Genomic DNA, 57,671 nt, shown 5'->3' with positions numbered 1-57,671 from the left:
CGCCGGCCAGCTGCAACTGCAGCTTGGCCTGCATGTCCGGCACGGTGAGCACGTCGCGCCCGGACAACAGGCCCACGGTGCGCGGCAGCAACCGCCGCGCTGAATCCGCTACAGCGATCGCACGATGCTCGGCCAGCTCGGTCGCACCCAGCATGCCGGCGCCCGCCAGCGGATGCGTAGAGGCCACCGCGAACACAAAGCGCAGCGTGCCGATCTGCTCGGCAACATAGCCACCACCACTCGGCCCCTCGCCTGCCGCGACGATCAGATCCACGCGCCGATCCAGTAGCGCCTCCCAGCTGCCGGACAGCGATTCGCTCACGACGCGCAGGCGCGTGCTATCGGCCACCGTGTAGAAGTCCAGGATCTGCGCCTGCAGCAACGCCACCGGCAGAATCGCATCCAGCCCGATCGCAAAGTCCGACTCCCAACCCGACGCCACCCGCCGCACCCGCACCTCCAGCTCTTGCGCAGCACGCAACAGGTGCCTCCCCTCGCGCAACAACTCGCGCCCAGCCTGGGTCGGCGTCGCCTTCGGGCCGAGCCGCTCGAACAGTTGCACCCCCAGATCGTCTTCGAGCTTGGACACCGTGTAGGAAATCGTCGACGGCACCTTGAACAATACCTTGGCCGCCGCCGCAAACGAGCCACGACGGTCAATTGCATCGAGGATTTGCAGCGCTTCCAGGCTGATTTTCATTGTTCGATTTTTTCGATGATAGCGGCCAAATCTACTCGCTTTTTGTCTCCCGCACAGAGGCGGAGACTACGCATCAAGCCGCAGGGACACCGATTCACTCCCCGGCGCCATTCGAGATCTTTCAAGGAGAGGCAGCATGTTGAATGTCCGCAAGAGCGAAACCCGTGGCCGCGCCGAGCATGGCTGGCTGTCCTCGCGCCACACCTTTTCCTTCGCCAGCTACCACGACCCGCGCCACATGGGCGTCGGCCCGCTGCGGGTGATCAACGAAGACAAGGTGCAGCCGGGCGAAGGCTTCGGCACCCATGCCCATCGCGACATGGAGATCATTTCCTACGTCCTGGATGGCGCGCTGGAGCACAAGGACAGCATGGGCACCGGCTCGGTGCTGCACTACGGCGACGTGCAGCGCATGAGCGCCGGCAGCGGCGTCAGCCACAGCGAGTTCAATCACTCGGCCAGCGAGCCGGTGCACTTCCTGCAGATCTGGGTGATGCCCGAGCGCAACGGCATCGAACCCAGCTACGAGGAAAAGCATTTCGACACCGACAGCAAGCGCAATCAGCTGCGTCTGATCGCCTCGCCCAACGGCGAAGCCGGCTCGCTGCGCCTGCACCAGGACGCACGCCTGTACGCCTCCATCCTCGACGGCGACGTGCGTCTGCAACACCCGCTGGCACCGGGACGCATCGGTTACGTGCAGGTGGTGCGCGGCAGCCTGAGCGTCAACGGACAAGCACTGTCGGCCGGCGATGCGCTGCAGATCACCGCCGAGCCGGAACTCGTGCTGGCCGACGCACGCGACGCAGAAGTGCTGGTGTTCGATCTGCCGCAGTAAGCGGCAACGCGTGGTAGTGCGGCGCGCTGCAGTCAATCGGCGCGCCGCATGATCGCAGCTGGTTGGAACAGGCAAAGCGCGCTCCTGGCGCAATGCAGTTCACTTGAAAAAAACGGCACTTCCCGCGCGGGAAGTGCCGTTTTTTATTTGGCTTGAAAACTGAGCCGATTGGAGACTATGCCGAGATACAGGAGCCCTCGATCAGCAACCTCAGTGAACAGCATTAGGTTCTGGCGGTCATTGTGGTGCGCGGATGTATCTGCTGGCGAGCGCTTTTAGTTTTGCGCAGACCTAGCTGCTGGCACGCGCGGCAGCTAGGCAACTACGAGCGTGCGTGTCACCGCCTCAACGACGCCGCACAGCGAATGCACCAGACCCCTCACAGTCACGTGGCCTGAGTCACGCGGCCTGCGATTTGGCGAACGGCTCTGCGTGCGCATCCTTTAGTGCAGAAGACCCATCGGCATCGCCGTTGACCAATGCGAACAACGCATCCGCATCGGCTTCGAGCACATGCGCCGAACGCGCCAGATCATCGACCATCCGCGCCTGATCGCGCGCCTGCACGCCAATGGATTGCAGCGCCGTGTTGGCGGTCGAAATATCCTGCGCCTGCTCCTGGCTGGCGGCGGCGATCTGCTCCACGGTTGCGGTCACGCGAAGCACTGAGCCGACCATATCCTGCATCACCACACCGGCCTGTTCGGCCAGGCGCGAACCATCGCCAACCTGATCGGTCGCGTTGTCGATCAGGGAACGAATCTCCTTGGCCGACACGCTGCAGCGCTGCGCCAGGCTACGCACCTCGGTCGCTACCACTGCAAATCCACGCCCCTGCTCGTCGGCGCGCGCCGCTTCCACCGCCGCGTTGAGCGCCAGGATGTTGGTCTGGAAGGCGATGCCGTCGATCACCTCGATGATCTGGCCAATGCGATCGGTCGCCGAACGAATATTGGCGGTGGTCTTGACCACCTCGGCGATGACCTCGGCACCGCGTCGCGCAACATTGGCCGACTCTTCGGCCATGCGCTGCGCCGACCCCGCGCTCTCGGAATTGATGCGCACGGTTTCCGCCAGCTGATCGATGGTGGTCGAGGTCTGCGCCACTGCGGTGGACTGCGAGGATGCGCGGCTCACCAGTTCCTCATTGCTGATCGAAATATGGTGCGCCTCGCGCTGCACGTTCTGCGCGATGCTCATGGTCTGCCGCATCAACTCGCGCATGCGCTCGGCCGAGCGCACTTGATCAGTCACATCGGTGGCGTACTTGACCACCTTGTACGGCCGTCCGGAGACATCCAGGATCGGGTTGTAGGAGGCCTGGATCCACACCGCGCTGCCGTCCTTGCGCAGCCGGCGATAACGGCCCGCATCGAACTGCCCACGCGCCAGCTTCGCCCAGAAATTGCGGTACTCCTCGGAGGCGCCATACACCGCATCCACGAACACGCGATGGTGCTGGCCGATCGCCTCCTCTGCCGGGTACCCCAAAATCGCCAGGAAATTATCGTTGGCGCTCAGCACGTGCCCTTCCAGATCGAATTCGATCACGCCCATCACCTTGTCGATGGCCTGGATGCGGCCATCCGCATCGGCAGAATCGATCACCTGACGGGTCACCTCGGTGGCGTACTTGACCACCTTGTATGGACGCCCATGCTCATCGAGTACCGGGTTGTAGGACGCCTGGATCCACACGTCCTGCCCATCCTTACCAACGCGCTTGTAGCGCCCCGCATCGAATGCGCCGCGCCCGAGCTTTTCCCAGAACGCGCGATAGGCCGCCGATTGGCGCGTGGACGCATCCACGAACATGCCGTGATGCTTGCCGCGGATCTCATCGAGCCGGTAACCCATCACCTGCAGAAAATTCTGGTTGGCCTCGAGCACGGTGCCATCCAGCGAAAACTCGATGACCGCCATGACCCGGTCGATCGCATCGATCCGCCCTTCGAAATCGGCGGTCTGGCGCACCTGCGCAGTGATGTCGGTGGCGTACTTCACCACGCGATAGGCGTTGCCGGATCGATCCAGCAGCGGGTTGTACGACGCGTTGATCCACACCTCGCGCCCGTGTTTGTCCAACCGGCAAAAGCGCCCAGCGTTGAAGTCGCCACGCCGCAGTGCCGCCCAGAACTGACGATAGCTTTCGCTGTCGCGATCACTGGCAGTCACGAACATGCGGTGATGCTGGCCGACCACCTCGTCCAGCCGATAGCCCATCAAGGACAGGAAGTTCTCGTTCGCATCCAGAATGCGGCCATCCAGATCGAACTCGATCACCGCCATCACCCGGTCCACCGCATTGGCCTTGTGCTGCAGCCCACGGCCCCAGAAAGAGAACAGGCGTCCAAGCAGTGGCGGTAGGCGCATCACGTTGAAGTCCGAGATATATGTCACGTGTTTAGCGACCTATACCGGAGTTACTTGAACCGCTTCATGCAGCACGTTTGAGGCGATTCAGATGCTGTCGCGACAACCAGATGCCTTATGCAGGATGCGGCGAGCCGACTGGCAGCAAGCATGCTGCGCAGCTCACTCGAAAGGGCTTGCAAACCCATGCCGCGATGCAAATAAAAACGCCCGCAAATCAAAGATTTGCGGGCGTCTAGAACACTGGCGGAGCGAGAGGGATTCGAACCCTCGATAGAGCTTTTGACCCTATACTCCCTTAGCAGGGGAGCCCCTTCAGCCGCTCGGGCATCGCTCCAGTTTCACGTCCTGCCGCGTTGTCCGTGGCAGGCCGCGAAGAATACCGGGTAAGGGGGGTTAACGTAAACCCTTTGCGACAATCAATTCGAAGAATCGTCGCCGTGATGCGCGCCGGAAGCAACCGGCTCATCGCCACGCTGGATGCGCTGATAGATTTCTTCGCGATGCACAGCCACATCTTTCGGTGCGGTGATGCCAATGCGCACCTGATTACCCTTGACGCCGAGCACGGTAACAGTGACCGAGTCGCCGATCATCAAGGTTTCGCCTACCCGGCGAGTGAGGATCAACATTTTTCAAATCTCCTGGAACCGGTGGGTTTCCCACCAGCATCGACGGCCTCCTGATGAGACGCGTCTATAGGTAAAGGGAATAGACCGGAAATGGTAGCGGCAGATCCTGCCAGCCAGCAAGGCATGGCAGGACAAGTGTTCAGCCCAAGTGTTGCTTGACCCAGGAGTGCACGCCGTCAAGCGCGGTCGCAAGGGCGGGCCCGTCCTCGCCACCACCCTGGGCGAGATCCGGACGGCCACCGCCCTTGCCCCCGATCTGACTGGCGATATGGCCGAGGAGTTCCCCTGCCTTCACCTTGCCAGTTGGGCTACCGTTCACGCCGGCAACAAGCGCGACCTTGCCGGCTGATGCACCCGCCAGCACGATCACCGAATCGCCCAATTGCTGCTTCAGCCGATCCATCGCATCGCGCAGCGCCTTGGCGTCGAAGCCTTCCAGACGCACCGCGATGACCTTGACTCCGGCCACGTCGACAGCACTGGCGCCCAAATCTGCAGTCGCACCCGAGGCGAGCTTGGCCTTGAGCGACTCCAGCTCACGCTCCAGACGCTTCTGGCGCTCGGTGAGCGCGCGCACCTTGTCGACGACTTCAGTCGCATTGCCGCCGAGCAGATGAGCGGCCTCAAGCAGACGACGCTCTTCGTCGGCCACATGGTCCAGCGCGCCCTGCCCGGTCACCGCTTCGATACGGCGCACGCCCGAAGACACACCACCCTCGGAGGTAATCTTGAACAGGCCGATATCGCCAGTGCGGGTGACGTGGGTGCCGCCGCAGAGTTCGGTCGAATACCCACCCATCTTCAGCACACGCACGTTCTCGCCGTACTTCTCGCCAAACAACGCCATCGCGCCGAAATCCAGCGCTTCCTGCATGGCCATGTTGTGCACCTCCACACTGTGGTTGGAGCGCACCTCGGCGTTGACCTTGCGTTCGATCACGGCGAGTTCTTCGGCAGTGATCGGCTGAAAGTGCGAGAAGTCGAAACGCAGACGGTCCGGCGCAACCAACGATCCCTTCTGCTGGACGTGCGTGCCCAACACTTCGCGCAAGGCCGCATGCAGCAGATGCGTGGCCGAGTGATTGAGGATGGTCTTGCCGCGACGCTGCACGTCGATCCCGCCGGACAGCACATCGCCCAGCGCAAGCGCGCCTTCGGTGATGCGCCCCACATGACCATGGAACTGCCCGGCAAACTTCTGCGTGTCGGCAATGTCGATGGAGACACCGGTCCCGCTCAGTTGACCGCTATCGCCGACTTGACCACCCGACTCGGCATAGAACGGTGTGCGGTCGGTGAACACGATGACCTCGTCACCGGCGTCGGCGCGTTCGACCGGACGGCCCTGCTTGAGCAGCGCAACGACCTTGAGCGCATCGGCGTCGTAGGCTTCGTAACCCAGAAACACTGTCGGCGCCATCGTAGCGACCAGATCGGCCGGCAATGCGACGCCACCGCCGAACTTGCCTGCGGCACGCGCCGTCTCGCGCTGACGCTCCATCGCGAACTCGAAGCCCTCCATGTCCACACGCAAGCCGCGCTCGCGTGCGATGTCGGAGGTCAGATCGACCGGAAATCCGTAGGTGTCGAACAGACGGAATGCATCGGCACCGGGAATGACCTCCTGCGCGCGCGAAGCGACGTCGTCGAAGATCTTCATGCCGGCGTCCAGCGTTTCGGCAAAGCGCTCTTCCTCGGCCAGCAAGGCGCGCGCGACCGTCGCTTGAGCGACTACCAGCTCCGGATAAGCCTCACCCATCAACTCGACCAGGGTCGGCACCATCTTGCTGAAGAACGGCTGGCGCACACCGAGCATCCAGCCATGGCGCAGCGCACGCCGGATGATCCGGCGCAACACGTAACCGCGGCCTTCGTTGGAGGGCAGCACGCCATCGACGATCAGGAACGAACAGGCGCGGATGTGATCGGCGATCACCCGCAGCGACTTGTTTTCCAGATCGGCAACACCGGTCAGCGCGCTGGCCTTGCCGATCAACGCCTGGAATACGTCGATTTCGTAATTGGTATGCACGTGCTGCAGGATCGCGGCAAGACGCTCCAGACCCATGCCGGTATCCACACACGGGGCCGGCAACGGAATCAAGGTGCCATCGGGCTGCCGATCGAACTGCATGAAGACCAGATTCCAGATCTCGATGAAGCGATCGCCATCCTCGTCCGGCGAACCCGGCGGACCACCGGCGATGTGATCGCCATGGTCGAAGAAGATCTCGGTGCACGGGCCGCATGGACCGGTATCGGCCATCTGCCAGAAATTGTCGGAGGCATATGGCGCCCCCTTGTTGTCGCCGATGCGCACGATGCGGCTTTCCGGGATGCCGATCATGTCGCGCCACAACGCGAAGGCTTCTTCGTCGGTGTGGTAGACCGTGACCAGCAGGCGGTCGGCCGGCAGCTTCCAGACCTGGGTCAGCAGCTCCCAGGCCCAGCTGATGGCGTCCTTCTTGAAATAATCGCCGAACGACCAGTTGCCCAGCATTTCGAAGAAGGTGTGGTGGCGCGCGGTATAGCCCACCGAATCCAGATCGTTGTGCTTGCCGCCGGCACGCAGGCAGCGCTGCACGTCGGCAGCACGCACATAGCTGCGCTTTTCCGCGCCGAGAAAGACGTCCTTGAATTGGACCATGCCCGAGTTGGTGAACAGCAAGGTCGGGTCGTTGCCCGGCACCAGCGGTGCGGACGGCACGATGGTGTGGCCCTTGCCTTCGAAGAAGGCGAGGAAGTCACTACGGATCTGGGAAGTGCTGTATTTGGCAGGTGCGTTCATGTGCTGGCATTGGGCGGGCGGCGGTCCCGGTCACCCAATGAATGTGGGCGCAGACGAGCGGAACAACCTTAAACCACAAAGGGTAGCAGGCCTGACGCCCTCAGTCCTCAAGGTCGAAGCGCGTGGCGCTGCGAATGCTGTTGCCATCAAAACCACGCCGGGCCAATAGATCGGCGGCCTTGCGCCGCTGCGGCAGATCCACCGGGCCTTGTTCGCCGAACCGACGACGGATCAGATCGCGTGCGTTTTCGGTCCAATCGCCTTCAAAGGTCGCCATTGCAGCACTGATGGCCTCGCTATCCAGGCCATGGGTTCCGAGTTCGGCGCGAATATGCAGTGGACCGTAGCCCGAGCCTGCACGATTACGAACGACCGACGCCGCAAACCGGGTGTCGTCCTGCCAGCCTTCACCCGCGAGACGCTCTACGGCGGCCTCGGCAGCTTCCGGCTCTATGCCGCGTGCCAACAGCTTGCGGTTCAATTCCTTGCGCGAATGCTCGCGACGCACCAGCAATCCGAGTGCGCGTTGGACCGGCGTCTGCTCCTTGAACCGGCGTCCCCGCTTTGGCGCGGGCTCTTGCTCGTCCATCGTGAGGTGTCCTGAATCACCAAATCACTGCTCAACCAATGCGCCGTCCATGGCGCCTGCCCTCCTGGCCTTCGATAGATCTACCGCGAAGCGCGGCGGCACTGACTCCACCGTCCCCGCGATAGAAAAACTTTGGAGCGGCCATCGAAACCTGTTGCGCTGGTGTCAGGCAGGTGCGGCCAGCGTTAGAGACGAGCACCTACCACCCGTCGCCTGCGCTTCCTGCGCACCGCCCCACCTATCTGACAGCTATCCGCCAGGTTCTTCTGGCTGCTCTTATCGCTTATTCCTTCTCGGCGTCGTCGCCTGCTTCACGCGGCGCTTCGGCGGGCTGGAACTTCTCGCGCAGCTCGGCTTCCAGCTTGATCGCAACCTGCGGGTTATCGCGCAGATAGGTACGCGCATTGTCCTTGCCCTGGCCGATGCGCTCTTCGCCGTAGCTGTACCAGGCACCGGCCTTCTCGACCAGCTTGGCTTCCACGCCCATATCGATCAATTCGCCCTCGCGGCTGATGCCTTCGCCGTAGAGGATTTCAGTCACGACCTGCTTGAACGGAGGCGCCAGCTTGTTCTTGACCACCTTGATCTTGGTCTGATTGCCGATGATTTCATCGCCCTTCTTGATCGCGCCGATACGACGGATATCCAGACGCACCGAGGCGTAGAACTTCAGCGCATTGCCGCCGGTGGTCACTTCCGGGCTCTGGCCCGGCATCATCACGCCGATCTTGTGGCGCAGTTGGTTGATGAAGACCACCAGGGTGTTGGAGCGCTTGATGTTGCCGGTCAGCTTGCGCAGCGCCTGGCTCATCAGACGTGCCTGCAGACCCGGCAGCTGGTCGCCCATCTCGCCTTCGATTTCTGCCTTCGGGGTCAGCGCGGCGACCGAGTCGACCACCACGATGTCCACCGAGCTCGAACGTACCAGCATGTCGGCGATTTCCAGCGCCTGCTCACCGGTATCGGGCTGCGACAGCAGCAGGTCGTCGACGTTGACGCCCAGCTTGGCGGCATAGATCGGGTCCAGCGCATGCTCGGCATCGATGAAGGCTGCGGTGCCGCCCTTCTTCTGGCATTCGGCGATCGCCTGCAGGGTCAGGGTGGTCTTGCCCGAGGCTTCCGGCCCGTAGATTTCGACCACGCGCCCCTTGGGCAGACCGCCGATGCCGAGTGCGATATCCAGCATCAACGAACCGGTTGGAATGACTTCGACCGCCTCGATGGCGCGGTCGCCCATGCGCATGACCGAACCCTTGCCGAATTGCTTTTCGATCTGGCTCAGTGCTGCGGAAAGGGCGCGCTTTTTGTTCTCATCCATCTGGGTGATCCTTGTCAGTGATTTCGGTGTAGGGCAAATGTAGCGGCGGTGTATCGCACAGGCTGAGACTGGCGGCGACACACTCAGATTAGGGATGCGGGCAGTGCGGTGGCAGCGGGAAATCCTGCGGTGCCGGCTCGGGAAAAAGCCAGCACGCCCATCGGCGCACTGCTCAACGATTTGGCCTCAGTAGCCCGCAATACAAGCCCTCGATCGCGAAATCCTGATCCGGCAGCACTTCGATCGGCGCGTAGTCCGGATTGCGCGGCAGCAGCCGAATGCGGTCCTTGCCGATCTTCAACAGTTTTACCGTGATCTCCTCGTCTATCCGGGCGACCACGATCTGCCCCGAGCGCGCGTCACGGGTGCGATGCACGCCGATCAGGTCGCCGTTGAAGATGCCTTCGTCGCGCATCGAATCGCCCTGCACTTTCAGCAGATAGTCCGGCGAGGGCGAGAAGAACACCCGGTCCAGCACCACGAAATCGTCCGAGCCGATATCCGCGCCGATCGGCAGGCCGGCTGCAACGCGGCCCAGCACTGGCAGACGCAATACGTCATCGCGGACAGGCTCGCTGGCCGGTGGTGTGCGCGACTGTGTGCCCCGCCCGGCCAGGCGGATGCCACGCGCTTGACCCGGAACACGACGGATCGCACCCGCCTGTTCCAGCGCCTCCAGGTGGTACTGCGCTGCGCGCACGCCCTTGAAACCGAACGCACGCGCGATCTCGGTTTGCGAGGGCGGCACGCCATCGGCGTCGATGCGCTCGGCGATCAAGGCCAGGATTGCTTGCTGGGTATCGGTGAGTTCCATGGTTAGTAGTATTACTACTAACTGACGCCTGCGCAACTGTTGATTGCTACTTCAGCCGGCGATTCGACGAATGGGTTGCAGATAGCTGCATCGGAGCCGAACCGCTGCGCTAGCGCCGACTGCGCCAGATCGAGAACAGGATCCAGATGCCGCACAGTGCCGCGCCGATGAACCCGCCGACACCCAACGCCAGCAGCCAGCGACTGGCACTGCCGCCGACGCTGTTCATGACGATCGACGAGCCAATCACCAATGCGGCGGTGACAATGCCCATGGTGAGCCGATTGGCGGCACGATCGACCTGCTCGCCAAACTCGCGCAACGCACGCGTTTCGACATGCAGTTGCAGCTTGCCGCGACGCGCGGCCTGCAGCAGCCGTTTAAGATCGCGCGGCAGATCGCCAAGTAGATCGATCGCCCCGGTCACGGTACGCCGGCTGCGCCGCAACATCGCGCTCGGTGCGTAACGCTGCAGCACCACGCGTTCAAGATACGGGCGCGCCTCGCTGGCCATATCGAAATCCGGGTCGAGCTGGCGGCCCATGCCTTCGAGCGTGAGAAACGCCTTGATCATCAACGCTAGATCCGAGGGCAACGTGAGCCCGTGATCGCGCAGGATGGACGTGACATCGCCAAGCATTGCGCCGATGCGCAGTTCCTTCAACGGCACGCCGCGATACTCGTCGACGAAGGCGCCGATGTCCTGCTGCAGGCGCGACTCATCCACATCCAGATTGGTGCCGGCCCATTCAAGCAGCACGTCGATGACCGCTTCGGCGTCATAGCTCACCATGCCGTGCAGCAGTTGCGCGACCTGAAACCGGCGCTGCTCTGACACACGCCCGACCATGCCGAAGTCGATCACCGCAATGCGCCCGTCACGCAGATAGAAAATGTTTCCCGGGTGCGGGTCGGCATGGAAGCAGCCATCCTGCAGCACCATCTTGAACACAATGCCGGCACCGGTGCGTGCGAGCGCCTTGCGGTCCAGGCCGGCGGCATCGACTGCGGCCAGATCGCGCCCGGGAATACCGTCGATGAACTCCTGCACATTCAGCGATTCGCAGGTCCACTCCCAATACACCTTTGGCACCACGACATTGGGGTCGTTGGCGAAATTGGCGGCGATGCGTTCGGCATTGCGGCACTCGGCGGCGAAGTCGAGTTCGCGCCGCAGTGACACGGTGAACTGCTGTACGACTTCGGCGGGGCGATAGCGCTTCAGGTCGGGGGCACGTGCTTCCACGATCTCCGCCAGCCGCGCAAGCAAGCGCAGATCCGCATCGATGGTGTCGCCGATGCCGGGGCGACGGATCTTCAACACCACCGGTGTGCCATCGGCGAGCCAGGCCCGATGCGTCTGCGCCAGCGATGCGGCAGCCAACGGTTGCTCGTCAAGGCGCGCGAAGATGCTCTCCGGTTCCGCGCCCAGCGCTGCGACCAATTGCGGGCGGATCTGCTCGAACGGCAGCGCGGGCACTGCGTTTTGCAGCTCGCTCAATTCCTCGATCCACTCCTGCGGCAACAGGTCCACGCGTGTGGCCAGCACCTGCCCGAGCTTGACGAAGGTTGGCCCGAGTTCTTCCAGGGCGCGCCGCACGCGCATTGCGGCGGACATGCGCAAACGGCCCTCGGCGTTATGCCAGTGCAACAGCTTGCCGGCACGTTCGAGCACATCGGCCAGACCGATACGGCGTACCACATCGCCGAACCCGTAACGAATCAGGACCGCGGCGATTTCCTGCAGACGTCCGAGGTCACGAACGGTGCCGAGCGCTTCCCACATCAGTGCACCGCCTGTGCGTGTGCGGCAGCCAGGCGCTGCACGCTTGCAGAAGGTGCAGCGCGTTGCGGGTCGTCGAAGATCGACCGCATCGGAGCTGTGTTTCGAGACGATCCCGGTGCCATGCAGGCACCTGCATCATCACGCACGCGCGGGGTCATCGAGTGACCGGCAGATGTGTATACAGGCGGTTGAAAATAGGCGCCCGGGCGATCCAGAGACGCGAACCGTCTGCCAACTGCCTCTGGCATGGACGAAAACAACACAGGGGCGAAAATCAGATGCATCGGCACGCAGCTCAACAACGAGAGCTTGTTTGTAGCCGATCTGCATGACGATGTCGCGCCTCCCTCAACATCAGGCTTAGCCCACGTTAGATCGTGCTTGCTGTAACGCGTCCGTGTAACGCTGCCAGGACGTCGGGCGAAACAGGCTCAATAACGCAGCCGCAGCGTCACTCCATACGTGCGCGGCGCACCCAGAAACGCATTCCACGAACCAGCCTGGAGCGGCGCGTCGATGACGATCTGCCGATAGGTTTCATTGCCTAGATTTTCTGCCCAAGCTTCCAGCAGCCAGCGCTTGTCGTTGGCGCCGATGCCCAGGCGCGCATTGAGCAAAGTGTAGCCCGGTTGCGATTTTTGCGGATCCAGATCCGAGCCTGCGTTGTATTCGGAGCTGTACTTGGCGCCAACGTTGAAACGGCCCGTGAGCCGATTGCCAAGCGCGCGTTCTTAGGTCATCGACAGATTGGCCGACCAGCGCGGCGCAAAACTCAAACGGCTGCCCGGCAGCAGCGCCAGATCCGCATCCGGTAAGAGATCGTCGCCATAGCGGGTGTCGGTATAGCTGAGCCCGCCTTGCAACATCAGGCCGGGCACTGCGCCCTGCCACAGGATTTCGGTATCGATGCCGCGCGACACCACGGTGGGAATGGCACGCACCACAAAGCTGGTCCCCCAGGAAGTTGTTGAGCTGAAAATCGCTGAAATCCTGGTAGAACAGGGCTGCATTCAACAGCAGGTTGCCACCTAGCCAGGTGCTCTTGGCGCCGAGCTCGTAGCTGTCGACGAACTCGCCCGGGAACGCGGTGTCATCCACCGGCAGGATGCCCTGCACGCCGCTGGACAAGCCATCGGAGGACTGCACGCGATCCAGATTGAAACCGCCTGCCTTGTAGCCACGCGCCGCCGACACATACGTCATCAGCGCATCGTTCCAGCGATACGCCAGCTTCGCGGTACCGGACCACTCGCGCTCGGTGCGTTGCTGCTCGGTCCGACGACCATCATGGGCGACATTGGCCCAAGGCAGACAGGTGAAGCCGATCACTTGCGGTGCGATCGTCGGCACCGCAGATGCGGGCACACCGCGCGCCACCAGCGCCGCACCGATCCGCCGTAATGCAGCCGGATCGACCTGGCCGCTAGGCGCGAAATAACTGGCGCACGCGGGGCTTCCATCGGGATTCTGAAATGCCGATCGCAGCGTTTTGTTCTCGTAGGTGTAGCGCAACCCCACCACGACATCCAGCGCGTCGGTGGCGTGCCAGGTGTTGTTGGTGAACAGCGCGGCGCTGGTGCCATCCTGCCGAAAGCGATCCTGGCTCCCCTGGCCGCGGAACAGCGTGCCGGCCGGCAAGCCGGTGGCGTCGGCGAGAAAACGCGTCCCATCCGCACGTGCGGCCAACGCAGGATTGACGCGTGCAAGCAGCACGCTGGACAGATACGGCTCGTACGCACTGCCGAAGCGATAGGACTCGTTGCGATGCAGGGTTTCGTCTGCGTAAAACGCGCCGACCATCCAATCAAGACGCTCACTCGATCCAGCCAGGCGCAGTTCCTGACTGAAGGTCTTGAACCTGGTCAGCATCTCGTCCTCGCGCGGAGCGCGATAGAGAATATCGGCAGCGCCGTAATCGAAATCCAGGCCATTGACGGACTTCCAGTCGCGCAACGCGGTGATCGAAGTCAGCACCGCCTCGCTCAACCATGGGGTGGTCCAGTCGATCTGTGCGGACATGCCCTTGTCCTGAATCTCCTGCGCGGTGCTGCGATTGCTGTAGGCATGCCTGCTCTGCGGGTCTGCACGCGCAGTGGTGCCCTGCCCGCCCGGCGTCAGCGCGTCGATCAACGCTGCAGTCGGTCCGCGCTCGGTGGTCACCGTGACGCAGCAATTTTCCTCACGGCGGGTGTAGTCGGCCGCAAGATTGATGTCCAGATCGTCAGTGGGCTCCCAAAGAAGCTGCACGCGCGCGGTACGCAGATTCTGGTCGCCATCGTCGGTGGCGGTGCGCGGGCCAGCGCCGGTGACCACCTGCTCGAATCCATCGCGACGCCGTCTGGCGGCATACACGCGTAATGCGCTGGTGTCGCCCAGCGCATCGTTGAAGGCGGCGGCAATCCCGAGCGCGCCATAGTTGCCTGCAGTGATTTCGGCATCGGCGCTGCGGGTAAAACTGGGCCGGCGCGTGACCACGTTGATGACACCGGCCGAGGTGTTCTTGCCGAAGACAGTACCTTGCGGGCCTTTCAACACTTCGATGCGCTCAAGCTCTCCCAGGTCGGCAAAGCTCACGCCGTTGCGCGCGCGGGCCACGCCATCGATGACCACACCCACCGAGGATTCGAGCCCGGCATTGTCGCCAACCGTGCCGATGCCGCGAATGCGCGCGGTGGTCTGCGCTGCACTTTGACTGCTGGTCACGATCAAGCCGGGCACCAGCATCTGCAGCTCCTTGATGTCGTGCACGCCGCTGTCTTGCAACAGCTGCTCGGGCAGCACCGAAAGCACCACCGGCACGTTCTGCAGCGATTCCTCGCGCTTTTGAGCGGTGACCTTGAGCGCTGCCAGCGTTGCTGGCTCCTTTGGATCTGGCTGCGCCGTTGTCTGTGCACACAGCGGCGATACCTGCATGCCCGCAAAAAGTGCGAGCGCAAGCGTGGTGCCACGTTGCTGATCCATACCCATGTTTATCCCCCGACAAAGCGCGCAGGCGATGCAGTACGGCGAGCGCCGCAGTTCGCGTGGCTTCACACCTTACCGGGTTAACGAGACTGAGCAACGCAGGTAACCGAACACGCGGAGCGCGTGACGAATGCGGCTATCGTTCGATACGCATTGGAGCCATGCGTTAAACAATGCCACGCATCGTCGGGCGAGCATCGCGGCGTTGGCAATCACACTTGTGCGACACATCAGACAGCTAATGAACCCGAGCCGCTGGCGCGCAGATCACACACCTATAGCAATGCGCTCAAACCGCGCAGCGCCGCAACCACGGTTTGCCGACGCACTGCATCGCGATCGCCGTTGAACTGGAACAGCTGCGCAGTGGCATAACCACCACGACGCTTCCAGCCGATCCACACCGTGCCGACTGGCTTGTCCTCGCTGCCGCCACCCGGCCCGGCAATGCCGGTCACCGCCACGGCGATGCTGGCGCCGGAATTGACCAGCGCACCGGACACCATTTCGATCACCGTTTCGCGGCTGACCGCACCGTGCACTTCCAGCGTGTGCGGCCGCACGCCGAGCAATGCCTGCTTGGCCTCGTAGCTGTAGGCGGCCATGCCGCAGTCGAACCAGTGCGAAGAGCCCGCCACATCAGTCACCGCCTTGGCGATCCAGCCGCCGGTGCAACTCTCGGCGGTGACCAGGCGCTCGCGCGCGGCAAGCAGTTGCTGACCAAGGGTTTCGGCCAGCTGCTGCAGTTCGAAATCGGCGGACATGGACATAGGCAAGGGAATAAAGAGGCAGCGAACGTTTTAGCCCAATTCGTCCCATCTGTCTGCGGCGGCTGCAGAACGGGACAGCCACGGCGTGGCAGAGGTTCAGTGGCGATATGCGCAAGGCAGGCGTACTGCTCGACCCGCGCTGGATCGACTCGGGCGTTCTGCACAGTCGAGCCAACCCGACTGTGCAGTGCCGATCACGATTCCCAGTCTTCGCGGCGATCCGGCAGCATCGCGCGCAGCGGTGCGCCGTCTTCGCTGGCGGCGAGCCGCTCGGCTTCGACCATCGGCAGATCGACATCCAGCAACCATCCATCCTCGTCGGATTGCTCGTTACGCACCACTTCCAGCTGATGCAGCTTGGAACGCAAGCGCCCCGCCGACGGCGGCAGCCGCAGCTGTCCGGTCAGATGACGCAGATCCAGCCGCTGGCCGAGTGCGTGTTGCAGCTCTTCCAGCCCGCGTCCATCGCGCGCAGAGACCCACACGCGTTCGCGCCGCGCCTGGTCGGGGATGCCGTCCTGTGCATCGTGACGCACTTGCGCGCCCTCGATCTTGTCGATCTTGTTGAACACCAGCAGCTGCGGCAGATCGCCCGCGCCGACGGCATGCAACACCTCATCGACCTGGCGGATGCGTTCTTCGCGCAACGGATCGGCCGCATCGACGATGTGCAGCAACAGATCGGCGTCGCGTGCTTCGGACAGGGTCGAACGGAACGCGGCGACCAGTTGGTGTGGCAGATCGCGCACGAAGCCGACCGTATCGGCCAGAATCGCACTGCCGCCCGGCAACGCGATGCGGCGCACGGTGGGATCGAGCGTGGCGAACAATTGGTCGGCCACATAGGCCTCGGCACCGGTCAACGCATTGAACAGCGTCGATTTGCCGGCGTTGGTGTAGCCGACCAATGCAATGCGCGGCAGTTCGCTGCGCATGCGCGCGCGGCGCATCTGGGTGCGCTGCACCTCGACTTTTTCCAGCCGCTGCTGCAACTGCTCCACCCGCTTCTGCAGCAGGCGGCGGTCGGTTTCCAGCTGGGTTTCGCCGGGGCCGCGCAGGCCGATCGCACCGCCGCGCTGACGCTCCAGGTGGGTCCAGCCGCGCACCAGCCGGGTGGCCATGTGCCGCAATTGTGCCAGCTCGACCTGCAGCTTGCCTTCATGGCTGCGCGCACGTTGCGCGAAGATGTCCAGGATCAGCCCGGTGCGGTCGATCACGCGCCGCTCCAGGTAGCGCTCCAGATTGCGCTCCTGACCCGGCGACAAGGTGTGGTTGACCAGCACCAGATCCGCGCCGGTGGCTTCGGCAGCCGCCTTGACCTCTTCCAGCTTGCCGCTGCCGATCAGGGTCGACGGGCTCGGTTTGTCGATGCGCGCGGTGAGCGTGGCCGCGATCGTGGCGCCCGCCGACTTTGCAAGGTCGGCGAACTCCTCCAGCACATCCTCTTCGGCAGGCCCACCGGAGTGGGTCTGAATCAACAGCGCATGTTCACCCTTACGTGAGCGATCAAACACGCACTACTCCATTACTGCTCGACGTCGTCATCTTCCGCCTGGTTGCCTTCATTGGGTTGCACATAACCACCGCCCGGTCCCACGCGCACATTGCGCGCCGGCACAACCGTGGAGATGGCGTGCTTGTAAACCATCTGACTCACGGTGTTGCGCAGTAGCACCACGAACTGATCGAACGACTCGATCGTGCCCTGCAGCTTGATGCCGTTGACCAGATACACAGAGACCGGCACCCGCTCGCGCCGCAGCGCGTTGAGGAATGGATCCTGTAAAGATTGCCCCTTAGCCATCGAAAACTCCTCTTCATTATTGTTCTTATTGTCCCGGTCGACACCTGCCATCCCCAGCCGGCCCCGGAAACGGGATGTTACACGCCTGAAGCCTGCGGCACAGCGGGACAATGAGCGAGGAAGCCGACAAGTGCGGCCTCCAATTGATGGCGGTCACGCTCCGGATCGAACCAGCGCGCGTCGAGCTCGCCACGCAGCCAGGTCAGTTGCCGCTTGGCCAGTTGACGCGTCGCATGGATGGCTTTTTCGCGGAACTGCGCCAGGCTGCCGGCGCCATCCAGATACTCCCAGGCCTGGCGATAACCGACCGCGCGGATCGCAGGCAGATCCAGCTGCGCGGCAACCGCGTGCAGTTGCGGCAGCGCGCGCAGGCACTCCACTTCGGCCAGAAAATCCTGCGCCAGCATGGCGTCCAGTCGCTGTTCGATCCGCGCATGCAGCACTGCGCGCTCGCGCGGCGCTAGCACCACCTTCAACACCCGCACCGGCAGGCGCGGGCCTGGCGGTAGCGCCTGCCAGTAACTGATCGGCCTGCCGCTGATACGGTAGACCTCCAACGCCCGCTGGATACGCTGCGGATCGGTGCTGTGGATACGCGCAGCCGCAATCGGATCGACCTGCGCCAGTTGTGTATGCAGCGCGGCCCAGCCGAGTTGTTCGGCTTCGGCTGCGATGGTCAGGCGAACCTGCGGATCGGCTTCGGGCAGCTGCGACAGCCCTTCCAGCAAGGCGCGAAAGTACAGCCCGGTGCCACCAGCGAGAATCGGCAGCTTGCCGCGCGCCACGATGTCCTCGATCGCCTGCCGCGCATCGCTGGCGAACTCCGCTGCGGAATAGATCTGCCAGGGATCTCGCAGGTCGAGCAGGTGGTGCGGCACGGCTGCACGCATGGCGGCATCCGGCTTGGCCGCACCGATCTCCAAGCCGCGATACACCAACGCCGAATCGACGCTGACGATCTCGCCATTCCAGCGCTGCGCCGCTTCCAGTGCCAGCGCGGTCTTGCCGCTGGCGGTCGGGCCCATCAACGCGATCGCGAGCGGGCGTCGGTCGGCCGGCATCAGTCCTCGTCCGGCCAACGGATGGTCGGTACCGCAGGCGCGCTCACGCGCGGCACGGGAATCGCCGACATCGCGCTCCACACCTTCAAGGCATCCACGGTCGCGGCCACATCGTGCACGCGCAGCAACAGGGCACCGTGCTGCGCGGCAATCAGATGCGCGGCGATCGAACCGTATACGCGGTCTGCGGCAATCTCGCGGCCGGTCAACTCGCCGATGCTGCGCTTGCGCGACAGCCCTGCCAGCACCGGCAGGCCGAATTCCTGCAGGCGCTGCAGCTGTGCCAGCACGGTGAGGTTATGTGTGGTGGTCTTGTCGAAGCCGAAGCCGGGGTCGAGGATCAACCGGCGCTTGTCGATGCCGGCCATTTCGGCCGCGAAGATGCGCTCGGCCAGAAAGCGGTGCACCTCGGCCACCACGTCGTCGTAGTGCGGCGCGTCCTGCATGGCATGCGGTGCGCTGCGTGCGTGCATCAGCACCACCGGCACGCGCAATTCGGCTACCGCGTCCAGCGCACCAGGTGAGCGTAGCGCGTGCACGTCGTTGATCATGCCGGCGCCGGCCGCGACAGCCGCGCGCATCACCTCCGGTTTGAAGGTATCCACACTGATCGGCACGCTGGTTTGGCGCGCCAATGCGTCGATCACCGGAATCACGCGCTGCAGCTCTTCTTCCAGCGCGACCGGCGTCGCGCCAGGACGGGTGGATTCGCCACCGATATCCAGCACCGCAGCGCCCTCCTCAACCAGACGCAGGCCGTGTGCGATGGCGGCCTCGCAGGTGGCGTGCTGGCCACCGTCGGAAAACGAATCGGGCGTGACATTGACGATGCCCATCACCTGCGGCGCATCCAGTCGCAGGATGCGACCGGCGCAATCCAGCTTGAGGGCGGTGTCGAACATCGTGGGGTTCTCCTGGAGCGGTTGCGATGGGTGGCGATCGGTGCGCACTGCCGTGGCGCGCGTGTTTTGCGATCTGCCGAATGCATTATCAACCGAGGCCGCCAAATGACCGAGGCCGGGAGCTGCGTTGGTCAGCGTCCAAACGCATCAAGGCCGGGAATCGCTCCCCGGCCTTGATGGATGCTGCTGCAGCTGACCGATGCGTAGTTACAGCTGCTCGGCTGGCCCGGCAATCGGCGGCAACGGACGCGGGCTGCCCTTGTCGTTGTTGTTGCCACCGTCCTTGTCGGATTTGGCCCAACCGGCCGGCGGCGGCGGCTCACGACCTTCCATGATGGCGTCGATCTGCGGCACGTCGATGGTTTCGTACTGCAACAACAACTGCGACATCGCATGCAGCTTGTCCAGGTTCTCGGTGAGGATCGCCTTGGTCTTGCTGTAGGCCTTGTCCAGGATCGACCGCACCACTTCGTCGATCATGCGCGCGGTTTCGTCGGAGACGTTCTTGTGCTGGGTTACCGAACGGCCCAGGAACACCTCGTCTTCTTCCTCCCCATAGGCCACCGGGCCGAGCTCGTCGGACAAGCCCCACTTGGTGACCATGTTGCGCGCCATCTTGGTCGCACGCTCGATGTCATTGGAGGCACCGGTGGTGACCTTGTCGCCGCCGAAGATCAACTCCTCGGCAACACGGCCGCCATACAGCGAGCACAGCTGGGATTCGATCGCCACCCGGTTCATCGAATAACGGTCGCCTTCCGGCAGATACATCGTCACGCCGAGGGCGCGACCACGCGGAATGATGGTGACCTTGTAAACCGGGTCATGTTCCGGCACCAGACGGCCGACGATGGCATGGCCAGCTTCGTGGTACGCGGTCAGCGTCTTCTCGTCCTCGCTCATGGCCATCGAGCGGCGCTCGGCACCCATCAGGATCTTGTCGCGGGCACGGTCGAAGTGGTCCATGCGGACTTCCTTCTCGCTACCGCGCGCCGCAAACAACGCCGCTTCATTACACAGGTTGGCCAGATCGGCGCCCGAGAAACCCGGCGTACCGCGTGCGATGACCATCGGCACCACGTCGTCGGCCAATGGCAGCTTGCGCATGTGCACACGCAGGATCTGCTCGCGACCCTTGACGTCCGGCAACCCGACCACGACCTGGCGATCGAAACGGCCCGGACGCAGCAGCGCCGGATCCAGCACGTCGGGACGGTTGGTGGCCGCGATCACGATCACGCCTTCGCCGCCTTCAAAGCCGTCCATTTCGACCAGCAGCTGGTTCAAGGTCTGCTCGCGCTCGTCATGCCCGCCGCCGAGACCGGCACCGCGATGACGGCCCACCGCATCGATTTCGTCGATGAAGATGATGCACGGCGCGTGCTTCTTGGCCTGCTCGAACATGTCGCGAACACGGCTTGCGCCGACGCCGACAAACATTTCGACAAAGTCCGAACCGGAGATGCTGAAGAACGGCACCTTGGCTTCGCCGGCGATCGCGCGGGCCAGCAGCGTCTTGCCGGTACCCGGCGGGCCGACCATCAACACGCCGCGCGGAATCTTGCCGCCCAGCTTGGTGAACTTGGTCGGGTCGCGCAGGAAGTCGACCAGCTCGCTGACTTCTTCCTTGGCCTCGTCGCAACCGGCAACGTCGGCAAAGGTGATCTTGACCTGGTCCTCGCCCTGCAACTTGGCGCGCGATTTGCCAAAGCTCATCGCACCCTTGGCACCGCCGCCACCGCCTTGCATCTGGCGCATGATGAACAGCCAGAAGCCGATGATCAGGATGACCGGCAGGAAGTTGAGCACCAACGACCAGAACCCAGGCCCGGTAGAGGGCTTCTGGCGGGTCATTTCGATGTTCTTGCTGTACAGCACGTCGACCAGCTTGTCGTCGCGCGGACCATACACGGTGGCTTCGCTGCCGTCGGTGCGCTTGAAGCGGATCGCGTTGACGGCCAGGTTGGTCTCATCGGTGTAGTCCACCGACTTGACGCGACCGGAGTCCACTTCCTTCAGGAACTGGGTGTAGGTGATCGAGTCGGGGCCGACGCCGCCTGCCATCCGCGGCGAAAAGCTCTGGAAGACGACCATCAGCACAACCGCGACGACCACCCACAGCAGCAGATTCTTGGTCAAGTCGTTCATCCTCATTGGCTCCGGTGCCCTCTACTCTTCAAATTCTTGAAACACGGTGGTCATTGGCAGCTTACTTGATCTGGGCACGCTTGCCCTGACCGAGCGCATAAACTTCCGGGGAGCGCTTGCGCGAGGCCGCCGGTTTGCGAATCGTCACCTTCTCATAGCGGCGGCGAAGCTCGCGAATGTAGTCGTCGGATCCAACACCCTGGAACAGCTTGATCAAAAATGCCCCACCCGTCTTGAGGTGGTTGTCGGCAAATTCCATCGCCAGTTCTGCCAGGTGCATCATCCGCGGTTGGTCGACCGCATCCATGCCACTCTTATTGGGGGCCATATCGGACAGAACAAGGTCCACCGGCACATCGCCCAACATCGCTTCGAATTCCGATAGGACGGCTTGTTCCCTGAAGTCGCCATGAAGGAACTCCACCCCGGCCAGCGGGGGCATCTCCAGGATGTCCAGCGCCAGTACCCGGCCGGTGTCGCCGAGCGACCTGCGCACCTGCTGGCACCAGCCGCCGGGCGCGGCGCCCAAATCGACCACCACCATGTCCGGCTTGAGCAGGCGGTCGCGCTGGAGCAATTCCTCCAGCTTGTAGGCAGCGCGCGAGCGCATGCCTTCGGCCTGAGCCTTCTTCACGTAAGGGTCGGCGAAGTGTTCCTTGAGCCAGCGCTGGCTGCTTTTACTGCGGGAGGGCATTGGCAAAGGGGTCCGAACGGGTCGCCATGATACCCTGAACACCCTTTGCTTCCCTTTGATCCTGCATGTCCATTGTTCTCACCTCCGCCCAGAACCGTTTCCTGCGCGGCCAGGCCCACGATCTCAAAGCACTGCTGCAAACCGGCGGCAAAGGGGTCACGCCTGCATTTCTGGCCGAACTCGAGGAAGTGCTCGAGCGCCACGAACTGATCAAGGTGAAGGTGGCATCGGAGGATCGCGAGGCCCGCGACGCCATGATTGCCGACATTACCCAGAAGACCGGCAGCGCGCTGGTGCAGCGGATCGGCCATGTCGCCATTCTTTACCGCCCCAGCAAGGAAAAGCGTCAGATCGTGTTGCCGCGCGGCTGACCCGACGAGTTCGTTATGCCTTTAAGCCAGGAACATCCCGACTACACCTATGCGCTGCGCGCGGCCGATGGCCGCCACGCCAAGGTGAACGAGCGCATCTTGCAGCAGAGCTTCATCCTGATGCCCGACGAACTGGTCGAACGCTGGCCGGTGCCCAGCCTGGAACAGCTCCGGTCCGGGCATATGGACGCGGTGCTGGCGCTGGCCCCGGCGGTGATCCTGCTGGGCACCGGCGAGCGCCAGCAGTTTCCGACCACCGATGTCCTGGCGGCCTGCCTGACGCGCGGCATCGGGCTGGAAGCGATGACCAATGCGGCCGCGGCGCGCACGTATAACGTGCTGGCCAGCGAAGGCCGCCGGGTGGCGTTGGCGATGATTCTGGAAGGCCGGGATTAGGGAGTCGGGATTGGGGTTTCGTAAACGCGGGCTGGAGCAGGTTTCGCTCTCAGGCGAACAGCGGCCGCGACGCCTCAAACCATTTCCCGGCCGCTAGAAAGTGCCTTCCACGCAGCACTATCAGCTCAGCGCCGTTGCCGTTGCGAATCCCGAATCACCACTCCCGAATCACTTCTTCGGCAAGTACAGCAGCGGATCGACCGGCTTGCCGTTGTAGCGAATTTCGAAGTGCAGCATGTCGCGGGCGGCACCGCTGCGGCCCATCTCCGCGATCTGCTGGCCGGCCTTGACGCTCTGGCCTTCGTTGAGCAGGCGCTTGCGGTTGTGCCCATAGGCAGACAGCCACTGATCATTGTGTTTGATGATGATCAGCTCGCCATAGCCGACCAGGCCGGCGCCGGAATACACCACCACGCCATCGGCAGCGGCACGTACCGCCTGCCCGCTGGCACCGGCGATATCTACGCCCTGCTTGGTGGTCTCGCCAGCGACGAAGGTGCCGACCACCACGCCATCAGCCGGCCAGCGCCATTGGAATCCACTACTGACAGGCGCAGCGATCGGTGCAGTCGGCCGCGGCGGAACCACCGTGCCGGCCGTCGAGGTGCTGCTGCCCGGCCTGCTGGCACTACCCGGATACAGCTTGAGCGTCTGGCCGGGATAGATGGTGTTCGGTGAAGACAGCCCGTTCCAGGCGGCCAGATCCGGCGCAGTGATATTGGTCCGGCGCGAAATGGCGTACAGCGTGTCGCCGCGCTGGACGGTGACGGTCGCACCTGGGCGCGGCACCGACGCACGCGCAGCCGCGGACGGACGAGAGGATGACGAACCACCGCCGGTGCCGGACGAACGCACCACCGTGGCGCTGCTGCAGGCGGTGAGCCCGATGGCGACCACGAGCATGACTGCTGTCTTACGTACCGAATTCATCTGCAACGTGCTCATCCGTTCATTGTCTTCCACACCAACCACCCTGCTCCCGCAGCCAGGACAGCCATGGCCACCCAGCCCAGCGGCTCGATCCAGCGATGCAACGCTGCTTCGGCGCGTGCGCCACCCAACCGGATCGCGCCGGCCACCAGATACACGCGCTTGCCGCGCCCCACCAGCATGCTGGCGATGAAGGGCAGGATCGGCACACCGACCACGCCCGAGGCCCAGGTAAAGATCTTCAACGGAATCGGGGTGAAACCCACCAGCACCAGCGCCCAGAAGGCCTTCCACGGCGACTCGGCCACCAGCGCGCGCAGCATCTCGATCTGCGCCTGGATCTTCACGCTCCAGCCCAGCCATTCGATCACCGGCTGCAATGCGGCAAAGGCGAAATGGCCGAGCAGATAGCCGACCAGCGCGCCGCACACCGAGCCGATCAGGCTCAAGGTGGCGAACCACAACGCACGCTTGGGCTCGGCCAGCGACATCGGCGCCAGCATCACCTCCGGCGGCACCGGGAAGATGAAGCCCTCCACGAAACTGAGGCCGGTCAGCAGCGCGGGTGCGCGCCGATTGCGCGACCAACGAATGGCCACGTCGTACAACGGCCCGAAGATCTTCATCGAGGAACTCTCATGGATTCAATCCAGCATGCCCGACAACAGCGGGACGAACGTGACCGGCGCCAGAACCTGCTGTTCGATCGCGCCATCGGCACCACGTGTGAGTTGCACTAGGGACTGCGAGGACGCGCCACCGACCGGTGCGACCAGCCTCCCGCCGACCGCCAATTGATCGACCAGCGCATCGACCAGCGCCGGCGCGGCAGCCGTCACCACGATAGCGTCGTAGGGGCCGTGTTCGGGCCAGCCGATGCGGCCGTCGTCGTGCTTGCTGCGCACGTTCATGCCCAGATGGCGGAAGCGCTTGCGCGCCTGCCGTAGCAGGTCGCCGATGCGCTCGACGGTGTAGACCTCCAGGCCCAGCGCGGCCAGGATCGCGCCCTGATAGCCGGAGCCGGTGCCCACTTCCAGCACTTTTGTCGGCGCAACCTGCAGCACCGCCTCGGTCATGCGCGCGACCACCCAGGGCTGCGAGATGGTCTGGCCGTGGCCGATCGGCAATGCGGTGTCTTCGTAGGCGCGCGAGGCCAGCGCTTCGTCGATGAACAGATGGCGCGGCACGGTACGCACCGCGTTGAGCGTGGCCTCGTCCTGGATGCCGGCCTCGCGCAGGCGCTCGACCAGCCGGTCGCGCACGCGTTGCGAGGTCATGCCGATCCCCACCGACTCCGGTTGCAGCAGACGCAGCCTCGGCGTCATGCCGGTGCGTCCAGTGCGGCAGTCAAGCCACCGACCCAACCGGCGACGGTTTCCAGCGCCTGATAGCGGGTGAGGTCGACATGGATCGGGGTGATCGAGATATGCCCGGTGCGCACGGCGTGAAAGTCGGTGCCGGCGCCGGCGTCCTGTTCGGGACCGGCCGGGCCGATCCAGTACACGGTACGGCCGCGCGGATCGCGTTGCGGCACGCAGGGCTCGGAACGGTGGCGGTTGCCGAGCCGGGTGACTTCGAAACCGAGCACATCCGACCAGGCCAGATCCGGCACGTTGACGTTGAGAATGGTGTCGGCGGGCAAGGGATCGGATTTGAGCCGCGCCACGATCTCCACCGCTGCGCGCGCGGCGGTTTCATAGTGATGTGCTTCGTGGTTGTGCGTCACCAACGAGACCGCCACTGCGGGCAAGCCGAGAAAGCGGCCTTCCATCGCGGCAGACACAGTGCCCGAATAGATCACGTCGTCGCCCAGATTGGCCGAGTTATTGATGCCGGAAACCACGATGTCCGGGTCGTAATCGAGCATGCCGGTCAGCGCCAGATGCACGCAGTCAGTCGGCGTGCCGGCCACCGCGCAGGTCTGCGCGTCGATGCGGCGGGTGCGGATCGGCACGTCCAGCGTCAGCGAATTGCTGGCGCCGGAGCGGTCGCGGTCGGGGGCGACCACCATCACTTCATGACCGGCACGCCGCAGCGCCTCGGCCAGAATCTGGATGCCGGGGGCGTCGACACCGTCGTCGTTGCTAACCAGTACGCGCATGGGACTCCTCGGAAAACCGGGTCATGATACCGGATGCGTCCCTCGCCTTCGCGCTTGATCTTCGCTTGCACCTGAGGTTGGGCACGTTACGCTGTGACCATGTCGCATCCTGAAGACGAAGACGACGGCGCGTTGTTCCGCGCAGCGATTGGCGCGGTCAAGCCGATTCGTGAAGTCGCACCCCCGGCCAACGCCAAACCGCGCCCGAAGCCGCGCGCGCGCATGGCCGAGCGCGACGACGCCGAAGCGCATACCGAATTCGCACGTCTGCTGCGCGACAGCGCGCCGTTGGAGGCGGGCGACACCGCCAGTTATCGGCGCGAGAATCTTCCCACCCGCTTGTTTCAGCGGCTCAAGCGCGGCCAGTTCTCGATCCAGGACGAACTGGATCTGCATGGCGCCACCGCAACGCAGGCCGAATCGTTGTTGCGGCAGTTCCTGCTCGATGCGCATGCGCACGAACATGGCTGCGTGCGCATCATCCACGGCAAAGGCCTGCAATCCGATAACGGCGCGCCGGTGCTGAAGAACCTGATGGACCGTCTGTTGCGCCAGCGCAACGATGTGCTGGCGTTTCATTCGGCGCCGACCACGCAAGGTGGTACGGGGGCGTTGTTGGTGTTGTTGGCGCGGCGTTAGGCCGATTGCGCGACGAACGGCTGATGTGAGTCGTGGCCGACGCTTACGCCAAGTGAGGCGTTACCGGGCATGCCTCTCGCGGCCAGGGCCGCTCCTACGTGAGGTGACGCGTTCGCCAAGCAACACCTATTGAAGATTTCCATCGCGGGCTAGGCGCCCTGCCGCGCGGCGACCGGCGACCGGCGACCGAACAGGCTTACGCGTCGGAACGCACGCTGGCGTTGAAGCGACCTGCGTCGATCACCTCACCCAGCTCCCACAGCACCGCGGTGGCGTAGCAGCCCGGCGGCAGTGCGAATTCGACCTGCAGGGTCTGCGCATCCAGCCAGCGGTAGTCCAATCCTTGCGGGCGCAGACGCAAGGCGCGGCGCTCCTGCTTCAAGCCAGCGGCTTCCAGACCGATCCGCAGCGCCTCGGATTGCGGATCGGACAACGCGCCCTGCTCCACTGCTGCAGCCTGGTCGGTCGAGCGCAGCTCACCCACGCCCCATAACGGGCCACTGGGGTGGATATCGAAACGCGCCAGCCGCTCGGCCAGCACATCGCTCCACGGCTCGGGGCCGAACACGCTGCGTGAGCCATCCAGCATCCAGGCCTCGCCCTCCAGCGCGGCGTCCCAACTGCCCTGCTCCACGCGAGCGATGAGCACGCGATTGAACAGTGCCGAGCGCGCCGCCGATAGCAGCATCGAGCGTTGATCGTTGCGCAGACGCCGCTTCGGTGCCGGCACCAAAGCCCCCTCGGCATCCTGCATGTAGCCGAACATCGCCAACGCCGATGCCACGTTGCCGCCATCGCGACCAAAGCGTTGTTCGCCAAACCAGTTGGGAATGCCGCGTGCAGCGATCGCCTGCAAGCGTTGCTCGATCGCGCCGCGTTCGCCCTGCACCTGGCGCAGCGTCAACACGAAGCGATTGCCGTGCAGCGCGCCGCGTTGCAGCTTGCGGTTGTGCCAGGTGCTGTCGACCACCTGCATTTCGTCGTCGTCGAGCGCAGCGATGTCCGGCGCAATACGTTTTGGCAGATGCACGCTGAAACGCTGCGTGGTCACCGCATGGCGATCCTTCAAGCCGGCGTAGCTGACGCCCATTTCCGCAATGCCCGCCCACAGCGCAAGTTTCTTGGCGATATACGCGGTGTTCTGGCCACGTTTGCGCACGCTGAGCAACAGGTGCTCGCCTTCGCCGGAGGCTTCGAATGCCGGCAGCTCATCGACCTGAAAATCTTCGGGCGTGCTGCGCATTGCTGCGCCAAGGACCGCAGCGCCATGCGCGCGCGGCAGAACAGAGGTGTCGCTCATGCTGTGGTTACCTTCGCGCCGACGTGTCGTGCGCTGTGTGCCGAATGCCTCGGCGCGGTGGTGTCGCGTTGCAACGTCGAGGCGAGCCCGGCGTGCGTGACTACGAGTTAGAGCGGCTAAAAACCTGGCCGGCAGGCGTCAGGTGAGTGTGGACGGCACGCTCGGAACCGCAGGGTACGCGTGCTACATGCTGTAACGAGCATCGGTCGCGCCCGCCTGACGATGAGCGCCGTTGTTTCGTTGGTCGCCGTCAGGCTGCGATCCTGCCGAGCAACACCGCCGCCTGCGCAGCGATGCCCTCGCTGCGACCAGTGAAGCCGAGTTGTTCGCTGGTGGTGGCCTTGACGCTGACCGCATCGAGCTCGATCGCCAGCAGCCCGGCGATGCGTTCGCGCATTGCGAGCGCATGCGGGCCGATCTTGGGACGCTCGCAGATTACGGTGATGTCGGCATTGCCCACGCGCCAGCCACGCTCGCGCAGCAAGTGATCGCAGTGCTGCAGGAACTGCGCGCTGTCGGCGTCCTTCCAGCGTTGGTCGGACGGCGGGAAATGCTGGCCGATATCGCCCAGCGCCAGCGCGCCCAGCATCGCATCGCATAGCGCGTGCAGCACCACGTCGCCGTCGCTGTGCGCGAGCACGCCATGGCTGTGCGCAACGCGCACCCCGCCCAGCATCACGTGGTCGCCCGCGCCGAACGCATGCACGTCGTAGCCCTGACCGATTCGAACATTGAAAGACATGGGAATTCCGTGGTGAGTGAGAGTGCCCAGCAACAGGGAGCAAGCTGTCGTTTAGGTCGACATGGACGTTGCAAAGCAGTGTACGAGTGGCCTACACAGCCGGGTCCGCAAACCGGCCTCGCAATCGTTCGACAGCCGCTCTAAACGTCGTGATTGGCACCGGCAAACACCGCATCGTTGCGTGTAGCCACTAATTCGGCATCCACCTCAACGCCGCGACGTGCCAGTTCGAATTCGAAGCGTGCCAGGTCAACCGGCGTGGTCACCTTGAAGTTGTCTTCGGCACCTTCCACCAACAACGGGCGCAATCCCAGCCGCTCCATCGCCATCGCCTCGTCGGTCACGTCCACGCCAGCGGCCGACGCTTCGGTAAGGCCGCGGATCAGTTGATGGCGGCGAAACAGCTGCGGGGTCAGCGCGCGCCACAGACACTCGCGCGGCTCGGTGGCATCGATGCCGCCATCGTCGCCGGCCCGCTTGAGGGTATCGCGCACCGGTGCGGCCAGGATCGCGCCGACCGGATCGCCGCGACCGATTTCCAGCAAGCGCTCCAGATCGGCCAGCGCCAGATTGGGACGTGCGGCATCGTGCACCAGCACAAAGTCATCGGCGCGCACGCTCTCGGGCAAGGCCAGCAATCCAGCCAGCACCGATGCGGCGCGGGTCACGCCGCCCACGCAGGTCAACACCGGCTTGGACTGCACCGCCGTCCAACCCGGCCAGTCGGCATCGTCGGGCGCGATCGCCACGACAATTCCGGCCACCACCGGATGCGCTGCCAGTGCCGCCAGCGTGTAAGCCATCAAAGGCTGACCAGCAGCATGCAGATATTGTTTGGGGGTCTGTCCACCAAAGCGCGTGCCGCGCCCGGCGGCCGGCACGATCGCCCAGATCGAACCGGTCATGGCTGTTCCGCCGGAGCGGTTGCAGCGGGCGCCTCGGGTTCGATCGACGGCGCGGCCACTGCGGGCGGCAGCGGCGGCGCATCCTCGACCACGCGATAGAACGTCTCGCCGGGTTTGATCATGCCCAGCTCGCTACGCGCGCGTTCCTCGATTGCCGCCTCGCCGTCCTTCAAATCCTTCACCTCTGCTGCCAACGCCTGGTTGCGTTGGCGCAGACCTTCGTTGTCCTGTGTCTGATGCGCGACCTGGGCTTCCAGCATCATGACTTCGCCGGAATTCCCAGGCCCGAACCAGAAGCGGTACTGCAGCCAAGCCAGCAGCACCGCCAGCACCAGCAGTAGCCAGCGCCAGTTGCGCACGGCTTATCGCTTGATCGAAACGAACGCGTCGCGACCGGCATAGCGTGCGCCGGAGCCCAACGCCTGCTCGATGCGCAGCAACTGGTTGTACTTGGCGACGCGATCGCTGCGGCACAGCGAGCCGGTCTTGATCTGCGTGGCGGTGGTGGCCACGGCGATGTCGGCGATGGTGGTGTCTTCGGTTTCGCCCGAGCGGTGCGAGACGATCGAGGCGTAGTTGGCCGCATGCGCCATCGCGATGGCTTCCAGCGTCTCGGTCAGCGTGCCGATCTGGTTGACCTTGATCAGGATCGCATTGGCGGTGCCCGAGTCGATGCCCTGCTTGAAGATCTTCGGATTGGTGACGAACAGATCGTCGCCGACCAGTTGCACCTTCTTGCCGACGCGATCGGTGAGCAGCTTCCAGCCGGCCCAGTCGTCCTCGGCCAGGCCGTCTTCGATGCTGATGATCGGGTACTGCGCAACCCAGTCGGCCAGGAAGTCGACGAACTGCTCGCTGGTCAGGCGCTTGTTCTCGCCGACCAGGTTGTACTTGCCGTTGTCGTAGAACTCGCTGGAGGCCACGTCCAGGCCCAGCAGGATGTCTTCGCCTGCGGTGTAGCCGGCCTTGCCGATCGCCTCGAGAATGGTGTCCAGCGCTTCGACGTTGCTGCGGAAGTCCGGCGCAAAGCCGCCTTCATCGCCCACTGCCGTGCTCAGGCCATGGCCCTTGAGCACCGACTTGAGCGCGTGGAAGATTTCGGTACCGGCACGCAGCGCTTCGGAGAACGAGCTGCAGCCGACCGGCAGCACCATGAACTCCTGGAAGTCGACGTTGTTGTCGGCGTGCGCGCCGCCGTTGATGATGTTCATCATCGGCACCGGCAGCGACACATCGGATTCGGTAATGGTGGACAGGTACTGCCACAGCGGCTGCTTGCGCGAGGCGGCCACGGCATGCGCGGCGGCCAGCGACACACCCAGCAGCGCGTTGGCGCCCAGGCGGCCCTTGTTCTCGGTGCCGTCCAGGTCGATCAGGCGACGGTCCAAGCCCTGCTGGTCGGCCGCATCGAAGCCCTTGAGCGTCTCGGCGATGGTGCCGTTGACGTTCTGCACCGCATGCAGCACGCCCTTGCCCAGGTAGCGGGTCTTGTCGCCATCGCGCAGCTCCACCGCTTCCTTGGTGCCGGTCGAGGCGCCCGAGGGCACAGCGGCGCGGCCGAACGAGCCGTCTTCCAGCGTGACTTCGGCCTCCAGCGTGGGATTGCCGCGGGAGTCGAGGATTTCGCGGGCGAGGATCTTGGCGATAGTGGTCATAGGAACGATCGGTTACCAGTAAGGGGGGAAGTACACCGGAAACAAGCTGCGGGATTATCGCCGCACACCGGCACATTGCCAAATCGCATGCAGCCGTCGCACGCAACCGGCCGGCGAGCATGCCGCTAGGCCATCAAGCCCAGCAGCGGTAAACCAGACAGCAGCAGCAAGACCGACAGCAACACCAGCGCAACGATCGCTGCGCCGGATTGGCGAGCCAGCCGCAACGCCAGCGGGCCGGCGATCAGGCAACTTGTGATCGCTACCGCAGCCAGCAGCAGCGTGACCAGCATTGGCACCCGCGTGGCCCGCATGGCATGGTCGCCGTCGCCCGGCATGCCCATGCTGGCAGCGACCAGCACCGTCATCGCGGCCATGCACGCCCACGCGGTGATCGATGCGACCAGCGCGATCCAGCCCCAAGGCCAGTGGCGCCGCTGCCGACGCTGGCGGCGCGACGCGGCCAGCGCCCAGGGATCGGAACTCATGCGAAGCGCGCGAACCCGTGCTTTTTGGTGACGGCATCCAGTTCCATCAGGGTCTCGAGCAGCTCTTCCATGCGGTCCAGCGGCCACGCGTTGGGGCCATCGGACAGCGCCTTGGACGGATCCGGATGGGTTTCGGCAAACAGGCCGGAAATGCCCACCGCCACCGCAGCACGCGCCAGCACCGGCACGAACTCGCGCTGGCCGCCGGAGCTGGTTCCCTGCCCGCCCGGCAACTGCACCGAATGGGTGGCATCGAAGACGACCGGGCAGCCGGTGTCGCGCATGACGCTCAGCGAGCGCATGTCGCTGACCAGATTGTTGTAGCCGAACGAGGCGCCCCGCTCGCAGACCATGATCTGCTCGTTGCCGGTCGACTTGGCCTTGTCGACCACCGGCTTCATGTCCCACGGCGCCAGGAACTGGCCCTTCTTGATGTTGACCGGCTTGCCGGCGGCGCAGACGTTCTTGATGAAGTCGGTCTGGCGCACCAGGAAAGCCGGGGTCTGCAGCACGTCGACGACGGCGGCGACCTCGTTCATCGGGGTGTATTCGTGCACGTCAGTCAGCACCGGCACGCCGATCTGCTGCTTCACCGCAGCCAGCACCTTCAGGCCCTCTTCCAGGCCAGGGCCGCGGAAGCTGGTGCCAGAGGTGCGATTGGCCTTGTCGAAGCTCGACTTGAAGATGAAGTTGATCCCCAGCCTGCCGGTGATCTCCTTGAGTTTGCCGGCCACGTCGAGCTGCAGCTGCATCGACTCGATCACGCAGGGGCCGGCGATCAGGAACAACGGCTGATCCAGGCCAACGTCGAAGTCACACAGTTTCATCAGGTCACCTATTGGTTAAGCCCCTCTCCCACCGGGAGAGGGGTTGGGGTGAGGGTAAGGTTGGCGAAGCGCTGGTGAAGCCCGATGGTTTGCCCTGGCTGGCGCGTGGCGACGCGTTCGTCATGGTTGCCATCTTCCGGTTTACTGCGGCGCCCCTCATCCGGCGCTGCGCGCCACCTTCTCCCGATGGGAGAAGGAAAATTTCACGCGCGCGCTTCCTTCAACAACTTGCCGCCCGCCTTCTTCTCGCGCGCGGCGCGCACGAAGCCGATGAACAGCGGGTGCCCGTCGCGTGGTGTGGACAGGAATTCCGGGTGCGCCTGGCAGGCCAGGAACCATGGGTGCGTCTCGCGCGGCAACTCCACCATTTCCACCAGCGTGTCGTCCATCGACTTGCCGGAAATCACCAGGCCGGCATCTTCCAGCTGGGTGCGGTAGCGGTTGTTGAACTCGTAGCGATGCCGATGCCGCTCTGCCACCACGTCCTTGCCGTACACCTCGCGCGCCAGCGTGCCCGGTTTCAGGCGCTGCTCCTGCAGACCCAGCCGCATGGTGCCGCCCAGATCGGACTTCTCGTCACGCTTTTCGACTTCGCCGGTGGCGGTACGCCATTCGGTGATCAGGCCGATCACCGGGTGCGGCGACTGGCGATCATTCTCGGTGCTGTTGGCCGCATCCAGATTGGCGACATGGCGCGCATAGTCCACCACCGCTGCCTGCATGCCATAGCAGATACCGAAGTACGGCACCTTGTGCTCACGCGCGTACTTGGAAGTCTGCACCTTGCCTTCGAAGCCGCGGTCGCCGAAGCCGCCCGGCACCAGAATGCCGTCGATGTCCTGCAAGGCGGCCATGTCGCTGCCTTCCAGATCCTGCGCTTCCAGCCACTTCAGATTGACCTTGGTGCGCTGGCGCAGGCCACCGTGCCGCAATGCTTCGGCCACCGACTTGTAGGCGTCCTGATGATCGACGTACTTGCCGACCACCGCAATGGTGACTTCGTCCAGCGGATGCTTGACCGCATCCACCACCGCAGCCCATTCGGACAGATCGGCCGCGGCGACCTTGTCGCGCAGCTTGAACTGGTCGATGACCAACTCGTCCAGGCCCTGGCGGCGCAGTTCCAGCGGCATGCCGTACAGCACGTCGATATCCGGGCAGCTGATCACCGCGCGCTCGGAGACGTTGGTGAACAACGCGATCTTGCGACGTTCCGAATCCGGCACCGCCTGCTCGGAGCGGCACAGCAGCACGTCCGGCTGGATGCCGATCGAGCGCAGTTCCTTGACCGAATGCTGGGTCGGCTTGGTCTTCAACTCACCGGCAGCAGCGATGTACGGCACCAGGGTGAGGTGCATGAACATGGCCTTTTCGGCGCCGCGCTCGGTGCGCACCTGGCGAATCGCTTCCAGGAACGGCAGCGACTCGATGTCGCCCACGGTGCCGCCGATCTCGATCAATGCGACATCGAAACCTGCGGTGGCCTCGTCGATGCAACGACGGATTTCGTCGGTAATATGCGGAATCACCTGTACGGTGGCGCCCAGATAATCGCCGCGACGCTCCTTGCGGATCACGTTCTCGTAGATCCGGCCGGTGGTGACGGAGTTCTTGCGCGAAAGGCGCGTGCGCACGTAGCGCTCGTAGTGGCCCAGATCCAGATCGGTCTCGGCACCGTCGTCGGTGACGTAGACCTCGCCGTGCTGGAACGGGCTCATCGTGCCCGGGTCCACATTGATGTACGGGTCCAGCTTCATCATCGTGACCTTCAGGCCACGCGCTTCAAGAATGGACGCAAGCGAAGCGGCCGCAATGCCCTTACCCAACGAGGACACTACGCCGCCTGTAACAAAAATCAGGGGGGTCATGGGGCTTGAAGCCTCCCGGAAAGCCATAGTTTAGCGGGTGACGGACGAATGCCCAAGGGTTGCGTGACGCCGCTGCGATCACGCAGTGACAAACGCGCGCCGCGTGGGCCGCAAATGCAGACGCCCCGACCTGGGCCGGGGCGTCTGTGAAGCAGATGACCGATGTGAAGCCTGCCGATGCGCAGCGCGATCAGCGCGCCGGCTTCTTTTCTTCCTCTTCCTCGGGCAGCGCGGCATCGGCCTTGGGCTTCTGCGCGGCAGCGGCGGCACGGCGCTCTGCCTTGCGCTCGGCTTCGGTCTTGGCCTTGGCGTCGTCGGCCTTCTGCGCGGCGGCGCCCTGACCGGTCTGCTGCGGAGCGGCCTGGGCCATGGCAGGAAGCGCCGCGACTGCAGCCGCACCCAGGGTGAGCATCAGAATGTGCTTGAACTTCATGGTGTCCTCCGGTTTCGGTGACATCCTCAGGTGGGGACGTTTGGTTCCGAATCCAACGCCAGGGTATCCAGCCGCACCCCGCCCTGCACTGAACGCCTGTCGCGTGCAAAAAAACGGTTCTGCCCCCACACTTGCGCGTCGTTTCACGTGCCAAGAGATGCATGAACACCCGTTATAACGCCGCCGATATTGAAGTGCTGTCGGGCCTGGACCCGGTCAAACGCCGTCCTGGCATGTACACCGACACTGCGCGCCCGAACCATCTGGCGCAGGAAGTGATCGACAACTCGGTCGACGAGGCGCTGGCCGGTCACGCCAAGCAGGTCGAAGTGACCTTGTTCAAGGACGGCAGCTGCGAGGTGTCCGACGACGGCCGCGGCATGCCGGTGGACATGCACCCGGAGGAGAAGATTCCCGGCGTGGAGTTGATCCTGACCCGCCTGCATGCCGGCGGCAAATTCAACAATCGCAACTACACCTTCTCCGGCGGCCTGCACGGCGTGGGTGTGAGCGTGGTCAATGCGCTGTCGACCAAGGTCGAGCTGTTCATCAAGCGCGAAGGCAGCGAGCACCGCATGGAGTTCCGCGACGGCATCGCCGCCTCCAAGCTGGAAGTGGTCGGCACCGTCGGCAAGAAGAACACCGGCACGCGGCTGCGCTTCTGGGCCGACCCGAAGTATTTCGACACGCCCAAGTTCAACGTGCGCGCGCTGCGCCATCTGCTGCGCGCCAAGGCGGTGCTGTGCCCCGGCCTGACCGTCAAACTGCACGACGAAGCCACCGGCGAGCAGGACAGCTGGTACTTCGAAAATGGCCTGCGCGACTATCTGAAAGGCGAGATGGCCGAGCACGAGATGCTGCCGGCCGACCTGTTCGCAGGCAGCCTGAAGAAAGACACCGAGATCGTCGACTGGGCCGCGGCCTGGGTTCCCGAAGGCGAACTGGTGCAGGAAAGCTACGTCAACCTGATTCCGACCGCGCAGCACGGCACCCACGTCAACGGCCTGCGCTCGGGCCTGACCGATGCGTTGCGCGAGTTCTGCGACTTCCGCAACCTGCTGCCGCGCGGGGTCAAGCTGGCACCGGAAGATGTGTGGGACCGGGTCACCTTCGTGCTCAGCCTGAAGATGACCGACCCACAATTTTCCGGGCAGACCAAGGAGCGCCTGTCCTCGCGCCAGGCCGCCGGCTTTATCGAAGGCGCCGCGCACGACGCCTTCAGCCTGTATCTCAATCAGAACGTGGAGATCGGCGAGAAGATCGCGCAGATTGCCATCGATCGCGCCAGTGCGCGGTTGAAGACCGAAAAGCAGATCGTCCGCAAGAAGGTCACCCAGGGCCCCGCCCTGCCCGGCAAGCTGGCCGACTGCATCAGCCAGGACCTGTCGCGCACCGAATTGTTCCTGGTCGAAGGCGACTCGGCCGGCGGCTCGGCCAAGCAGGCGCGCGACAAGGATTTTCAGGCGATCCTGCCGCTGCGTGGCAAGATCCTCAATACCTGGGAAGTGGCCTCGGGCAGCGTGCTGGCCTCCGAAGAAGTGCACAACCTGGCGATCGCGATCGGCTGCGACCCGGGCAAGGACGACATCAGCGGGCTGCGCTACGGCAAGGTCACCATCCTGGCCGACGCCGACTCCGATGGTTTGCATATCGCGACCTTGTTGACTGCGCTGTTCTTAAGGCATTTCCCGGCATTGGTGGCGGCTGGACACGTATTCGTGGCAATGCCGCCGCTGTTCCGTGTGGACGTGGGCAAGCAGGTGTTCTATGCGCTGGACGAAGAAGAAAAGACCACGCTGCTGGACAAGATCGCGCGCGAGAAGATCAAGGGCCAGGTCAGCGTCACCCGCTTCAAGGGCCTGGGCGAGATGAATCCGCAGCAGCTGCGCGAATCGACCATTCACCCGGACACGCGCCGGCTGGTGCAGCTGACCATCGACGATGGCGAACAGACCCGTTCGTTGATGGATATGCTGCTGGCGAAGAAGCGCGCCGGCGATCGCAAGCAGTGGCTTGAGAGCAAGGGCGATCTGGCGTCGCTGGAAGTTTAAAAGATACGGAAAGGGTAAAAACATCGGAAGTTAAAGCCCCGCTCCCGCCGGGAGAGGGGTTGGGGTGAGGGTACGGGGCGAAGCCACTCTGTAATGGATGACACGAGGCTTCGCCCGTACCCTCATCCGCCCCTGCGGGGCACCTTCTCCCGAGGGGAGAAGGGTGTGCTATCGGTTTTTTTTCGGTAGCCGCCGATTTTCAGCGCACTGCGCAAACCTCACCCCTTGAGTCAGACGGCTGCCTGCTGCGGCACATACTGCTGCAGGCCAGGCAAGCCACATCGGTCAACGCGACACACATGCCTTTGTGCACATCCACCGAGCGCTGCCGGGGCCTAGCATCGTCGCTCCCCTGTTCGAACCTCGATCGCCATGCCCTCTTTTCTCCGTGCCAGCCTGCTGGCCTGTGTCCTGCTCAGCGGGACGGCGCTGGCCGCTGCGCCAGATAAAAACGATAGCAAAAGCGACGCCAAAAGCGATGCAAAACCCGACGCAGCGTCATCCAAGCCTGCGCCGTTGCCGGCCGATGCCAGCGTACGTCAGAGCACGCGCGTGGCCGGCCGGACGCTGAGTTACACCGCCACCGTCGGCACGCTGCCGGTACGCGACGCGCAAGGCAAGACCACCGGCGAAGTGGTATTCACCGCCTACACCGTGGATGGCAAGGACCGGCCAGTCACGTTCGCACTGAACGGCGGGCCCGGCGCGTCGTCGGTGTATCTGAACATGGGCGCGATCGGGCCGAAGGTGGTGGGTTTCGGCGCCGAAGGCGATAGCGCCTCGGCACCGGCGGCATTGCGCGACAACCCCGGCACCTGGCTGGACTTTACCGATCTGGTGTTCATCGACCCGGTCGGCACCGGCTTCAGCCGCTCCCTGATCGGCGATGACGAGGCCAAGAAGCAGTTCTACAACCCGCAGGCCGACGTGGAATACCTCTCGCGCGTGGTCTACGACTGGCTGCTCAAGAACCGTCGCCTGCAGGCGCGCAAGTACCTGGTCGGCGAAAGCTATGGCGGCTTCCGTGGCCCGCGCATCACTCATTACCTGCAAACCCGGCTGGGCGTGGCGATGAACGGTGTGGTGCTGGTGTCGCCGTATCTCAATCCGACCCTGGACGACAACAGCGATGTGTCGCCACTGGCATGGATGATGACGCTGCCCTCGATCGCCGCCGCGCACCTGGAGCGCCAGGGCAAGCTCAGCGACAGCGCCATGCGCGAGGTGATCGATTACACCCGCGGCGACTACGCGGTGGCACTGATGAAAGGACGCACCGACCCGCAGGCCAGCGAGGCGATGCTGCAGCAGGTCACGCGCATGACCGGGCTGGATCCGGCCTATGTGCGGCGCTCCGGCGGACGCCTGGAAACGCAGGCGTATCTGCGCGAGGTGTTTCGCGACAAGGGCGAACTGGGTAGCCGTTACGACTCCAACGTGACCGCGTTCGACCCGTTCCCCAACGATCCGGAGCAACGCGCCAACGACCCGTTGCTGGACAGCATCATCGCGCCGACCACCACCGCGATGGTGGACTTCGTCACCCGCGTGGTCGGCTGGAAGGTCGATGCGCGTTATCAGGCGCTCAATTACGACGTCAACAAACTGTGGGACTGGAACGACGAACTGCGCAAGGGCGCAGTAACACAACTGCGCCAATCGGTGGCCATCGACCCGAAACTGCGCGTGTTGATCGCGCACGGCTGGAACGATCTCTCCTGCCCGTTCATGGGCTCGGTGCTGACGGTGGATCAGATGCCGGCGATGGGCAACGACCCGAAACGTGTGCAGGTGCGCGAGTATCCGGGCGGCCACATGTTCTACAACCGCGCCGACAGCCAGACCGCATTCCGCAACGACGTCAAGGCGATGTACGAAACACGCTGAGCGCAAGCATCGCCGGCCGCACACGCGGCTGGCGATGCTGCAGACCGGTTGCAGCAAGCGAATGCGCAGCAGTCGCAAAACCACCGTGCTGAGCCGTTACTTTTCCCGGCCGCCGCGCATGCGTTGCTCCCGTCGAGATCTCCACGGCACCAGGCAACGTTGAAAATAAATCAGCCGCGCACAACAGGACGCACGCCGGCTTTTACGAATCTCGAATTCCCATTCCCGAATCCCCGCTCCCGGCTCACAACTCCCCAGGCAGCGTGGCCTTCACATTCCAGCCCAACCACTCGTAGACCCGATAGCGCGCGATGCCCAGATACTCGTGCAAGGCGACATCGGCCACGGTGAAGTTGTAGCTCTGCGGCAACCAGGCCCAGGAGGCGGTCAACCAGTCCGAGCGCACCGGCGTGGCCTCGATGCCGAAGTGACGGAAGTAGAGTTCAGCGCGGCGCAGATGCGTGGCCGAGGACACCAGCACGACCCGATCGGCACGGTACTTGCGCAGCAACGGCTGGCTGAACTGCGCGTTCTGCCAGGTGTTCATGCTGGAGGGCTCCATGATCAGATCGGCCTGATCGATGCCTATCCCGATCAACACCTTTCGATAGACCACCGCTTCGGACAGGCCCAGTCCGCGCGCGTCGCCGCCGCTGATCTCGATCTTGCAGTCGCCGCCATGCGCGCGGCATTGCCGATACAGCCGCGCCGACTCGACGATGCGGCCGTAAGCAAACATGTTCGCTTCGGCGGTGGCATCCGGGCCATCGGGCCGCACCGTGCCCGCGCCCAGCAACACGATCATGTTGCGCGCGCGCCAGTCGTTGAAATCGTTGACGCCGGTCTGTTGCAAGCCGTGCAACATCCAGCTCGACAAGGGACCGCAACCGACCAGCAGCAGCAACGCCAACGTGGCCGCCGCCAGCGCGCGGGCGCTGCGCCGCCAGCGCCGGCGACCGATCAGCCAGGACAGCAGGAACAACACGCACACCAGCGCAAGCATCATCGGCGCGTTTTCCTCAGGCAGAACGCGTTAGAACATCAGTGTCGAACGGGATGACCTGCAACAGGACCACCCGCAATCAGCGCCGTATCGTCGCCGACCGAGGTGACCAGGCTACGACAGCGCTCAGGTCCAGCCAAACCATTCGAAGCAACGCAGAATCAGATACGCGACGCCGCCAGCGGCCGGGATGGTCAAAATCCAGGCCCAGACGATGCGCTCGATCACGCCCAGCCGCAGCGAGCGTGGATTCTTGGCAAAGCCCACGCCCATGATCGCGGTGGAAATGCTGTGCGTGGTCGATACCGGCATGCCGAAATGCGCGGCCACGGTGAGCACGGTCGCCGAGCTGGTTTCTGCGGCAAAGCCGTGGATGGGGTGCAGCTTGACCATCTTGTGGCCGAGCGTCTTGATGATCTTCCAGCCGCCCGAGGCGGTACCGGCGGCCATCACCACCGCGCAGGTCAGCACGATCCACATCGGGATGCCGTCGCCGGCTCCAATGCCGGTACCCGGATGCAGGAAGCTCAGCCAGCTCGGCAGATCGTCCAGTGCACCGGCCGACTGCGCGCCGATCAGGGTCATGGCGATGATGCCCATGGTCTTCTGCGCGTCGTTGTGGCCGTGCGCATACCCCATGTAGGCGGCCGAGGCGATCTGCGCCTTGCCGAAGAAGGCGTTGACCCAGCGCGGACGCGCCAGCCGGCCGATCGGCCCGCCGAGTTTGGCCATGCCGGCGATGATCGCCCACAGCAGCAGCATCACCACGATGCCGAGCAGGAAGCCGGCGATCGGCGAGGTGATCATCGGCACGAACACCTTCCACAACAGGCCCTTGTTCTTGGCCCAGTTGCCGATGTTCTCCGACCAGATCAGCGCGTCCCAGTTGTTGTGCGCCGCAGCCAGGCCGGCGCCGCACAGGCCACCGATCAAGGCGTGCGAAGACGACGACGGCAGGCCCTTCCACCAGGTGATCAGGTTCCAGATGATGCCGCCCAGCAGCGCGCACAGAATCACCTGCGGGGTGACCTCGACCACGTTGGTGTTGAGCAGGCCGGAGGCGATCGTCAGCGCCACGGCGGTGCCGGTGAGCGCGCCGATGAGGTTCATACCGGCGGCCAGCATGACCGCCCAACCCGGCGACAACACCTTGGTGGCGACCACGGTAGCGATGGAGTTGGCGGTGTCGTGGAAGCCGTTGATGAATTCGAATACCAACGCCGCCAGGATCACCACCAGAACTAGGGTAAGCACGCGGCGACCTCAGCTGTTCTTCAGCACGATCTGGTACACCACCACCCCTGCCTCGCGGCAACGGTCGATGGCCTTTTCCAGAATCTCGAAGAATTCCTTGAGCAGGAACATCTGCAGCGTGTCCAGGCGGCCGGAATAGATGTCGCGATACAGCTCGAGCATCAGCCGGTCGGCTTCGTTTTCCAGCATGCGCAGCTTGTCGTTGAGCGCGGTCATGCGATCGATGTTCATCTGCGGCAGGTCGGTCACCATCTCCACCACGACGGCCGCAGCCTGTTCCAGCATCGCCGCGCGCGGCGCGAAGTCGATGTGCTCCAGATGCTTGGTGGCCAGCGAATAGCGGTCGGCGAATTTCTCGACCTGCTTGGGGATCTTGTACAGCGCCGAACCCAGCGCTTCGATGTCCTCGCGCTCGATCGGGGTCATGAAGCTGTCCACCAGCGCCTGGCCGATCTTGTCCGAGGCGGCGCGTTCGCGCAGGCGGGCCAGCTTGAAGGCGTCCAGCGCGGGTTGGCGGTCGGACGTGCGCATCATGGCGTGCAAGGCCTTGGTGCTGTCGTAGGCGGCCTGCGCCGCTTCGTTCAGAAGCGCATAGAACTGCTTGCCGGAACCGAAGATGGTCTGCAACGAGAACATGGGTGAAGAACTTCCTGCCGTCGAGGGAGAGACGGACGCCGAGGGCGAATTATGACCGTTCCATGACGTGTCTGGATATCTCGGTGCCTGGGGCGGCCTTCACATGCGCATTTCCCGGCTCGAACCACCCTGCGGTTTGCTAACATGCTCGCGCGCCTTCGGGTGCACCCTATGGAAGACGACCCCCTACCCTCCCGTTGCCGCCCCGCCCTCGTGCGCGCCGGCCAACCTAGTGCTCGCCCGCCCTCCCCTTCACTGACCGGGGAAGACGCCCGTGGTTGAGTTTCTGATCGTTATCGCGCTGATTTTGTTGAACGGTTTCTTCGCCATGTCGGAGATGTCGCTGATGACCTCGCGCAAGAGCCGCCTGAAGCAGATGGCCGGCTCCAGCAAGCGCGCCGCGCGGGCCCTGGCATTGGCCGAAAGCCCGGAAAACTTTCTGTCCACGGTGCAGATCGGCATCACCTCGATCGGCATCCTGACCGGCCTGTTCGGCGGCGAAGCCATCGGCGAGGCGATCGGCGAGCGGCTGCAGTTGGCCTTCCCCGCGCTGTCGGCCACTTTCTCGCTGGTTGGCGACCCCAAACCGTATTCGGCGGTAATCGGCAGCACGCTGGCGGTAGCCTTGATCACCTTCCTGACGCTGATCTTCGGCGAACTGGTCCCCAAACGGCTGGCGCTGCGCAATTCCGAAGACATTGCCGGCGTGGTGGCGGTGCCGATGGCGTGGCTGGCAAAGATTGCCGCACCCGGCGTGTGGGTGCTGGCGCGCTCGACCCGGTTGGTGCTGCGCATGCTGGGCATGGGCAAGGACGAATCGGCATCGGTGACCGAAGAAGAGATCCGCATGCTGGTGGCCGAAAGCCACGAGGCCGGCGTGATCGACGCGCACGAGCGCGACATGATGAATCGGGTGATGCGGCTGGGCGACCGCACCGCCGACAGCCTGATGACGCCGCGTAACCGCATCGCCTGGCTGGATGCCAATGCCGAGCCGGAACGCAACCTGCAGATGATGCGCGAGCATGAGTTCTCGCGTTACCCGGTGTATCGCGGCAGCGACCAGGACATTGCTGGCGTGCTGGAAGTCAAATCGCTGGTCACTCGCATGGGCGGGCACGGCGAGAACCTGTTCCAGGCGCTGCGCGACACCTTGTTCGTGTCCGAATCCACGCATGCGATGAAGCTGCTGGAGATCTTTCGCGAAGAACAGCAGTCGATGGCCCTGGTGGTGGACGAATACGGCGAAATCCGCGGCCTGGTGACCATCAGCGACCTGATGGGCGCGGTGGTCGGCCGGCTGCAGGCAGTGGAAAACACCGACGAAGACGCGCTGGTGATCACGCGCGCCGACGGTTCGTTACTGATCGACGGGTCGCTGCCGGTGGAAGAACTGCGCGAAGTGCTGGGCGCCGAACTGCCCGAAGCCGACGAAGGCGATTACCACACGCTCGCCGGGCTGTGCATCTACTACTTCGGACGTATTCCGCAGGCCGGCGAATTCTTCGATTGGGCCGGCTGGCGCATCGAGATCGTGGATCTGGATGGGGCGCGCGTGGACAAGCTGTTGCTGAGCCGCATCGGCGATGAGGACAGCGATGACATCGTCGGATAACGGCGCGCCGCCATCCGATGATTCCGGCGGCGAACACATGCGGTATCGCAATGAAGGCATCCGCAGCCTGCTGGCAGCCTTCAGCGAGGGCGACCCGAATCATGTGTTGCGTGTGCGCGAGATTCTGGCCGATCTGCAGCAGAGCGCGTTCGGCGTGTTCCTGTTTCTGGCGATCCTGCCCTCCTTCATCCCGATTCCCGGCGTGGCCGGTGGCATCAGCGGCCCGCTGACAGTGCTGATCGGCGTGCAGATGATGTGCTGCCTGCGCAAGCCGTGGGTGCCGCGTTTCATCGGCGATCGTGGGCCGCGCCGCAGTACCAGCCAGCGTTTCGTTGCGCGGCTTGCACCGACGTTGCAACGCCTGGATCGGCTGCTCAAGCCGCGTTTGCACGGCATGCTGGATCGTATTCCGGCGCAGGTGTTCACCGGCTTGCTGCTGGTGCTGGTCGGCATCTTGCTGACGCTGCCGATCCCGTTCACCAACTACATTTTCGGCCTGATCCTGCTGTTGTTCGCGCTGGCCCTGCTGGAGCGCGATGGCGCTTTGCTGTTGGTAGGCTGGGCGGCGGCGCTGGTGTCGGTGGCGGTGTTCGGGGTCACTTCCGACCAGTTGCTGGATCTGGTGCGCGATTGGTGGCCGGTCGCCTGGCGCTGATGCGCGAGGCGATCGGCACACCTGATCGGTCGCCGTTACTTCAGATCGACCACACGGTTGTCTGACAGGCTGCCCGTGTCGTCGGTGACTGCCGTCATCACGAAGTACAGCGCCTTGCCCAGCAGCCCGCTCGGGCCGTCCCAGTATTCGGCCGATTCGGCGCGCACGTGGATCAGACGCAGATTGGGGTCGTCCTTGCCGCCCGGAAAAAACACCCTCATTGCCGGCGACCAGAGTTCATCGATCTTGGCGCGGTCATTGACCACGCGTGCGGTACCGGCGACCGACACATAGCTGTTCTTCGACGCCGAGGCGTACGCCACATTGACGCGCGGGTCGGCGGCAATCTCTGCCACCTTCGGGCTATCGGCAGCGGTGGCGAACCACAGGTCGCCATCGAACTCGACTTCCTGCGTGCCCAACGGCCGGCTCACCAACTTGCCGTCGGCCGAGACGGTGGTGAACATCGCAATGTCCACGCCGCGGATCAATTCCGCCAACTGCTTGATGCTCTCGCTGCGTTGCTGAAGGTGCATGCTGGTCTTCCCAATAGATGTGCACACATCTGAGCGGATCGCCGCGCAAAGCGACGTGAATCACGCAGTGGTCACGTCCATTTCGCGGCAGGCGATGGCGGCGATTTCGAACGAGCGCAGACGCGCGGCATGGTCGTAGATGTTGGCGGTGAACAACAGCTCGTCCGGCGTGTGGCGGTCGATGAACTCGGCCACGCCCTGCGCGATCTGCTCGGCATCGCCCAGCACCGTGCAGGCCAACGCGCGCTCGACACCGGCACGTTCATGCGGCTGCCAGAAGCTGTCGATATCGTCGATCGGCGCGGGAATCTTGCCCGGCTTGCCGCGACGCAGGTTCACGAAACTCTGCTGCTGGGTAGTAAACAGGCGACGCGCCTGCGCCTCGGTCTCGGCGGCCACCACGTTCAAGGCCAGCATCACGTGCGGCCTGGCCAACTGTGCGGACGGGCGGAACTCGCGGCGGTAGATGGCCACGGCTTCGTCCATCGCATCGGGCGCGAAGTGCGAGGCGAACGCGAACGACAGGCCCATCGCTGCGGCCAGCCGTGCACTGAACAGGCTGGAGCCCAGCAACCATACCGGCACGTCCAGCCCGGCGCCCGGCACGGCCTGCACCAGTTGCCCCGGCACCGCCGGTGCGAAGTAGCGCAGCAGCTCGGCCACGTCCTGCGGGAAGTGATCGGCACTGTCGAAATAGCGGCGCAAGGCGCGCGCGGTGGGCTGGTCGGTACCGGGCGCACGGCCCAGGCCCAGGTCGATGCGCTGCGGATACAACGACGCCAGCGTGCCGAACTGTTCGGCCACCTGCAGCGGCGCATGGTTGGGCAGCATGATGCCGCCAGCGCCGACGCGGATGGTCTTGGTGCCACCGGCCACATGACCGATCAGCACCGCAGTGGCGGCGCTGGCGATGCCCGGCATGTTGTGGTGCTCGGCCAGCCAATAACGCTGATAGCCCCAGCGCTCGGCGTGCTGGGCCAGATCGAGCATGTTGGCGAAGGCGTGGGTGGTGTCGCTGCCTTCGCAGACCGGCGCCAGGTCGAGCACGGAAATGGGCGTCATCGGATGACTCCGGGGAATGAATGATGTGCAAGAGATGGGGCTGGCCGGCCGGCATTGCTACCCGCTCAGGTGGCGCTGAGGGGATTACAGCATTCCAGTGGTCGAACAGCGGGGATGGTTTATGGAAGCTTTACTTCCTTCTCCCCTCGGGAGAAGGTGCCCCGCAGGGGCGGATGAGGGTGCGTGCGAAGCTTGGTGTGCTCAACTATTGCTAGGGCCTCGCCCCGCAGGAGAGGGGCTTTTAGAGGGGCTTTTAGATGCCTGTGGCTGCTGGTGCGCGAATGCGTTGAGCGCGCCGCGAAGCACAGCTACTGACCCGTCAGATGGCTGGCTATGATGAATGCCGAACTGACCGCGCTGCATAACAATGGCTTTGACCGCTCCGCTTGACCCTGCTTCCGGCGCTGCGCAGATCGCGGCGCGCATCGATCGGCTGCCGGCCAGTGCCACGCTGTGGCGGCTGGTTGGCTTGCTCGCGCTGGGCGGATTTTTCGAGTTGTACGATCTGTTCCAGACCGCCTACATCAGCCCCGGGCTGATCCGCGATGGCATCTTCGCCAGCGGTGCGGATGGCGTATTCGGCATGTCCGACCAGGCTGCGTTTGCGGCAGCGACCTTTCTGGGGCTGTTTGTCGGCGCCGCATTGCTGAGTCCGTTTGCCGATCGTTTTGGGCGCCGGCTGGTCTTTACGTTCGCGTTGATCTGGTACACCGCTGCCACTGTGGCGATGGGCCTGCAAAGCACTGCCACCGGCGTCATCGTGCTGCGCTTTGTGGTGGGGATCGGGTTAGGCATCGAGCTGGTCACCATCGACACCTACCTGTCCGAATTGGTGCCGCGGCATATGCGTAGCGCCGCATTTGCGTTTGCGTTCTTCGTGCAGTTTCTGGCCGTGCCGGCAGTGGCGCTGACCGCCTGGCTGCTGGTGCCGCATGCACCGCTGGGGGTGAGCGGCTGGCGTTGGGTGGTATTGCTGAGTGGCGTGTTTGCGCTGGCGATCTGGTGGCTGCGCAGCCGTTTGCCGGAATCGGCACGTTGGTTGGCGGCGCAAGGACGCCATGCCGAAGCGGACGCGGTGCTGATCCAACTGGAGGCGCGCTGCGAACGCGATCTGGGCGCGCCATTGGCCATGCCGCAGCAGGGGGCGGTGCCGTTGGCACACAGCGACACCCAGGCATCGCTGTTATGGCGAGCGCCCTATCGCGGGCGCATCGGCATGCTGGTGGTGTTCCATATCTTTCAGGCAATCGGCTTCTTCGGTTTCGGCAATTGGCTGCCGGCACTGATCTCGGCGCAAGGCACCGGCGTGACCAAGAGCCTGGGCTATTCCTTTGCGATCTCGCTGGCCTACCCGTTGGCGCCGCTGCTGTTGTTGCGGTTTGCGCAGCGCTGGGAAAACAAGTGGCAGATCACCGCATCGGCGTTGGGCGCAGTGCTGTTTGGCGTGCTGTTTTCGCAGCAGCATCAGGCGACCGGCATGGTGGTGTGTGGGGCGATGATTGCGTTCTGCAATGCCTGGATGAGCTTCGCTTATCACGGCTACCAGGCCGAGCTGTTCCCCACCGGATTGCGCGCGCGTGCAGTAGGTTTCTGTTATTCCTTCAGCCGTCTTTCCACCGCCGTGAGCAGCGTGCTGATCGGTTGGCTGCTTGCTCAGGTCGGCAGCCATGGCGTGCTGGCGTTTATCGTCATCAGCATGTCGATCGTGGCGAGCGTGATTGCGCTGTTCGGGCCGCGTACGCGCAATCGCGCGCTGGAAGAAATTGCCGGTTAATCCTGTGCCGACGCAACTGAACTGCGCAGCGATTACGCGCGCGAGCTTGCAACTGCATCGACTTTGACAGCTGCCTGCGCAGCAAGCACGACGCCGAGCGCAACCGTACGATCGGCCACTGCGGCCAGGCTGGTGCGGTGCGAGACCACCACCAACACGGTCTGCGGCAGACGCTGGCGTAGCGTGCACAACACCTGCTGTTCGGCATCCGCGTCCAGCGCACTGGTGGCTTCGTCCAACACCGCCAGGGTCGGTTGGCGCAACAGCACTTGCGCCAACAACAAGCGCTGCGATTCGCCACCGGACAGGCGTCCCTCCGGGCCATTGATCGGCGTGTCCAGACCTTGACCGTCGCGCTGCAGGCGCACGCTCAAACCGACATCGCCCAACACCTCCCACATGCGTGCATCCGCTGTGCCGGGCAGCGCCCAGTCCAGACAATCGCGCACGCTGCGCTGCCATGGCCGCACGCCCTGGCCGATGTAGGCGCTATGCCGAACCAACGTGCGATACGCGCCGAAATCCAGCCGGCGCCCGGCCATATGCGCGGTGAACTGTGCGGGCGGGGTCTGCCCGGAAAGCACATCCATCAGACTGCTCTTGCCGATACCGGACGGCCCGACGACCAAGGTCATTTCGCCTGGCAGCAGAATCATCGGACCGAGATCGAGCCTGGGCAGCGGCGGTGCCAGGCCGATGTGTTCGATATGCAGCGCTGCGGGCAATGGCACTGCCGTCTCGGCTGATGCGTGCGTGGGCGTGGTGCCCAGTTCCACATAGCGCCGCCACAATTGCAGCGCCGGCCAGGCCGAGCGCAGTTGCTGCACGCTTTGCCGCGTGGTGACCAGATACGGCAGCAAGCGCCCGAGCAGCAGGCTGACGGTGATCAGCGCGGCGCGGTCGGCGCCCTGCCACAGATTGGCCAGCACCAGAATGCCGGCGATCGCGGCCACGGCAGTGAGTTCGAGCACCAAGCGGCTGCCCGCCACCAGCTCCTGCTGTTGCGCATAGCCCTGCCCCAGCCGCGTGGAAATGCGCTCGTAATGTCGGCTTTCGACGTCTTCGCGCTGGAACGAGCGCACATGCCGCAGACGACGCGGGAAGTCTTCGCTCAACCAGAACAACTGCGTCATGTCGGCCACGTAGTCGCGGCTGATGCGCGCCTGCCTGTCGCTGCTGGAGATGCGCAAGCCCAACCAGGCCAGGGCGAGCAGCAACGGCATCGCCAGCACCAGCGCGGGTGCGATCAGCACGGCAATGCAGATGCTCACCAGCGCCGTCATGCCGGCCACCAGCAGTTGCAGCACCGCGCTGAACCCTTGTGTGGCGATTTCGATGTTGTAGGTGAGTACGTTGGCGATTTCTGCCGAACTGGCGCCGGACAAGGCTGGCAACGGTGCGTCGATCAACGCGGCATGCACGCGACGGCGCAGCCCGATTGCGTAGCGGCTGGTCAGCCGTGCGGCCAGCCGCGCGCTGTGCCATCGCAGTGCGGCAAATACCAGGCTGACGCCGGCAAACAGCGCCGTCTGCATCGCCAGACCATCAGGCAACGCCAACCGATAGCCGGCCAATTGCACGCCATGGCCAGGCTGCACCAAGGGGACCAGGCAGACCGCCACGATGCTGCCTGCCAATGCAGCCGCCAGCGACAGGGCGACATAGAGCGCGATGGTTGGCAGGTCTGCAGGCACCAGCGTGCCGACGAACGTGCGCAAGCTGGCACGCCTGCGATCGCGGGGGATGGAGGTCTGCATCTCAGCGATGCACATCGTGCAAGAGGCGCTTCGTCACGCTGGCAGGCGTATGGATCACGCGACGACGCACCGGCATCTGCGCCCTCATCGCAACAACTGCAGCAGTGCATCCACCGATGCCTGCGGATGCGCGCCGCGCCGCAGCGTGAACATGCCTACGCGCTGCACCTGTTCGACAAAGCGCTGCCACCCTGGTTGACCGGCGGCGTAAGGTTGATCGCGCACCAGACACTCGGCAATCTGCTCGGCCGGCGTTGGCAGCAGACGCTGCGCCGACGTGCTGGCAGGAGTGCCGGACAGCATCACCACTGCGCACAGCTGCAAGGGCGTGCGCGCAAGCCGTGCACGGCCATGGCGGATATCGATCTCGAACTTTTCCACGCCACTGCGGCGGCGGATGGTCGGCGATGCGCTGATCCACGCGCGAGTGTCTGCATCGACCAGGCCAAGCGCGTCCGAGCGCAGATGCAGGAAGTTGGCAACGCCGGTGGTCAACAGACTCTCCGGCGCAACGAACACGCCGTCTTCGGCGATGAAGTCCAGCCCATGCAGCAAGCTGTGCAGCGCCAGCGTCGACTTGCCCGCACCGCTGGCGCCGAGCAGCAACACGCTGCGTCCGTGCCGGCCCACGCATGCGCCATGCAACGGCACCAAGGCCATGCCACGCGCGGCGAGCAGGAACACCGCAAATTCGATCAGCTCATAGCGCACGTGATAGGCGTAGGCGAGCATGTCCTCGGAGACCACCAGCATGGCGCGGCGCTCGGGCACCGACAGCATCAGGTAATTGCAGGCATCCATGACGCCGCACAGCAAGCCACCGCTTGCATGCGTGTGCACCGGCGGCGGTTCTGCGCTCGATGGCGCCTGGCCACGCGACACCAGATCCAGCGTGATATGGAATTCCGGCGCAGCCGGCAGGCGATGCGCGGGCAAGCCTGCATAGGCGGCATCCACCAACGCCAGCAACGCCTCGCTGTCGCTGTGGAAATGAAACAGCGCACCGAGAATCTGCCGGCGCACAACCAGCTGACGCACGCGGCCCTCACCGAACGGATCTGCGGCCGATAGCGCATTGCCGGGCGCCGCCGAGCGTGCGCTATCGCTCACTGGCAGGAGTTCCGCCAACGCGGCCGAGTGCGGCATGCCTTCCATCCATTGCATCAATCAGCCGGTGTGTGCCGATCCGTTGCTGAAAGGTTGCATCGCTGCCATCGATGCAGATGCACAACGCTTTGCACAGTGTGCATCGCAGCGGCGCAACCAAACGCATCTGCGTGCGCACCTACTGCCGAGCCGAATGCCGGTGTCTGCGCACGCCATTGCTGCGCGTACCTGGCGACAGAACGAGAGCCTTGTGCAGATGCTAAAGATCCAGGTCAGTCATTCGTATTTTCTGCGTTACGACCCGAAGCAATGGGAGCGCGGCAAGCCGTATCCACCGTTGGCAACACTGCAGGTCGCAGCGTTGCTGCGCGAGCGTGGCCACACCTTGAGCCTGTTCGACGCGATGCTGGCCGAGGATGTGCAGGACTACACCGGCGCTTTGCACGCCGCGCAGCCGGACCTGGTGGTGTTCTACGAAGACAACTTCAACTTCCTCACCAAGATGTGCCTGAGCCGCATGCGCGAGGCTGCCTGCCAGATGATTGCGCAGGCGCGTGCGGCCGGTTGCCGCGTGCTGGTGGCCGGATCGGATGCCTCCGACAATCCGGATGTGTTTCTGGCCGCTGGCGCACATGCGGTACTGATCGGCGAAGGCATCGCACCGCTGCTGGAACTGGTGGCGCGCGTCGAAGCAGATCCCACCATCGACACGGGTGCCTGGCTCGCCGGCGTTGCACGTATCGCCACCAGCCCCTCTGCTGAGGCACACGTGCATCGCGGCGCACAACCGCCGGACGCACGCCTGAGCGGCCTGCCGGCGTGGGACCTGGTCGACATGCCGCGTTACCAGCGTTTCTGGCAGCAACGGCACGGCTACTTCAGCTTGAACATGGCCGCCTCGCGCGGTTGCCCGTTCCGCTGCAACTGGTGCGCCAAACCGATCTGGGGCAACCACTACAAGCGCCGCGATGCCGAAGATGTGGCTGCGGAAATGATCCACCTCAAGCGCAGTTTTCAACCCGATCACATCTGGATGGCCGATGACATCTTCGGCTTCCATATCGATTGGGTGGAAACCTTTGCGCAGCGTTTGACCGATGCCGATGGCGCGATTCCGTTCACCATCCAGACCCGCGCCGATCTGGCCAGCGAGCGCATGGCCGCGGCACTGGCGCGCGCCGGCTGCGCAGAGGCCTGGCTGGGTGCAGAAAGCGGCAGCCAGCGCATCCTCGACAAGATGACCAAGGGAACCACGGTTGGCGAGGTGATCGCCGCACGCCAACGCCTTGGTGCGCGCGGCATTCGCGTGGGTTTCTTCATTCAACTCGGGTATCTGGGCGAGGAACTCGACGACATCCTGGCCACGCGCGCCCTGGTGACGCAGGCCAACCCGGACATCATCGGCGTCAGCGTGTCCTATCCCCTGCCCGGCACCAAGTTCTACGAAGAAGTGAAAAACCAGTTGGGCGGCAAGACCCATTGGCAGGACAGCGACGACCTGGCGATGATGTTCCGTGGCGCCTACGGCTCGGAGTTCTATCGCAGCGTGCGCGATCTGCTGCATACGCAAGTGGATCTGCAACAGGCACGCGCAACGATGAGTGCCGATGCGTTTGCGCAGGCATCCGAGCACCTGGAAGCGCGCTGGTCTGCCCTGATCGCATCAGAAAAACAGCATCGCACCGAACCGCTGGTCAGCGTTGCCACAGGTCAACCGCGGCAGCTGGCAACCGTGCTGGTCGGCTAGCGCGCAACGCCTCTCGATCTTCTCGCACATCACCTCGCCTTACCGGATCACCTTCGCATGCAGCCTTCCCTTCGCACCATCAAGCACGGCCTGCGCACGGCCACCGAACGGCTGGCGCAGGAATTGGCGCAGCCGGGGGAAGTGGCGCCGCAGTGGGATCGGTTGCAATGGCAGCTTGCAGCCGCAGCGGCGGCAGCGCATGGCGTATCACCGCTGCTACAGCGTCGCTCGCTATGGCAGAACGCCGAATGGACGACGTTTCTGAGTGAGCAACGCCGCCATGTCGAAGATCGGCATCGGCGCATCGCCGTATTGCTGACGCGCATCGATGCTGCGGCGCGTGCTGCAGGCATCGCGTTGGTCGGTCTGAAGGGAACCGCACTGCATCGGCTTGGCGTGTACCTGCCGGGCGATCGGCCGATGGCCGATATCGATCTACTGGTGGAGCCGGGAGACGCACCAGCTGCAGCAGCACTGTTGTGCGGACTCGGTTACGTGGCCTCGTTCGAACAATGGAAGCATCAGGTCTTCAAGCCGATTCAAGGCGAAGCGGTCGCGGGACTGGGCGAGCATCGCGATGCGCCGATCAATATCGAGCTGCACACGCGCATCCAGGAACGCTTGCCGGTGCACAGCGTGGACATCACATCACGCATCCTGCCGGAGCGCCCGCAGCCGGGTTTGAACCCCTATCCGTCCGTCGGCGCATTGATGTGCCATCTGCTGCTGCACGCGGCCGGTGGCATCTGCCATCGCAGCATCCGGCTGATGCATCTGCACGATCTTGCGTTGCTGGCCACGCGCATGGGGCAGCGCGATTGGGACCAATTGTGGGAAGAGGCGAGCGTGTCGCCGTGGTGGGCATTGCCGCCGTTGTTGCTGCTGCAACGCTACTACCGCAGCGTGGTGCCGGCGGCGGTGATGGCGCGCCTGCAGGCCGATTGCCCGCGGTTGTTGCGCATGCGTGCGGGCCGCCAGACCTTGACCACGGCCTCATGCTCCAACCTGTGGTTGCCGGCACTGCCCGGCATCGAATGGTCGCGGTCGCTGAGCGAAGCGCGGCAGTATCTGCACAACCGCGTTGCGCCGTCGGCCGAAAGCCGCAAGGAACGTGCGGACATGTTGCAGACACAGCTGTGGCTTCAAGGGCAACCATGGGTACGGCAGACTCAGGCACGCCGATTGATGACGCGGCTTACGCGACCAGTACCGCGCACCGATATGTTGTACGTGGTGCGTGCGGCGTTGGATGGGTATTTGCAGCCGGTTTGAAGGTAGGAGCGACTGACAAAACCACTTTACGTAGGTCTGCTGCAGGGCGGCTGATTGGCGGCTTGGCTGCAGAGCGGTTGATCTGCGGCCTGGTTGCAGGGCCCTTGCCCGCCCACCATCGCGGGACACGCCGCAAGTACGTCCATGTAGGCTCTTACGCGGCATCCATGCCGCGTAAGGTCCCGCGATGGTGGGCGGGCAAGGACCAATCAAGATGGTCGGTGTGCATGTTTTCAAGCAACCAGCAAACTGTCTGGTGCGGTGCCCTCGCCGATTGCGGGACCGTGTGGCGGCATGGATGCCGCCACCGAGCCTACATGGACGTACTTGCGGCGTGTCCCGCGAGCGGTGAGGGCATCGCGCCCTCGACCGACTAGGCTTATGACTCGATTCTGGTGCGGTGAGGCCACCGCGCCCTCGACCGACTCAGCGTTTGAGCTGGGCTTCTGACTGCATCCAACAAGAGAAAGCCAACAAAACCCATGCGCTCACCGCCAGGCGACCGCTCTTTGCGTTTTGTTGGCTGATCTGAAAGTGGTTTGTGCAAGCCCGCAGTCTATTGCCTACTCCGCGCCCAGGTATTCAGCGCAGTGGGCGCTTCTCGCATAGTTGGCGGTAGAGCTTTTCGAACAGACGCGTGGTCGATGCCGCGTCTTCGCGTACCGCACGGCACTGCGCCGCCCAGGCCAGACGCAAGCGCAGTTCGTCGTCGGCCACTACCTGACGGACGGCTTCTGCCAGCCCGGCCCAATCGCCCGGCGGCACTGCCAGTGCGCAGACCGGTGCCCACTCGACCAGATGCCCGACGGCCGTCCCCACTGTGGGAACACCTGCCACCGCAGCTTCCAGCAGCACCAACGGCCCGGCCTCGTGCAAGGACGACAGCACCAGCAGATCGGCCGATTGCATGATCGGGCGCAACTCGCGCTGGGTCTTGAAACCCAAGAAACGCACCTGCTCGCTCAGGCCCAGCTGCTGCACCAAGCGATGCATGGCGCCATCCAGGGTATCGACGCCGACCATGTCGAGGGTAAAGGCGACATCGGCGCGTTTGAGCGCCGCCATCGCCTGTAACAACGTGGTCTGGTCCTTGACCGGGTTGAGGCTGGCCACGTGCAGCAACCGTGCGATTCCACCAGTGCGTGCGCGTGGTGCGGCCGCTGGCCAGGCACGCAGATCCACGCCCAAGGGCACCCGCTGCGCGCGGATGCCGAGTGCTTGCAGCGAATCGACGATGGGCGCGCTGGCGGCGGTGACGCAGTCGGCCAAGCGCAGGATCACCGCTTCGCGCAGACGCCCGCGCCACTTACGCCGGCCGCCGTAGCCGATGGCATGCAGTGCGACCAGCTCGCCACCGGCGATATGCACCATGCTTGGGCGACGCAGCAGTTTTGCCGCCGCAACGGCGATCAAGCTGCAGTAGCCGGAAAAGATCGCCTGGATGACGTCGAACGGTGCGCGCCGATGTTCGTCACGAATAGCGGCGATCGCGCGTAGACGGGTACGCTGCGCGCCGATGTTGTGCACGGTGGCGCCGCGCAATGTCCAGGTGCCCGGCATCGGCTCCTGATGCAACACGAAGACATGTACCTGATGATGGCGCGCCAGCCATTCGATCAGGGTCAGGAACACGGGAATCACGCGGACTTCGCCGCTGCGGTCCACACCGCCCGGTACCACCAAGGCCAGTTTCATGCTGTGCGTCCCGGCGCGGCGGCCAATAATTGGGTGTAGGCGTTCGCCCAGCGCTGCCCCACGGCGGCGAAAGACAGCCGTGCATCGAAATGCGCACGGATCTGTGTGCGATTGGGTCGCTGCCTGGAGACACGCAATAGCAGTTCCGCCAAGGCCGAGGCATCGCCCACGGGATACAACTCGCCCACCGCACCGGCATCGCTGAGCGCGCGGAAAGCAGGGATCTCGGTCAATAGCGGCAAGCTGCCGCAGGCATACGCTTCCACTGCGGCATAACCGCAACTTTCCGCATGGCTGGCCGAGACGAACAGATCGCAGGCGCGCAACAGGGTCTCCACGCGTGCATGCGGCACCTTGCCCAGCAGCTGCACACAGCGCGCCAGCTGCGGATCGTCGCGCAGGCGCTGCTGTATCTGCTCCATCAACGGCGCCTGGTCGAACACGCACCACAGCCGCAGCCCGGGCAACACGCGTGCGGCCATCGTGACGGCTTCGAGTACGCATAACGGATCCTTGGCCGCACTCAGATGGCCGACCCATAACACACACGGGTCGCCATGCAGACGCGTGTGCTCGCGTGCCTGTAAGCGATCGCCCGGCAAGAAGCGGCTGCTCGATTCGGGAATCTCGAATAGCTGAGTGCTGGATCGAAACAGGCGCGCACGCAGAAATGGTTGTGCCAGTTCCAGCGAGGTGAACGCAATACCGGCAGCCGCCGCATAACGCGCACGCCACACAATCCGGCGCCACCAGCGTGGCGGGCGATTGGCATGGTCCTGCAACAGGATGGGACTCTGCGGCAGCAGGCGCCCAAGCCGCCGCGCATCGCCGGCAAATTCCAGCCCGTGCACGTGAATCACGTCTGCGTCGATCTGGCGCAGCATCGTGGCGAGAATGTGCGCACGCTGCTTGCTACCACGCGCGGCCAGCTCGACGAAGCGGTAGTCCACGCCCTGGCGTGTGAGTCGAGTGTTCAGTGCCGAGGCCTGGATCACCGTCACCCGCACCCCTGCGCTGGCCACCGCCTCGGCGATGTCGGCCAGCGATGGCCATTGCGCGAAGACCTGTTCGACGCTCAGGCCGTCGGGCGTTGGCAGCAGATTGAGTTGCGCCACATGCAGGGTCATGGCGCAGACATCGACTGGCATGCACGTTCTGCAACGCCAATGACGCGCGCTTGCGCGCAACGCAAGCGGCTCGGGTCGTAGTGCTTGCAGGCCGTGCATGCGCTGCCATCGGGAATCGCAATGAACACCACATCACTCACGCGATGCGCCGCAGACGCATCACCAAGGCAACCGGCACCTGCAATGCCGCCTGGTCGAAACGTGCACCGGGCGGAATATCGGCCGGGTCCAGCATCGGTTCGGCCACCGCTTCGATCGCCAGGCCCAGCGATGCGCATGCCGCATGCCACTGGCTGTAGAGATGCTGCGTATGCCGCACTGCGTACTGCCGGCCGTCGGCCTTGAAATCGCGTCGCCAGCCCAGTGCATGGCCGATCGGATGCACATCGCTGCACAGCACGATCCCGCCCACGCGGGTGACGCGATGCAGTTCTTCCAGCGCAGGCCACAGCTGCTGCAGATGCCCGACCACCAGACCGCAGACGCTGAGGTCGGCAAGTGCGTCGGGCAACGGCAGTTTATCGAGACTGCCTTGTTGCAGACTCACGCGTGCCGCTGGCCAGTCGCGGGCGAGCTCGGTGGCGGCGCGTTGCAGCATCTGCGGCGACAGATCCACACCGGTGACATGCAGCGCGCCACGCTGTAATGCATGCAGCATGTAGCGACCACTGCCGCAGCCGGCATCCAGCACATGTTGGCCCTGCAGGGCGCCGGGCATCAGCGCGAGCATGGCGCGTTCTTCGGCCAGCATCACCGGGTTATGCGCATGTGGCGGATACGCCTGCGCCCACAACGCATACGCCGCTGCCGGCTCAAGTGTCGGCACAGCGCTCATGACACAGCACCATTTGCTGCCATCGCAATGGATGGCGCGTGCGCGGCATGCGGCACGCACTCCAGGCCGGGTTCGAGTGCCAGCACTGCCGGGTCGGCCAGCCTGGCATCAAGCAGTTTGGGGCGACCGTCCAGCAACACCGGCACGGTCTGGATACCGGCCGCCTCGAACCAGTCGGCGAAATCCGGGTCGGCAATGCGCGGGGCGCCATCGCGTATCACTGCGCGCAGTTCACTGCGTTGGCAACCGATGACGCTGGTGGCAGGATCGCCACCGCGATCGCGCACGATCAGCAGATCTGCGGCTGCGCCTGGCGCGATGCACCCGCGCGCTTGCATGCGCAGGATGCGCGCAGATTGATGGGTGACCATGCCGAGCAATAGATCCGGTGCGAGCCCGCTGTCGGCGGCGATGCGCAGTTCTTCCAGCAGATCGCGCGCACCGCTGATGCGCGAATCGTTGCCCAATGCCAGCCGCCCGGCCATGCACAAGCGCCATGGATCGAGCGTGCGGCCCAGCAGCGCGAGATTGCTCGAAGGACACCACACCACCGCCGCGCCGCGTGCAATCACCCGGTCGATATCGCATTCGCCCATGCCCACGCCGTGGATCAGCACGCTATTGGAGGCCAGGCAGCCGAGCCGATCCAGTTCGTCGAGTTCGGCACCCGCCACCGCGTCGGTGCCTTCGGCCAGGTGGATCATCCACGGATGTTCGGGCGACGTGGCGGCAAAGCTGCCTTGCACCGGCGGTCCGTAGCCGGTCCAGCCCAGCGCGTAGCTCCAACCGAACTCGCGCAGCAGGCCGACCGGAAAGTTCGCC

The 57,671-nt window shown here is 64.2% G+C and carries 51 protein-coding genes and 1 tRNA gene (2 of these 52 running past the window's edge); 11 read left to right on the top strand and 41 right to left on the bottom strand.

The annotated features are described in order from the left end of the window. Positions 1 to 700, bottom strand: partial view of a LysR substrate-binding domain-containing protein gene (locus NMB96_RS15500; protein WP_023903758.1) — the 5' portion only. It extends 245 nt beyond the left edge of the window; the window shows 700 of its 945 coding nt (coding positions 1-700); its start codon is at positions 698 to 700; the stop codon falls past the left edge of the window. A gap of 136 nt (positions 701 to 836) precedes the next feature. Here NMB96_RS15500 and NMB96_RS15495 point away from each other — a divergent pair, with 136 nt between their 5' ends. Then, complete coding sequence (locus NMB96_RS15495) at positions 837 to 1,538, top strand: pirin family protein (RefSeq protein WP_023903757.1); 702 nt, start codon at positions 837 to 839, stop codon at positions 1,536 to 1,538. A gap of 399 nt (positions 1,539 to 1,937) precedes the next feature. Here NMB96_RS15495 and NMB96_RS15490 read toward each other — a convergent pair whose 3' ends face one another. The 16 genes from NMB96_RS15490 to rlmE all read right to left on the bottom strand — a co-directional run bounded on the left by NMB96_RS15490 (position 1,938) and on the right by rlmE (position 22,181). Further along, on the bottom strand, positions 1,938 to 3,884 hold the full coding sequence (locus tag NMB96_RS15490) for a methyl-accepting chemotaxis protein (protein WP_255086974.1): 1,947 nt from the start codon (positions 3,882 to 3,884) through the stop codon (positions 1,938 to 1,940). 271 nt (positions 3,885 to 4,155) lie between these two features. After that, positions 4,156 to 4,248, bottom strand: a tRNA-Ser gene (locus NMB96_RS15485). Positions 4,249 to 4,330: 82 nt separating this feature from the next. Then, positions 4,331 to 4,543, bottom strand: a complete 213-nt coding sequence (gene csrA, locus NMB96_RS15480) for a carbon storage regulator CsrA (RefSeq protein ID WP_003481884.1) — start codon at positions 4,541 to 4,543, stop codon at positions 4,331 to 4,333. Positions 4,544 to 4,682: 139 nt separating this feature from the next. Beyond that, positions 4,683 to 7,331 carry an alanine--tRNA ligase gene (gene alaS, locus NMB96_RS15475; RefSeq protein WP_255085206.1) on the bottom strand — a complete coding sequence of 883 codons (2,649 nt, stop codon included), beginning with the start codon at positions 7,329 to 7,331 and terminating at the stop codon, positions 4,683 to 4,685. Positions 7,332 to 7,431: 100 nt separating this feature from the next. Next, a complete protein-coding gene (recX, locus tag NMB96_RS15470) occupies positions 7,432 to 7,920 on the bottom strand; it encodes a recombination regulator RecX (RefSeq protein WP_023903754.1) in 489 nt (162 codons plus the stop codon). Positions 7,921 to 8,203: 283 nt separating this feature from the next. After that, entirely contained in the window at positions 8,204 to 9,238 is a 1,035-nt protein-coding gene (gene recA, locus NMB96_RS15465; RefSeq protein ID WP_006453296.1) for a recombinase RecA, read from the bottom strand. A gap of 172 nt (positions 9,239 to 9,410) precedes the next feature. Next, a complete protein-coding gene (gene lexA, locus NMB96_RS15460; RefSeq protein WP_006453297.1) occupies positions 9,411 to 10,052 on the bottom strand; it encodes a transcriptional repressor LexA in 642 nt (213 codons plus the stop codon). Between the two features lie 109 nt (positions 10,053 to 10,161). Continuing rightward, a complete protein-coding gene (ubiB, locus tag NMB96_RS15455) occupies positions 10,162 to 11,838 on the bottom strand; it encodes a 2-polyprenylphenol 6-hydroxylase (RefSeq protein WP_023903752.1) in 1,677 nt (558 codons plus the stop codon). A 537-nt stretch (positions 11,839 to 12,375) separates the two neighbouring features. Next, on the bottom strand, positions 12,376 to 14,799 hold the full coding sequence (locus NMB96_RS15450) for a TonB-dependent receptor (RefSeq protein WP_425520891.1): 2,424 nt from the start codon (positions 14,797 to 14,799) through the stop codon (positions 12,376 to 12,378). Positions 14,800 to 15,077: 278 nt separating this feature from the next. Beyond that, entirely contained in the window at positions 15,078 to 15,572 is a 495-nt protein-coding gene (locus tag NMB96_RS15445) for a CinA family protein (protein ID WP_023903749.1), read from the bottom strand. Positions 15,573 to 15,766: 194 nt separating this feature from the next. Further along, a complete protein-coding gene (hflX, locus tag NMB96_RS15440; RefSeq protein WP_023903748.1) occupies positions 15,767 to 17,086 on the bottom strand; it encodes a ribosome rescue GTPase HflX in 1,320 nt (439 codons plus the stop codon). A gap of 11 nt (positions 17,087 to 17,097) precedes the next feature. Next, positions 17,098 to 17,376, bottom strand: coding sequence for an RNA chaperone Hfq (gene hfq, locus NMB96_RS15435; protein ID WP_043889764.1), 279 nt, complete (start codon positions 17,374 to 17,376; stop codon positions 17,098 to 17,100). A gap of 77 nt (positions 17,377 to 17,453) precedes the next feature. Further along, positions 17,454 to 18,437 (bottom strand): tRNA (adenosine(37)-N6)-dimethylallyltransferase MiaA, encoded by a 984-nt coding sequence (gene miaA / locus NMB96_RS15430; RefSeq protein ID WP_183086822.1) that lies wholly within the window; start codon positions 18,435 to 18,437, stop codon positions 17,454 to 17,456. Then, positions 18,437 to 19,339 carry a dihydropteroate synthase gene (folP, locus tag NMB96_RS15425; RefSeq protein ID WP_023903747.1) on the bottom strand — a complete coding sequence of 301 codons (903 nt, stop codon included), beginning with the start codon at positions 19,337 to 19,339 and terminating at the stop codon, positions 18,437 to 18,439. The genes miaA and folP overlap by 1 nt, the downstream gene beginning before the upstream one ends. A gap of 207 nt (positions 19,340 to 19,546) precedes the next feature. Continuing rightward, complete coding sequence (gene ftsH / locus NMB96_RS15420; protein ID WP_006453305.1) at positions 19,547 to 21,487, bottom strand: ATP-dependent zinc metalloprotease FtsH; 1,941 nt, start codon at positions 21,485 to 21,487, stop codon at positions 19,547 to 19,549. A gap of 61 nt (positions 21,488 to 21,548) precedes the next feature. Continuing rightward, the gene (gene rlmE / locus NMB96_RS15415; protein WP_043889169.1) at positions 21,549 to 22,181 is read right to left on the bottom strand and encodes a 23S rRNA (uridine(2552)-2'-O)-methyltransferase RlmE; all 633 of its coding nucleotides are present in this window, start codon (positions 22,179 to 22,181) and stop codon (positions 21,549 to 21,551) included. Between the two features lie 65 nt (positions 22,182 to 22,246). Between rlmE and yhbY the strand changes: the two genes are divergently transcribed. Beyond that, positions 22,247 to 22,552, top strand: a complete 306-nt coding sequence (gene yhbY, locus NMB96_RS15410; protein ID WP_006453307.1) for a ribosome assembly RNA-binding protein YhbY — start codon at positions 22,247 to 22,249, stop codon at positions 22,550 to 22,552. Positions 22,553 to 22,567: 15 nt separating this feature from the next. Continuing rightward, the gene (locus NMB96_RS15405; protein WP_023903744.1) at positions 22,568 to 22,948 is read left to right on the top strand and encodes an Mth938-like domain-containing protein; all 381 of its coding nucleotides are present in this window, start codon (positions 22,568 to 22,570) and stop codon (positions 22,946 to 22,948) included. Between the two features lie 168 nt (positions 22,949 to 23,116). Here NMB96_RS15405 and NMB96_RS15400 read toward each other — a convergent pair whose 3' ends face one another. The 4 genes from NMB96_RS15400 to surE are packed head-to-tail and all read right to left on the bottom strand — an operon-like array spanning position 23,117 to position 25,979. After that, the gene (locus tag NMB96_RS15400; RefSeq protein ID WP_023903743.1) at positions 23,117 to 23,893 is read right to left on the bottom strand and encodes a peptidoglycan DD-metalloendopeptidase family protein; all 777 of its coding nucleotides are present in this window, start codon (positions 23,891 to 23,893) and stop codon (positions 23,117 to 23,119) included. Further along, positions 23,890 to 24,504 carry a YqaA family protein gene (locus tag NMB96_RS15395; protein ID WP_006453310.1) on the bottom strand — a complete coding sequence of 205 codons (615 nt, stop codon included), beginning with the start codon at positions 24,502 to 24,504 and terminating at the stop codon, positions 23,890 to 23,892. Before NMB96_RS15395 ends, NMB96_RS15400 begins: the two co-directional genes overlap by 4 nt. Before the next feature lie 18 nt (positions 24,505 to 24,522). After that, complete coding sequence (locus NMB96_RS15390) at positions 24,523 to 25,203, bottom strand: protein-L-isoaspartate(D-aspartate) O-methyltransferase (protein ID WP_184408417.1); 681 nt, start codon at positions 25,201 to 25,203, stop codon at positions 24,523 to 24,525. Beyond that, positions 25,200 to 25,979 (bottom strand): 5'/3'-nucleotidase SurE, encoded by a 780-nt coding sequence (gene surE / locus NMB96_RS15385; RefSeq protein WP_023903742.1) that lies wholly within the window; start codon positions 25,977 to 25,979, stop codon positions 25,200 to 25,202. Before surE ends, NMB96_RS15390 begins: the two co-directional genes overlap by 4 nt. 99 nt (positions 25,980 to 26,078) lie before the next feature. On the opposite strand from surE, the gene NMB96_RS15380 reads away from it, so the two are divergent. Further along, complete coding sequence (locus NMB96_RS15380) at positions 26,079 to 26,618, top strand: Smr/MutS family protein (protein WP_043889168.1); 540 nt, start codon at positions 26,079 to 26,081, stop codon at positions 26,616 to 26,618. Positions 26,619 to 26,814: 196 nt separating this feature from the next. Here NMB96_RS15380 and truD read toward each other — a convergent pair whose 3' ends face one another. From truD to NMB96_RS15335, 9 genes are all read right to left on the bottom strand, one after another. After that, complete coding sequence (gene truD, locus NMB96_RS15375; RefSeq protein ID WP_023903740.1) at positions 26,815 to 27,918, bottom strand: tRNA pseudouridine(13) synthase TruD; 1,104 nt, start codon at positions 27,916 to 27,918, stop codon at positions 26,815 to 26,817. A gap of 250 nt (positions 27,919 to 28,168) precedes the next feature. After that, positions 28,169 to 28,660: a 2-C-methyl-D-erythritol 2,4-cyclodiphosphate synthase gene (ispF, locus tag NMB96_RS15370; RefSeq protein ID WP_023903739.1), complete on the bottom strand. Its 492-nt coding sequence runs from the start codon at positions 28,658 to 28,660 to the stop codon at positions 28,169 to 28,171. A gap of 140 nt (positions 28,661 to 28,800) precedes the next feature. Next, on the bottom strand, positions 28,801 to 29,565 hold the full coding sequence (ispD, locus tag NMB96_RS15365) for a 2-C-methyl-D-erythritol 4-phosphate cytidylyltransferase (RefSeq protein ID WP_255085205.1): 765 nt from the start codon (positions 29,563 to 29,565) through the stop codon (positions 28,801 to 28,803). After that, positions 29,562 to 29,924, bottom strand: coding sequence for a cell division protein FtsB (gene ftsB / locus NMB96_RS15360; RefSeq protein WP_006453318.1), 363 nt, complete (start codon positions 29,922 to 29,924; stop codon positions 29,562 to 29,564). The genes ispD and ftsB overlap by 4 nt, the downstream gene beginning before the upstream one ends. A gap of 3 nt (positions 29,925 to 29,927) precedes the next feature. Continuing rightward, the gene (eno, locus tag NMB96_RS15355; protein ID WP_006453319.1) at positions 29,928 to 31,220 is read right to left on the bottom strand and encodes a phosphopyruvate hydratase; all 1,293 of its coding nucleotides are present in this window, start codon (positions 31,218 to 31,220) and stop codon (positions 29,928 to 29,930) included. A 125-nt stretch (positions 31,221 to 31,345) separates the two neighbouring features. Continuing rightward, a complete protein-coding gene (locus tag NMB96_RS15350; protein ID WP_043889762.1) occupies positions 31,346 to 31,588 on the bottom strand; it encodes a hypothetical protein in 243 nt (80 codons plus the stop codon). A 116-nt stretch (positions 31,589 to 31,704) separates the two neighbouring features. Further along, a complete protein-coding gene (gene kdsA / locus NMB96_RS15345; protein WP_023903736.1) occupies positions 31,705 to 32,535 on the bottom strand; it encodes a 3-deoxy-8-phosphooctulonate synthase in 831 nt (276 codons plus the stop codon). Positions 32,536 to 32,738: 203 nt separating this feature from the next. Next, on the bottom strand, positions 32,739 to 34,403 hold the full coding sequence (gene pyrG, locus NMB96_RS15340) for a CTP synthase (RefSeq protein ID WP_023903735.1): 1,665 nt from the start codon (positions 34,401 to 34,403) through the stop codon (positions 32,739 to 32,741). Between the two features lie 190 nt (positions 34,404 to 34,593). After that, on the bottom strand, positions 34,594 to 34,836 hold the full coding sequence (locus NMB96_RS15335; RefSeq protein ID WP_006453323.1) for a hypothetical protein: 243 nt from the start codon (positions 34,834 to 34,836) through the stop codon (positions 34,594 to 34,596). A 161-nt stretch (positions 34,837 to 34,997) separates the two neighbouring features. Here NMB96_RS15335 and parE point away from each other — a divergent pair, with 161 nt between their 5' ends. Continuing rightward, on the top strand, positions 34,998 to 36,887 hold the full coding sequence (parE, locus tag NMB96_RS15330) for a DNA topoisomerase IV subunit B (protein ID WP_074057659.1): 1,890 nt from the start codon (positions 34,998 to 35,000) through the stop codon (positions 36,885 to 36,887). Positions 36,888 to 37,259: 372 nt separating this feature from the next. Beyond that, positions 37,260 to 38,774: a S10 family peptidase gene (locus NMB96_RS15325; protein ID WP_255085200.1), complete on the top strand. Its 1,515-nt coding sequence runs from the start codon at positions 37,260 to 37,262 to the stop codon at positions 38,772 to 38,774. A 244-nt stretch (positions 38,775 to 39,018) separates the two neighbouring features. Here NMB96_RS15325 and NMB96_RS15320 read toward each other — a convergent pair whose 3' ends face one another. From NMB96_RS15320 to NMB96_RS15310, 3 genes are all read right to left on the bottom strand, one after another. Beyond that, on the bottom strand, positions 39,019 to 39,780 hold the full coding sequence (locus NMB96_RS15320) for a YdcF family protein (RefSeq protein WP_006452780.1): 762 nt from the start codon (positions 39,778 to 39,780) through the stop codon (positions 39,019 to 39,021). 123 nt (positions 39,781 to 39,903) lie between these two features. Then, on the bottom strand, positions 39,904 to 41,031 hold the full coding sequence (locus NMB96_RS15315; protein ID WP_104549334.1) for an inorganic phosphate transporter: 1,128 nt from the start codon (positions 41,029 to 41,031) through the stop codon (positions 39,904 to 39,906). Positions 41,032 to 41,040: 9 nt separating this feature from the next. Next, positions 41,041 to 41,667: a DUF47 domain-containing protein gene (locus NMB96_RS15310; protein ID WP_006452783.1), complete on the bottom strand. Its 627-nt coding sequence runs from the start codon at positions 41,665 to 41,667 to the stop codon at positions 41,041 to 41,043. 274 nt (positions 41,668 to 41,941) lie between these two features. Between NMB96_RS15310 and NMB96_RS15305 the strand changes: the two genes are divergently transcribed. Both NMB96_RS15305 and NMB96_RS15300 read left to right on the top strand, forming a co-directional pair. Next, a complete protein-coding gene (locus NMB96_RS15305; protein ID WP_104549333.1) occupies positions 41,942 to 43,282 on the top strand; it encodes a hemolysin family protein in 1,341 nt (446 codons plus the stop codon). Next, the gene (locus NMB96_RS15300; RefSeq protein WP_023903729.1) at positions 43,266 to 43,937 is read left to right on the top strand and encodes an exopolysaccharide biosynthesis protein; all 672 of its coding nucleotides are present in this window, start codon (positions 43,266 to 43,268) and stop codon (positions 43,935 to 43,937) included. The genes NMB96_RS15305 and NMB96_RS15300 overlap by 17 nt, the downstream gene beginning before the upstream one ends. Positions 43,938 to 43,972: 35 nt before the next feature. Here the strand turns inward: NMB96_RS15300 and NMB96_RS15295 are convergent, their stop codons facing one another. Both NMB96_RS15295 and NMB96_RS15290 read right to left on the bottom strand, forming a co-directional pair. Continuing rightward, the gene (locus NMB96_RS15295) at positions 43,973 to 44,473 is read right to left on the bottom strand and encodes a pyridoxamine 5'-phosphate oxidase family protein (RefSeq protein ID WP_023903728.1); all 501 of its coding nucleotides are present in this window, start codon (positions 44,471 to 44,473) and stop codon (positions 43,973 to 43,975) included. A gap of 60 nt (positions 44,474 to 44,533) precedes the next feature. Beyond that, positions 44,534 to 45,535: an LLM class flavin-dependent oxidoreductase gene (locus tag NMB96_RS15290; RefSeq protein WP_255085190.1), complete on the bottom strand. Its 1,002-nt coding sequence runs from the start codon at positions 45,533 to 45,535 to the stop codon at positions 44,534 to 44,536. 367 nt (positions 45,536 to 45,902) lie between these two features. Here NMB96_RS15290 and NMB96_RS15285 point away from each other — a divergent pair, with 367 nt between their 5' ends. Beyond that, on the top strand, positions 45,903 to 47,309 hold the full coding sequence (locus tag NMB96_RS15285) for an MFS transporter (protein ID WP_255085188.1): 1,407 nt from the start codon (positions 45,903 to 45,905) through the stop codon (positions 47,307 to 47,309). Between the two features lie 32 nt (positions 47,310 to 47,341). Here NMB96_RS15285 and NMB96_RS15280 read toward each other — a convergent pair whose 3' ends face one another. Then, positions 47,342 to 49,066, bottom strand: a complete 1,725-nt coding sequence (locus NMB96_RS15280; protein ID WP_255085186.1) for an ATP-binding cassette domain-containing protein — start codon at positions 49,064 to 49,066, stop codon at positions 47,342 to 47,344. A gap of 84 nt (positions 49,067 to 49,150) precedes the next feature. Beyond that, positions 49,151 to 50,212 (bottom strand): phosphoenolpyruvate carboxykinase (ATP), encoded by a 1,062-nt coding sequence (locus NMB96_RS15275; RefSeq protein ID WP_255085184.1) that lies wholly within the window; start codon positions 50,210 to 50,212, stop codon positions 49,151 to 49,153. Between the two features lie 154 nt (positions 50,213 to 50,366). On the opposite strand from NMB96_RS15275, the gene NMB96_RS15270 reads away from it, so the two are divergent. Continuing rightward, positions 50,367 to 51,920 (top strand): B12-binding domain-containing radical SAM protein, encoded by a 1,554-nt coding sequence (locus tag NMB96_RS15270; protein ID WP_255085182.1) that lies wholly within the window; start codon positions 50,367 to 50,369, stop codon positions 51,918 to 51,920. Positions 51,921 to 51,977: 57 nt separating this feature from the next. Beyond that, on the top strand, positions 51,978 to 53,192 hold the full coding sequence (locus tag NMB96_RS15265; RefSeq protein ID WP_255085181.1) for a nucleotidyltransferase family protein: 1,215 nt from the start codon (positions 51,978 to 51,980) through the stop codon (positions 53,190 to 53,192). A 582-nt stretch (positions 53,193 to 53,774) separates the two neighbouring features. Here the strand turns inward: NMB96_RS15265 and NMB96_RS15260 are convergent. From NMB96_RS15260 to NMB96_RS15245, 4 genes are all read right to left on the bottom strand, one after another. After that, on the bottom strand, positions 53,775 to 54,887 hold the full coding sequence (locus NMB96_RS15260; RefSeq protein WP_023903720.1) for a glycosyltransferase family 4 protein: 1,113 nt from the start codon (positions 54,885 to 54,887) through the stop codon (positions 53,775 to 53,777). Then, entirely contained in the window at positions 54,884 to 56,014 is a 1,131-nt protein-coding gene (locus NMB96_RS15255) for a glycosyltransferase family 4 protein (RefSeq protein WP_043889167.1), read from the bottom strand. The genes NMB96_RS15260 and NMB96_RS15255 overlap by 4 nt, the downstream gene beginning before the upstream one ends. A gap of 136 nt (positions 56,015 to 56,150) precedes the next feature. After that, a complete protein-coding gene (locus NMB96_RS15250) occupies positions 56,151 to 56,849 on the bottom strand; it encodes a class I SAM-dependent methyltransferase (RefSeq protein ID WP_023903717.1) in 699 nt (232 codons plus the stop codon). Further along, a protein-coding gene (locus tag NMB96_RS15245; RefSeq protein ID WP_084218026.1) for an amidohydrolase family protein crosses the window boundary here: on the bottom strand, positions 56,846 to 57,671 show its 3' portion. It continues 395 nt past the right edge of the window; only the last 826 of its 1,221 coding nucleotides appear in the window; its start codon lies off the right edge, out of view; it ends in the stop codon at positions 56,846 to 56,848. The genes NMB96_RS15250 and NMB96_RS15245 overlap by 4 nt, the downstream gene beginning before the upstream one ends.

It is taken from the genome of Xanthomonas hortorum (genome assembly GCF_024339125.1).
Taxonomy (GTDB): domain Bacteria; phylum Pseudomonadota; class Gammaproteobacteria; order Xanthomonadales; family Xanthomonadaceae; genus Xanthomonas; species Xanthomonas hortorum.
The sequence above is the reverse complement of the archived record's forward strand: the minus strand, read 5'-3'. Positions and strand labels throughout refer to the sequence as shown.

Coding starts and splice junctions, on each gene's coding strand:
- NMB96_RS15495 (WP_023903757.1), top strand. CDS start 837: ATGTTGAATGTCCGCAAGAGCGAAACCCGTGGCCGCGCCGAGCATGGC.
- csrA (WP_003481884.1), bottom strand. CDS start 4,543: ATGTTGATCCTCACTCGCCGGGTAGGCGAAACCTTGATGATCGGCGAC.
- alaS (WP_255085206.1), bottom strand. CDS start 7,331: ATGAACGCACCTGCCAAATACAGCACTTCCCAGATCCGTAGTGACTTC.
- recX (WP_023903754.1), bottom strand. CDS start 7,920: ATGGACGAGCAAGAGCCCGCGCCAAAGCGGGGACGCCGGTTCAAGGAG.
- recA (WP_006453296.1), bottom strand. CDS start 9,238: ATGGATGAGAACAAAAAGCGCGCCCTTTCCGCAGCACTGAGCCAGATC.
- lexA (WP_006453297.1), bottom strand. CDS start 10,052: ATGGAACTCACCGATACCCAGCAAGCAATCCTGGCCTTGATCGCCGAG.
- ubiB (WP_023903752.1), bottom strand. CDS start 11,838: ATGTGGGAAGCGCTCGGCACCGTTCGTGACCTCGGACGTCTGCAGGAA.
- NMB96_RS15450 (WP_425520891.1), bottom strand. CDS start 14,799: ATGGATCAGCAACGTGGCACCACGCTTGCGCTCGCACTTTTTGCGGGC.
- NMB96_RS15445 (WP_023903749.1), bottom strand. CDS start 15,572: ATGTCCATGTCCGCCGATTTCGAACTGCAGCAGCTGGCCGAAACCCTT.
- hfq (WP_043889764.1), bottom strand. CDS start 17,376: ATGGCTAAGGGGCAATCTTTACAGGATCCATTCCTCAACGCGCTGCGG.
- miaA (WP_183086822.1), bottom strand. CDS start 18,437: ATGCCGGCCGACCGACGCCCGCTCGCGATCGCGTTGATGGGCCCGACC.
- folP (WP_023903747.1), bottom strand. CDS start 19,339: ATGTTCGACACCGCCCTCAAGCTGGATTGCGCCGGTCGCATCCTGCGA.
- ftsH (WP_006453305.1), bottom strand. CDS start 21,487: ATGAACGACTTGACCAAGAATCTGCTGCTGTGGGTGGTCGTCGCGGTT.
- rlmE (WP_043889169.1), bottom strand. CDS start 22,181: ATGCCCTCCCGCAGTAAAAGCAGCCAGCGCTGGCTCAAGGAACACTTC.
- yhbY (WP_006453307.1), top strand. CDS start 22,247: ATGTCCATTGTTCTCACCTCCGCCCAGAACCGTTTCCTGCGCGGCCAG.
- NMB96_RS15405 (WP_023903744.1), top strand. CDS start 22,568: ATGCCTTTAAGCCAGGAACATCCCGACTACACCTATGCGCTGCGCGCG.
- NMB96_RS15400 (WP_023903743.1), bottom strand. CDS start 23,893: ATGAGCACGTTGCAGATGAATTCGGTACGTAAGACAGCAGTCATGCTC.
- NMB96_RS15395 (WP_006453310.1), bottom strand. CDS start 24,504: ATGAAGATCTTCGGGCCGTTGTACGACGTGGCCATTCGTTGGTCGCGC.
- NMB96_RS15390 (WP_184408417.1), bottom strand. CDS start 25,203: ATGACGCCGAGGCTGCGTCTGCTGCAACCGGAGTCGGTGGGGATCGGC.
- surE (WP_023903742.1), bottom strand. CDS start 25,979: ATGCGCGTACTGGTTAGCAACGACGACGGTGTCGACGCCCCCGGCATC.
- NMB96_RS15380 (WP_043889168.1), top strand. CDS start 26,079: ATGTCGCATCCTGAAGACGAAGACGACGGCGCGTTGTTCCGCGCAGCG.
- truD (WP_023903740.1), bottom strand. CDS start 27,918: ATGAGCGACACCTCTGTTCTGCCGCGCGCGCATGGCGCTGCGGTCCTT.
- ispF (WP_023903739.1), bottom strand. CDS start 28,660: ATGTCTTTCAATGTTCGAATCGGTCAGGGCTACGACGTGCATGCGTTC.
- ispD (WP_255085205.1), bottom strand. CDS start 29,565: ATGACCGGTTCGATCTGGGCGATCGTGCCGGCCGCCGGGCGCGGCACG.
- eno (WP_006453319.1), bottom strand. CDS start 31,220: ATGACCACTATCGCCAAGATCCTCGCCCGCGAAATCCTCGACTCCCGC.
- NMB96_RS15350 (WP_043889762.1), bottom strand. CDS start 31,588: ATGACGGTGCTGGTCGCTGCCAGCATGGGCATGCCGGGCGACGGCGAC.
- kdsA (WP_023903736.1), bottom strand. CDS start 32,535: ATGAAACTGTGTGACTTCGACGTTGGCCTGGATCAGCCGTTGTTCCTG.
- pyrG (WP_023903735.1), bottom strand. CDS start 34,403: ATGACCCCCCTGATTTTTGTTACAGGCGGCGTAGTGTCCTCGTTGGGT.
- NMB96_RS15335 (WP_006453323.1), bottom strand. CDS start 34,836: ATGAAGTTCAAGCACATTCTGATGCTCACCCTGGGTGCGGCTGCAGTC.
- parE (WP_074057659.1), top strand. CDS start 34,998: ATGAACACCCGTTATAACGCCGCCGATATTGAAGTGCTGTCGGGCCTG.
- NMB96_RS15325 (WP_255085200.1), top strand. CDS start 37,260: ATGCCCTCTTTTCTCCGTGCCAGCCTGCTGGCCTGTGTCCTGCTCAGC.
- NMB96_RS15320 (WP_006452780.1), bottom strand. CDS start 39,780: ATGATGCTTGCGCTGGTGTGCGTGTTGTTCCTGCTGTCCTGGCTGATC.
- NMB96_RS15310 (WP_006452783.1), bottom strand. CDS start 41,667: ATGTTCTCGTTGCAGACCATCTTCGGTTCCGGCAAGCAGTTCTATGCG.
- NMB96_RS15300 (WP_023903729.1), top strand. CDS start 43,266: ATGACATCGTCGGATAACGGCGCGCCGCCATCCGATGATTCCGGCGGC.
- NMB96_RS15295 (WP_023903728.1), bottom strand. CDS start 44,473: ATGCACCTTCAGCAACGCAGCGAGAGCATCAAGCAGTTGGCGGAATTG.
- NMB96_RS15290 (WP_255085190.1), bottom strand. CDS start 45,535: ATGACGCCCATTTCCGTGCTCGACCTGGCGCCGGTCTGCGAAGGCAGC.
- NMB96_RS15285 (WP_255085188.1), top strand. CDS start 45,903: ATGGCTTTGACCGCTCCGCTTGACCCTGCTTCCGGCGCTGCGCAGATC.
- NMB96_RS15280 (WP_255085186.1), bottom strand. CDS start 49,066: ATGCAGACCTCCATCCCCCGCGATCGCAGGCGTGCCAGCTTGCGCACG.
- NMB96_RS15275 (WP_255085184.1), bottom strand. CDS start 50,212: ATGCCGCACTCGGCCGCGTTGGCGGAACTCCTGCCAGTGAGCGATAGC.
- NMB96_RS15270 (WP_255085182.1), top strand. CDS start 50,367: ATGCCGGTGTCTGCGCACGCCATTGCTGCGCGTACCTGGCGACAGAAC.
- NMB96_RS15265 (WP_255085181.1), top strand. CDS start 51,978: ATGCAGCCTTCCCTTCGCACCATCAAGCACGGCCTGCGCACGGCCACC.
- NMB96_RS15260 (WP_023903720.1), bottom strand. CDS start 54,887: ATGAAACTGGCCTTGGTGGTACCGGGCGGTGTGGACCGCAGCGGCGAA.
- NMB96_RS15255 (WP_043889167.1), bottom strand. CDS start 56,014: ATGACCCTGCATGTGGCGCAACTCAATCTGCTGCCAACGCCCGACGGC.
- NMB96_RS15250 (WP_023903717.1), bottom strand. CDS start 56,849: ATGAGCGCTGTGCCGACACTTGAGCCGGCAGCGGCGTATGCGTTGTGG.